The sequence below is a fragment of the Mangrovimonas sp. ST2L15 genome (assembly GCF_001280515.1).
Taxonomy (GTDB): Bacteria; Bacteroidota; Bacteroidia; order Flavobacteriales; family Flavobacteriaceae; genus Mangrovimonas; species Mangrovimonas futianensis.
In genome coordinates this window covers 1-46,385 of record NZ_LBIQ01000029.1, presented here as the reverse complement: position 1 = coordinate 46,385, position 46,385 = coordinate 1, and the positions used below count along the sequence as shown (strand labels likewise).

The 46,385-nt window shown below is 35.9% G+C and carries 42 protein-coding genes, 1 tRNA gene and 1 pseudogene; 22 read left to right on the top strand and 22 right to left on the bottom strand.

Annotation, left to right across the window (positions count from 1 at the left end; all coding sequences use genetic code 11):
- A pseudogene (locus ZA07_RS16155) lies at nt 1-184 on the top strand (selenocysteine lyase); the annotation flags it as partial.
- 93 nt (nt 185-277) lie between these two features.
- Here the strand turns inward: ZA07_RS16155 and ZA07_RS03955 are convergent.
- Together ZA07_RS03955 and ZA07_RS03950 are read right to left on the bottom strand one after the other, a co-directional pair.
- The gene (locus tag ZA07_RS03955) at nt 278-538 is read right to left on the bottom strand and encodes a hypothetical protein (protein WP_053970444.1); all 261 of its coding nucleotides are present in this window, start codon (nt 536-538) and stop codon (nt 278-280) included.
- A gap of 54 nt (nt 539-592) precedes the next feature.
- Nucleotides 593-666: transfer RNA gene (locus ZA07_RS03950), tRNA-Met, on the bottom strand.
- Nucleotides 667-795: 129 nt separating this feature from the next.
- On the opposite strand from ZA07_RS03950, the gene ZA07_RS03945 reads away from it, so the two are divergent.
- Together ZA07_RS03945 and ZA07_RS03940 are read left to right on the top strand one after the other, a co-directional pair.
- Nucleotides 796-1,182, top strand: a complete 387-nt coding sequence (locus ZA07_RS03945) for an START-like domain-containing protein (protein WP_053970443.1) — start codon at nt 796-798, stop codon at nt 1,180-1,182.
- A 52-nt stretch (nt 1,183-1,234) separates the two neighbouring features.
- The gene (locus ZA07_RS03940) at nt 1,235-2,077 is read left to right on the top strand and encodes an aminotransferase class IV (RefSeq protein WP_053970442.1); all 843 of its coding nucleotides are present in this window, start codon (nt 1,235-1,237) and stop codon (nt 2,075-2,077) included.
- Here the strand turns inward: ZA07_RS03940 and ZA07_RS03935 are convergent.
- The 5 genes from ZA07_RS03935 to ZA07_RS03915 all read right to left on the bottom strand — a co-directional run bounded on the left by ZA07_RS03935 (nt 2,074) and on the right by ZA07_RS03915 (nt 6,638).
- Nucleotides 2,074-2,634: a YqgE/AlgH family protein gene (locus ZA07_RS03935; RefSeq protein WP_053970441.1), complete on the bottom strand. Its 561-nt coding sequence runs from the start codon at nt 2,632-2,634 to the stop codon at nt 2,074-2,076. The genes ZA07_RS03940 and ZA07_RS03935 overlap by 4 nt on opposite strands.
- 149 nt (nt 2,635-2,783) lie before the next feature.
- Nucleotides 2,784-3,056: an HU family DNA-binding protein gene (locus tag ZA07_RS03930; protein ID WP_053970440.1), complete on the bottom strand. Its 273-nt coding sequence runs from the start codon at nt 3,054-3,056 to the stop codon at nt 2,784-2,786.
- Nucleotides 3,057-3,250: 194 nt separating this feature from the next.
- Nucleotides 3,251-4,201: a methionyl-tRNA formyltransferase gene (fmt, locus tag ZA07_RS03925; RefSeq protein WP_053970439.1), complete on the bottom strand. Its 951-nt coding sequence runs from the start codon at nt 4,199-4,201 to the stop codon at nt 3,251-3,253.
- Nucleotides 4,198-6,099 carry an ATP-dependent DNA helicase RecQ gene (locus tag ZA07_RS03920; RefSeq protein WP_053970438.1) on the bottom strand — a complete coding sequence of 634 codons (1,902 nt, stop codon included), beginning with the start codon at nt 6,097-6,099 and terminating at the stop codon, nt 4,198-4,200. The genes fmt and ZA07_RS03920 overlap by 4 nt, the downstream gene beginning before the upstream one ends.
- A gap of 2 nt (nt 6,100-6,101) precedes the next feature.
- The gene (locus ZA07_RS03915; protein ID WP_053970437.1) at nt 6,102-6,638 is read right to left on the bottom strand and encodes an AAA family ATPase; all 537 of its coding nucleotides are present in this window, start codon (nt 6,636-6,638) and stop codon (nt 6,102-6,104) included.
- A gap of 90 nt (nt 6,639-6,728) precedes the next feature.
- Here ZA07_RS03915 and ZA07_RS03910 point away from each other — a divergent pair, with 90 nt between their 5' ends.
- The 3 genes from ZA07_RS03910 to murA all read left to right on the top strand — a co-directional run bounded on the left by ZA07_RS03910 (nt 6,729) and on the right by murA (nt 9,042).
- Nucleotides 6,729-7,019 (top strand): DUF493 family protein, encoded by a 291-nt coding sequence (locus ZA07_RS03910; RefSeq protein WP_053970436.1) that lies wholly within the window; start codon nt 6,729-6,731, stop codon nt 7,017-7,019.
- A 64-nt stretch (nt 7,020-7,083) separates the two neighbouring features.
- Nucleotides 7,084-7,728, top strand: coding sequence for a DUF4290 domain-containing protein (locus tag ZA07_RS03905; RefSeq protein ID WP_053970435.1), 645 nt, complete (start codon nt 7,084-7,086; stop codon nt 7,726-7,728).
- Nucleotides 7,729-7,734: 6 nt separating this feature from the next.
- Nucleotides 7,735-9,042: a UDP-N-acetylglucosamine 1-carboxyvinyltransferase gene (gene murA, locus ZA07_RS03900; RefSeq protein WP_053970434.1), complete on the top strand. Its 1,308-nt coding sequence runs from the start codon at nt 7,735-7,737 to the stop codon at nt 9,040-9,042.
- Here murA and ZA07_RS03895 read toward each other — a convergent pair.
- Nucleotides 9,039-10,061 (bottom strand): SMP-30/gluconolactonase/LRE family protein, encoded by a 1,023-nt coding sequence (locus tag ZA07_RS03895; protein ID WP_231628624.1) that lies wholly within the window; start codon nt 10,059-10,061, stop codon nt 9,039-9,041. The two genes, murA and ZA07_RS03895, sit on opposite strands and share 4 nt — an antisense overlap.
- 15 nt (nt 10,062-10,076) lie before the next feature.
- Nucleotides 10,077-12,179: an ATP-dependent DNA helicase RecG gene (recG, locus tag ZA07_RS03890; protein WP_053970432.1), complete on the bottom strand. Its 2,103-nt coding sequence runs from the start codon at nt 12,177-12,179 to the stop codon at nt 10,077-10,079.
- Nucleotides 12,180-12,260: 81 nt separating this feature from the next.
- On the opposite strand from recG, the gene ZA07_RS03885 reads away from it, so the two are divergent.
- Together ZA07_RS03885 and ZA07_RS03880 are read left to right on the top strand one after the other, a co-directional pair.
- Nucleotides 12,261-14,225, top strand: coding sequence for a M1 family metallopeptidase (locus tag ZA07_RS03885; RefSeq protein ID WP_053970431.1), 1,965 nt, complete (start codon nt 12,261-12,263; stop codon nt 14,223-14,225).
- A complete protein-coding gene (locus ZA07_RS03880; RefSeq protein WP_053970430.1) occupies nt 14,225-15,133 on the top strand; it encodes a patatin family protein in 909 nt (302 codons plus the stop codon). Before ZA07_RS03885 ends, ZA07_RS03880 begins: the two co-directional genes overlap by 1 nt.
- 5 nt (nt 15,134-15,138) lie before the next feature.
- Here the strand turns inward: ZA07_RS03880 and ZA07_RS03875 are convergent, their stop codons facing one another.
- Nucleotides 15,139-15,660: a hypothetical protein gene (locus ZA07_RS03875; RefSeq protein WP_053970429.1), complete on the bottom strand. Its 522-nt coding sequence runs from the start codon at nt 15,658-15,660 to the stop codon at nt 15,139-15,141.
- A gap of 476 nt (nt 15,661-16,136) precedes the next feature.
- A complete protein-coding gene (locus ZA07_RS03870) occupies nt 16,137-17,696 on the bottom strand; it encodes an FMN-binding glutamate synthase family protein (RefSeq protein WP_053970428.1) in 1,560 nt (519 codons plus the stop codon).
- 62 nt (nt 17,697-17,758) lie between these two features.
- Here ZA07_RS03870 and ZA07_RS03865 point away from each other — a divergent pair, with 62 nt between their 5' ends.
- The 9 genes from ZA07_RS03865 (at nt 17,759) to ZA07_RS03825 (ending at nt 25,993) form a co-directional block, all read left to right on the top strand.
- On the top strand, nt 17,759-19,324 hold the full coding sequence (locus ZA07_RS03865; protein WP_053970427.1) for a hypothetical protein: 1,566 nt from the start codon (nt 17,759-17,761) through the stop codon (nt 19,322-19,324).
- A gap of 96 nt (nt 19,325-19,420) precedes the next feature.
- The gene (locus ZA07_RS03860) at nt 19,421-21,736 is read left to right on the top strand and encodes an ATP-dependent helicase (protein ID WP_053970426.1); all 2,316 of its coding nucleotides are present in this window, start codon (nt 19,421-19,423) and stop codon (nt 21,734-21,736) included.
- Between the two features lie 120 nt (nt 21,737-21,856).
- A complete protein-coding gene (locus ZA07_RS03855) occupies nt 21,857-22,432 on the top strand; it encodes a GRAM domain-containing protein (protein ID WP_053970425.1) in 576 nt (191 codons plus the stop codon).
- A 159-nt stretch (nt 22,433-22,591) separates the two neighbouring features.
- Entirely contained in the window at nt 22,592-22,828 is a 237-nt protein-coding gene (locus ZA07_RS03850; RefSeq protein WP_053970424.1) for an outer membrane beta-barrel protein, read from the top strand.
- A 2-nt stretch (nt 22,829-22,830) separates the two neighbouring features.
- Nucleotides 22,831-23,145: an outer membrane beta-barrel protein gene (locus tag ZA07_RS03845; RefSeq protein ID WP_053970423.1), complete on the top strand. Its 315-nt coding sequence runs from the start codon at nt 22,831-22,833 to the stop codon at nt 23,143-23,145.
- A gap of 158 nt (nt 23,146-23,303) precedes the next feature.
- Nucleotides 23,304-23,765, top strand: a complete 462-nt coding sequence (locus ZA07_RS03840) for a hypothetical protein (protein ID WP_053970422.1) — start codon at nt 23,304-23,306, stop codon at nt 23,763-23,765.
- Between the two features lie 178 nt (nt 23,766-23,943).
- Entirely contained in the window at nt 23,944-24,552 is a 609-nt protein-coding gene (locus ZA07_RS03835) for a hypothetical protein (RefSeq protein WP_157492057.1), read from the top strand.
- Nucleotides 24,553-24,624: 72 nt separating this feature from the next.
- Nucleotides 24,625-25,566, top strand: coding sequence for a tetratricopeptide repeat protein (locus ZA07_RS03830; RefSeq protein WP_231628623.1), 942 nt, complete (start codon nt 24,625-24,627; stop codon nt 25,564-25,566).
- Between the two features lie 187 nt (nt 25,567-25,753).
- Nucleotides 25,754-25,993 (top strand): hypothetical protein, encoded by a 240-nt coding sequence (locus tag ZA07_RS03825; protein ID WP_053970419.1) that lies wholly within the window; start codon nt 25,754-25,756, stop codon nt 25,991-25,993.
- Between the two features lie 37 nt (nt 25,994-26,030).
- Here ZA07_RS03825 and ZA07_RS03820 read toward each other — a convergent pair whose 3' ends face one another.
- Both ZA07_RS03820 and ZA07_RS03815 read right to left on the bottom strand, forming a co-directional pair.
- A complete protein-coding gene (locus ZA07_RS03820; protein WP_053970418.1) occupies nt 26,031-26,993 on the bottom strand; it encodes a glycogen-binding domain-containing protein in 963 nt (320 codons plus the stop codon).
- Nucleotides 26,990-27,958: a retropepsin-like domain-containing protein gene (locus ZA07_RS03815; RefSeq protein ID WP_053970417.1), complete on the bottom strand. Its 969-nt coding sequence runs from the start codon at nt 27,956-27,958 to the stop codon at nt 26,990-26,992. Before ZA07_RS03815 ends, ZA07_RS03820 begins: the two co-directional genes overlap by 4 nt.
- A gap of 91 nt (nt 27,959-28,049) precedes the next feature.
- Between ZA07_RS03815 and ZA07_RS03810 the strand changes: the two genes are divergently transcribed.
- Entirely contained in the window at nt 28,050-28,670 is a 621-nt protein-coding gene (locus ZA07_RS03810) for an L-threonylcarbamoyladenylate synthase (RefSeq protein WP_053970416.1), read from the top strand.
- 65 nt (nt 28,671-28,735) lie between these two features.
- On the opposite strand, the gene ZA07_RS03805 is transcribed toward ZA07_RS03810, so the two are convergent.
- The 3 genes from ZA07_RS03805 to ZA07_RS03795 form a co-directional block, all read right to left on the bottom strand.
- The gene (locus tag ZA07_RS03805; RefSeq protein ID WP_082316504.1) at nt 28,736-29,656 is read right to left on the bottom strand and encodes an OmpA family protein; all 921 of its coding nucleotides are present in this window, start codon (nt 29,654-29,656) and stop codon (nt 28,736-28,738) included.
- 85 nt (nt 29,657-29,741) lie between these two features.
- A complete protein-coding gene (locus ZA07_RS03800) occupies nt 29,742-30,740 on the bottom strand; it encodes a glycosyltransferase family 2 protein (RefSeq protein ID WP_053970415.1) in 999 nt (332 codons plus the stop codon).
- Nucleotides 30,737-31,183 (bottom strand): type I restriction enzyme HsdR N-terminal domain-containing protein, encoded by a 447-nt coding sequence (locus ZA07_RS03795; RefSeq protein WP_053970414.1) that lies wholly within the window; start codon nt 31,181-31,183, stop codon nt 30,737-30,739. The genes ZA07_RS03800 and ZA07_RS03795 overlap by 4 nt, the downstream gene beginning before the upstream one ends.
- A gap of 144 nt (nt 31,184-31,327) precedes the next feature.
- On the opposite strand from ZA07_RS03795, the gene ZA07_RS03790 reads away from it, so the two are divergent.
- The 4 genes from ZA07_RS03790 (at nt 31,328) to ZA07_RS03775 (ending at nt 35,836) form a co-directional block, all read left to right on the top strand.
- The gene (locus tag ZA07_RS03790) at nt 31,328-32,539 is read left to right on the top strand and encodes a LamG-like jellyroll fold domain-containing protein (protein WP_053970413.1); all 1,212 of its coding nucleotides are present in this window, start codon (nt 31,328-31,330) and stop codon (nt 32,537-32,539) included.
- Between the two features lie 185 nt (nt 32,540-32,724).
- On the top strand, nt 32,725-33,945 hold the full coding sequence (locus ZA07_RS03785) for a LamG-like jellyroll fold domain-containing protein (RefSeq protein ID WP_053970412.1): 1,221 nt from the start codon (nt 32,725-32,727) through the stop codon (nt 33,943-33,945).
- A 169-nt stretch (nt 33,946-34,114) separates the two neighbouring features.
- Entirely contained in the window at nt 34,115-35,119 is a 1,005-nt protein-coding gene (holA, locus tag ZA07_RS03780; RefSeq protein WP_053970411.1) for a DNA polymerase III subunit delta, read from the top strand.
- Between the two features lie 156 nt (nt 35,120-35,275).
- Nucleotides 35,276-35,836 carry a type 1 glutamine amidotransferase domain-containing protein gene (locus ZA07_RS03775; protein WP_053970410.1) on the top strand — a complete coding sequence of 187 codons (561 nt, stop codon included), beginning with the start codon at nt 35,276-35,278 and terminating at the stop codon, nt 35,834-35,836.
- Nucleotides 35,837-35,889: 53 nt separating this feature from the next.
- On the opposite strand, the gene ZA07_RS03770 is transcribed toward ZA07_RS03775, so the two are convergent.
- The 6 genes from ZA07_RS03770 to uvrA form a co-directional block, all read right to left on the bottom strand.
- Complete coding sequence (locus ZA07_RS03770; RefSeq protein ID WP_053970409.1) at nt 35,890-36,489, bottom strand: hypothetical protein; 600 nt, start codon at nt 36,487-36,489, stop codon at nt 35,890-35,892.
- Between the two features lie 153 nt (nt 36,490-36,642).
- Nucleotides 36,643-39,054 carry a thiamine pyrophosphate-dependent enzyme gene (locus ZA07_RS03765; protein ID WP_053970408.1) on the bottom strand — a complete coding sequence of 804 codons (2,412 nt, stop codon included), beginning with the start codon at nt 39,052-39,054 and terminating at the stop codon, nt 36,643-36,645.
- 196 nt (nt 39,055-39,250) lie between these two features.
- Nucleotides 39,251-42,013, bottom strand: a complete 2,763-nt coding sequence (locus ZA07_RS03760; protein WP_231628622.1) for a metalloprotease — start codon at nt 42,011-42,013, stop codon at nt 39,251-39,253.
- Between the two features lie 174 nt (nt 42,014-42,187).
- The gene (locus ZA07_RS03755; protein ID WP_053970407.1) at nt 42,188-42,874 is read right to left on the bottom strand and encodes a TIGR00730 family Rossman fold protein; all 687 of its coding nucleotides are present in this window, start codon (nt 42,872-42,874) and stop codon (nt 42,188-42,190) included.
- A 152-nt stretch (nt 42,875-43,026) separates the two neighbouring features.
- Nucleotides 43,027-43,194 carry a lmo0937 family membrane protein gene (locus tag ZA07_RS15990; RefSeq protein WP_157492056.1) on the bottom strand — a complete coding sequence of 56 codons (168 nt, stop codon included), beginning with the start codon at nt 43,192-43,194 and terminating at the stop codon, nt 43,027-43,029.
- Nucleotides 43,195-43,298: 104 nt separating this feature from the next.
- On the bottom strand, nt 43,299-46,133 hold the full coding sequence (gene uvrA / locus ZA07_RS03750) for an excinuclease ABC subunit UvrA (RefSeq protein WP_053970406.1): 2,835 nt from the start codon (nt 46,131-46,133) through the stop codon (nt 43,299-43,301).
- Nucleotides 46,134-46,385 lie beyond the last annotated feature (252 nt).

The window sequence follows — 46,385 nt, the reverse complement described above, 5'->3', positions numbered from 1 at the left end:
GATGTCCATTCATCCAACCATGACCAATGAAGAATTAGAAAGTATATGTGATGCCATTGAAGCAGTATCCAAATCTTTTTCTGAGTGGGGCAAGGATTATACATACAACGCCTCCAAAAATGAATTTTTACATGTTAGTAATATGAATACTGTAGAGTTAATTACCAATAATTGGTTCTTATAAAGTTTTCCAGGGGTAAGTACGTCTAAAATTTTCAATTTAACGATACGCTGTGGCGTCTAATTGCTTTACCATTTTTATACATAATTATTAAAATTATGTAGCCTTATTTCCGGAAGGGTTAAGTTCTTCCTTGGTCTTAAATACATTGACCTTTCCGTAAAAGGGAGTGACCCGTTTCAGTTTTGAAGGATCATCGGGATTCTGAAAGGAAAAATAAACGTACCAACGTTTACTTAAATCTCCTTTTGATGGGTAAATTTTTGGAGTGGTAAATTTGTTTTTGTTGGGCAAATCGTATGCATTTTCGTATTGGCTTTCGTATGCAAATGTAAAAACAACTTTATAATTGGGCATAAAAAAACGGTTTAGCCTTTGCTAAACCGTTTATGTACAATTATTTAAAATTTGTAGCGAGACCGAGATTTGAACTCGGGACCTCTGGGTTATGAATCCAACGCTCTAACCAACTGAGCTACCTCGCCATTTTAACGGCTGCAAAGATAAAAACAAATTAGAATTCAGCAAAGATTATTCGTTTAAAATATTTTAATTTTTTTTGGCAAACTTATCAATTAATGTATATATTGAGCGAATAATAATCAATATTTAAAATGGACGAAAAAGTAAAATTTGAAATGGAGTTCCCCATTCATGCCTCACCACAGTTACTGTATCAATATATATCAACACCCTCAGGATTATCAGAATGGTTTGCAGAAAATGTGAATTCAAGAGGAGAAATATTTAAATTTATATGGGACGGTACTGAGGAGCAAGCAAAATTGGTCAGTAAGAAAAGCGGTGAAAGAATTAAGTTTAGATGGTCTTATGAGGAAGATACTGCAGCATATTTCGAAATGAAGATTCAGGTGGATGAGATCACTAAAGATGTAAGCTTGATTGTAACAGATTTTGCTGATGAGGATGAAGTTGAAGAGGCTAAAATGCTTTGGGACAATCAAATTTCAGATTTGAAACACGTTCTTGGTTCAGCCTAGATTTTAAAATCATAACCCGTATATTTGTCCCGAATTTATTCGGGATTTTTTTATGATTAATTTTAACGGCACACTTACTTCTACAGAACAACTCATATCAGCAGAAAATAGAGGTTATAATTATGGTGATATGGTTTTTGAAACCATGAAATATGTTTCTGGAAAACTGTTTTTTTGGGAAGACCATTATTTTCGCTTGATGGCCTCTATGCGAATTTTAAGAATGGATATTCCTATGGAATTTACCATGGAATTTTTACAGGAGGAGATTGTGAAAACGATTCAGGCCAATAATCTTGAAAAAAAGTCGGTAAGAATAAAATTAGCCGTTAATAGAGTAGAAGGAGGACTTTATACTCCCAATTCAAACCGAGTGAGTTATCTGATTTCTGTAAAGGGTTTGGAATCTGATTTTTACCTCCTAAATGAGTATAACTATCAGGTGGATTTATTTAAAGATTTTTATGTGGCGCCTGGCTTGTTTTCAACTTTGAAGACCAACAATAGGGCACTTAACGTAGTGGGTAGTATCTATGCTCAAGAAAATGACCTCCAGAATTGTCTGCTCCTCAATACAGAAAAGCAAGTGATAGAAGCATTAAATGGAAATGTTTTTTTAGTTAAAGGGAAGACAGTAAAAACACCGCCGCTGCAGGACGGATGTTTAAAGGGGATTATGAGGAAACAGATAATGGAAATTATTGAATTAATGCCAGATTGGGAGATTAAGGAAGAATCCATTTCACCTTTTGAGTTGCAAAAAGCAGATGAATTGTTTATTACAAACGTTATAACTGGAATTCAGCCAGTTACTAAATATAGAAAAAAGAATTTCTCAGTTGAATTCGCTAAAGAGATTCTACAAAAAGTAAATGTGAAAGTTAGGTTGTCTTAATTGAAACTTGGGTTTTCAGGAGCATTCGACCATATACTGTAGTCGTCCCCAAACTCCAGCATTTTTTCCTTCCAAAAAGATTCATAGTCTTTTTCAATAATGGAGTTTTCATAGATGTTTTCTGTGACTACCCAAGAATTTGATTTAAGTTCATCGTTGAGTTGCTCTGATGCCCAACCTGAATAGCCAAGGAAAAAGCGAATGTTATTTTCCTCAATTTCATTATTGGCAATAAGTTCTGCTACTCGATCAAAATCACCGCCCCAATAGATGCCCATAGAAATCTCTATGCTATTTGGAATTAAGTCCGGTATTTTATGAATGAAATAAAGGTTATCCTGCTCTACAGGTCCACCATTATAAATTTTAAAGTCAGCCTTAATTTCAGGGATGAGATCTTTTATGGTGTAATCTAAGGGTTTATTTAAAATAAAACCGATGGATCCTTCATCGTTGTGATCAGCCAAAAGAATGATAGACCGATTGAAGGAAATATCACCAATTATTGTGGGTTCTGCGATGAGTAAACAGCCCTTTTTTGGTTTGATAGTAGTCATAACGGATGAGGATTATATATTAAAGCTAATAAAATTTTTGAATAAATCAAACAATTCCCCACTGTTTGTGACTTTACAAAGAAAAAGCCTTCCAGAAACGGAAGGCTTTAGAATATAAATAAATTTTTATTCGCTTACTATTCAGTAATTTAGTTTATCGCATTAGATAAATCAGCACCTGCTTTAAACTTAACTACATTTTTAGCTTTGATCTTAATAGTTTTTCCTGTTTGAGGGTTTCTTCCTTCTCTTGCAGATCTTTTAGAAACTGACCAAGAACCAAAACCAACTAAAGAAACTCTGTTACCTTTTTGTAAAGCTCCTTCAATTTCAATTAACATGCACTCTAAGGCTTTTTTAGCAGCGGCTTTAGTAATTCCTGCATGTTCTGCCATAGCATCGATTAAATCTGATTTGTTCATAATTTTAAATTTAATTATTAATAAATTGTTGGTTAAACATTTTTTTAGTTAAATCCTATACAAATTTATACGGATATTGCTACTAAGCAAGTAATAGCAAGGGAAATGCGTGTTATTGTTAATAACTTCACCCATTTGTTAATAAAGGGCGTGTTTTTTATAGTGTTTTTTGCGATATCAATAAAATCAAGGGATTAGAGCGCTTTTGAATTTTCAGAAAAGGAATAACCGTTTAACAATGATTTGATATCCATTTTTTTCTTTCCTGGAAGCTTGATATCTAAAATATTTATATAACCTTCTCTAACAGCTACTTTTAATTCTTTCTTGGTGGAAAGGATTGTTCCGATAGGATATTGGTGGTTCTCCTCAATTTTTTCTGACTTGTAGATCTTGGCTTCCAAAAGCTCTTCTCCATTTTCAATAGATGTCCATGCTGCTGGGTAAGGGCTAAGGCCTCTTATGTGGTTATAAATTTGATCTAGGGAATTATGCCAATTAATCTTGCAATTGTCTCTATTTAGCTTATAGGCAGTTTTTGTTGGTAATCCTTCTGGTTGTGGTTTGGTGCTTACAGGGCCTAATTCAATAAGCTCTACAGTTTCAATAACCAAACCGCTCCCTACGTCCATCAATTGGTCATGCAAATCTCCTGCATTCATAGTTTTGTTTATCTCGACTTCTTTTTGAAGGATGACTTCACCTGTATCAATTTTTTCATCAATAAAGAAAGTGGAGACCCCTGTTTTTGTTTCTCCATTAATGATGGCCCAATTAATAGGAGCTGCTCCTCTGTAATTAGGGAGTAGGGAGGCGTGCAAATTGAAGGTTCCGTATTCTGGCATCTTCCAAACTAATTCTGGTAGCATCCTAAAGGCAACAACGATCTGGAGATTGGCATTAAGGCTCTTCAATTCTTCCAAAAATGCTTCGCTTTTAAGATTGGTCGGTTGCATGATGTGAAGGCCTTGACTCGCTGCATAGGTCTTTACTGCACTTTCTTGAATTTTTCTTCCTCTTCCTGCTGGTTTGTCGGGAGCAGTAATAACTCCTACCACATTATATTGATGCTCTATCAAACTTTTTAAAGTGGCAACAGCAAAATCTGGAGTTCCCATGAAGACGATTTTCAAATCTCTTTTCATTGATTTAATTTATAGGTGTTTTTAATTGTAATGGTAATTAGTCCTTGTTCCAAAAGAGCTTTCAAGGACTGTTTAAGTTCTTTCTCCTGAAAAGGAATTTTTAATAGTAATTCTCTTGAATTGGCATCTCTTTTTCCCAAATAAGCTAAAATAGCCTCGTTGACTTCCTCCAAAGAAATAGAAGGCTTAGAGCTCTTTTTGATACATACCGAACAAATACCACAAGCATTTAGGTTCTCTTCGCCAAAATAGGATAGCAATTGGATGCTTTTGCAAAGTTCATCATTTTCGATGTATGAAATCATATCATTCACTTGCTTATTCTTTAGGTCATTTTGTTGTTGAATGATAGGTATGATGCGGTTGATAGTCTTATCGTCCTCCCTTGGTTGAATAAAAGTAACTTGTATGTCTGTTGATTTGAGTTGAAGTGAAATAATACCATCAACTTCCAGTTTTTTCAAAATTTCAATAAATCTATTCTCACCAATAGATGCTTTTTCAGCCAGTTTTAAGGTGTTGATTTTGGTTTCTTGTTCAAAAATACCACCATAAGTCCTTAAAATGGTTTTGACCGGGATTCCCAAATCGGGGTGTCGATCCATGTATGGAAAAAGAACTTCGTTGCTCACAAGAAACTGTATCTTGGTTTTATTACTGAACTCTCTTGATAAACTTATGATGCTCGTTCTATCCAAAAGCTGTAGGGCATTGTAAGCTAAAATACCATTGAGTTGGTAGGTGTGGCAGAATTGGTTGAAATTCAATTCAAATGTGCTTTGTTCTCCTTCACCATAGGGGATTTGGAAGTAGTTATTGAGTTTTCTGTAAATAAGCTTAATGTCATCAACAGTAGGCAGCGTACTTAAAAATTGCTTCTTTAATAAAGGGATGTCGTTGTTGTTTTTTAAAACGACAGCAAATGCTTTTTCTCCATTTCTTCCAGCTCTTCCTGCCTCTTGAAAATAGGTTTCCAGACTCTCGGGAAGGTTCATGTGAATCACTGTTTTGACATCGGGTTTGTCTATTCCCATACCAAAGGCATTTGTAGCCACCATCACCTGTTTTTGATTGGTCATCCAGTCGTTTTGACGCTGGTCTTTTTCTTTAGTCGGTAGTCCGCCATGATAAAAGGTTGCGGAGATGCCTTTGCTATTTAGTTGGTTTGAAATTTCAATAGTTGATTTCCGGTTTCTGACGTAAACTATGGTTGAAGCTGAGTATTTTTTTAAAATGGATTCCAACATATAGTTCTTATCCTCCACATTATAGGCCATGTAGGCCAAATTTGTTCTTTCAAAGGACTGTTTGAAAATTTTTGGCTGAAACAAGTCCAATTCAGAAATAACGTCTTCCACCACTTCTTCATTAGCTGAAGCTGTTAATGCGATGCAGTTAACATGTGGGATAAGTTGTCTTAAAACTTGAATATTTTTATAAGCTGGCCTAAAGTCATTTCCCCATTGAGAAATACAGTGCGCTTCATCGACAGCTATAAGGTTGACCGGCATCTGTTTGATGCGATCCTGTACCAATTCCTGTTGTAATCTTTCAGGTGAGAGATAAAGGAATTTATAATTTCCGTAAATGCAATTGTCTAAAAGGGCATCCAAATCACTATAGGAGATCCCACTGCTCAAGCATAGCGCTTTAATTCCTTTTTGGTTTAGGGATCTAACTTGGTCTTTCATGAGAGCAATAAGAGGGGAAACAACAATGCAAATACCATCTTGAATCATTGCTGGTACTTGAAAACAGAGGGATTTCCCACCACCTGTAGGCAGCAGTCCAAACACATCTTCATGTTCCAAAACGGCATCAATGATTTCTTTTTGAAGGGGTTTAAAGGATGTGTAATTCCAATATTGTTCTAATATGTCAATGGCCTGCAATCTCATGATTACATTAATAGTGAAATGAGGTAATCTGCTCTTTTCTCAATGGTATCAAAAGGAATATTTTCTAAATCGTAACCAAACCGCTGATAGGTGGCTTCTAAATAATCGTGTATTTCAACTGCTTGCTCAAAACTTTCATAACGCTCGTTGTCGCTTAGATAAATGGATTCCCATGGCGCCAAAACAAATACCTTATCATATTGCATTATTTCACAAGCCTGAATAAAATAACTTGGATAGGTCTCTTTGGCATAATCCATATATGCCAAAACGTCGGGAATGCCACGGTCGATGAATACTACTGGAGCTCCATGCGTTTCGGCTTCCTGAAATTGCTTTTTTCTGCCTTCTATCAACCTTTCGCTAAAAAGAAGTGGTTCTGTTAGGAATAGCTGGTCTACACCATCTTTTCTTGCATTCAGTATGACTTGTCTAGAAACTTCTTCCAAGCAGGGATAGCCTCTTTTTTCCAGTTCGTTAATTAGAGAAGTTTTTCCAGTTCCAGGTCCTCCGGTGATGACAATTTTCTTCAATTTCAAATTGGCAAGGTTTTAGAAGTAAAAATCGTAATAAATTATTAAATAAAAAATATCAAGGAAAGCTTACCTTTGCTTGAGAAGTTTAAGATTATGGACAAAGATAAATCAAAAGAGTTTTACGAAAAATTAAAGACCCAATTATATGAGTCTGCTAATTGGCCGGCAGAATACCTGTATAAATTTATTGTGCCTTCAGATTTAAAAAAAATTGGAGAGATAGAGGTGATTTTTGATAACATGGGAGCGGTCATTGAGACTAAAGAATCTAAAACAGGAAAATATACCAGTGTCTCCATTAATGTGTTAATGCATAGTCCTGAGCACGTTATTGAAAAATATCAGGAGGTTGGGGAAAAAGTAGAAGGAGTCATTAGCCTTTAATATTATTTTTGTATTTTGCACTAAGAAGACACTTCAGTGTAAACTATAATTTCACAAATACATTTTGACTGATTATTTAGAATATAATTCGGAACGTGAGCATTTAATCATACCAGAATATGGTCGTCATATTCAGAAAATGGTTCAATATGCCCAATCACAAGAAACCAAGGAAGAAAGAAATAAAGTAGCTAAGGCTATCATTGATGTTATGGGTAATTTACAGCCCCATTTACGTGATGTGCCTGATTTTCAACATAAATTATGGGATCAACTTTTTATTATGTCCAATTTTGATTTGGATGTTGATTCCCCTTATGACAAACCTTCTAAGGAAGCCCTTGAAGAGCGCCCAAACCCTTTGCATTACCCGCAAAATCATCCCAAGTATCGTTTTTATGGTAATAATATCAAAACGATGATAGATGTGGCTTGTACCTGGGAAGATGGCGATCTTAAAGACGCTCTAATTTATACTATTGCCAACCATATGAAAAAATGTTTCCTGAATTGGAACAAAGATACGGTTGAAGATGATGTGATTTTTGAGCACTTAAGAGAACTTTCTGGAGGTAAAATTAATCTTTTTAACGCAGATGAAGACTTGTCAGATTCTTCAAGTCTCATGAGAAATACTGCCAAAAAGAAATTTACCAGCAACAAAAAAGGAGGAGCTCATAAGAAAAATAGAAACCGCAAACGCTACTAAAACTTCATGAAAACATTTATAATTGAGGGAGGCCACCAATTAAAGGGAAGCATCCAACCCCAAGGAGCAAAGAACGAAGCGCTTCAAATTTTATGCGCCGTATTGTTAACTCCCGAAAAAGTAACTATTGGCAATATTCCTGATATTGTAGATGTAAATAAGTTGATTTCCCTTCTAGGTAAACTAGGAGTGAAAATTGAAAAATTAGAACACGGTACCTATTCCTTCCAGGCGGATGATTTGAATTTAGATTATCTTGAATCGGCTGAGTTTAAAGAAGACGGACGAGGTTTAAGAGGGTCTATTATGATTGTTGGGCCACTGTTGGCTCGCTTCGGAAAAGGTTATATCCCAAAGCCAGGTGGTGATAAAATTGGTAGACGTCGCTTGGATACCCACTTTGAAGGGTTTATCAAATTAGGGGCTTCATTTCGATATAATAGAGAAGACCATTTTTATGGGGTAGAAGCAGATAAGTTGAAAGGAACCTATATGTTGCTTGATGAAGCTTCTGTAACAGGAACAGCCAATATTGTTATGGCTGCTGTTTTGGCTGAAGGAACTACAACAATCTATAATGCTGCTTGTGAGCCGTATTTGCAACAACTTTGTAAGATGCTTAATAGAATGGGGGCTAAGATTTCTGGAATTGGCTCTAATTTGCTGATTATAGAAGGTGTAGATCAATTGGGTGGCACAGAGCATAGAATGCTTCCAGATATGATTGAGATAGGAAGTTGGATTGGATTGGCTGCAATGACTAAAAGCGAACTCACTATCAAGAATGTGAGTTGGGATGATTTGGGTTTGATTCCAAATGTGTTTAGAAAATTAGGTATAACAGTTGAAAAACAAGGGGAAGACATCCATATTCCGGCTCATACCGATGGCTATGAAATTCAAAGTTTTATAGATGGTTCTATACTTACTATTGCCGATGCACCGTGGCCAGGATTTACTCCGGATTTATTGAGTATTATTTTGGTGGTAGCAACTCAAGCGAGAGGAAGTGTTTTAGTACATCAAAAAATGTTTGAAAGTCGCTTGTTCTTTGTGGATAAGCTTATTGATATGGGGGCTAAAATTATTCTTTGTGACCCGCATAGAGCTACAGTTATAGGGCATGACTTTAAGTCGACCTTGAAGGCGACTACTATGACCTCTCCTGATATTAGAGCGGGTGTTTCGTTGCTTATTGCGGCTTTATCAGCCAAGGGAACTTCCACGATTCATAACATCGAGCAAATTGATCGTGGATATGAAAATATTGACGAGCGTTTAAGAGCTATCGGAGCTAAAATAGAGCGCGTTTAGTCGTATTGATTACCAAAGAATGATCCCTTAACGCCTTTAACACCTGGAACAGCTTTAAATACAGATCCTGATAAAGGATATAGTTTTTTATCTTCTTCGCTGATGCCTCTACTGGCGGTTGTGATGTAAAGTGTGTCAAGATTTTCACCTCCAAAAGCACAGGAAGTCACATTTTGAACAGGTACCTGGATTTTATCCAGTAATTTCCCAGATTTGGGATCAAAATGGCCAACTGCATGTCCGTTCCATAAGCCTACCCAAAGGTTGTCATTTTCATCTATAGTCATCCCATCAGGGTAACCAATAGTGTCACTTACAGTTACTGCTACACGTCCGTTGGTAATATCACCTGTTTTGTTGTCGTAATCATACCCCATAATTTTTCCTGTTGGGGTATCAATGTAATACATGGTCTTCTTGTCTTTTGTCCAAACAATGCCATTTGAGATAGTGACACTGTCAATTTTTAAAGTGGTCTGTCCTTTGGTATCTATCATATATAAGTTGGCCGATGCCGCATCTTCTTTCAAATTAAGTGAGCCTACCCAAAAACGTCCAGAAGGGTCACATTTTCCATCGTTAAAGCGATTTTGAGTAAGATCGTGTTCGATGTCTGAAAGAAGTTTTAGATCTCCTGTTTGTGTATTGATGATATAGATGCCGTCTTCAAGTGCTATAACAGCTTCCTTGGCGTTTTTCGGAACCACGGTCCCGATTCTGGAAGGTGTATTAAATACTCTATCCTCTTTTGTCTTAGGGTTGTAGATATGCAATTTTTTATCCTCGATGTCTATCCAGTAAAGTTCATTGCTTTTATAGTTCCAAAAGGCGCCTTCTCCTAAATTGGCAGCTATTTCAAGTTCTAAAGCAGCTTGCTTTTCAATAGTCTTTTCGGTTATGGCTTCGGTATGTTTCTCCGATTTTGTATCGGATTTGCAGCTTGTAACAAATGCACCAAAAAATATAAGTAATGCAGCAGAAAGGTGTTTCATAGACATGGTAAGAGTATTATGCTTCAAAGGTAATTGTTTTGCTTAACTAATATAGTTCCAAATGTTTTTAAACTTACTAAGTTGCTGGTAGGTTCTTAAAATATTGGTATTTTTTATTTGTGAGAGTGCGGGATCGTCTTTAAGCACCTTTTTAGCGTAATAGCGCGCCGATTGTAATATGTCTTTATCTTTGACGATATTGGCTATTTTCAGGTTTAAAACGCCGCTTTGTTGGGTTCCCATGATGTCGCCTGGTCCTCGCAATTTTAAATCCACCTCGGCGATTTCAAAGCCATCATTTGTTTTGGTCATGGTTTCCAATCTTATTTTGCTTTCATTCGATAATTTATGTGAGGTAATTAGAATGCAATAACTCTGTTCGCCACCTCTACCCACGCGTCCCCGTAATTGGTGTAATTGCGACAGACCAAAACGTTCGGCACTTTCAATAACCATAACAGTCGCATTGGGCACATTGACGCCAACTTCAATAACAGTAGTAGCCACCATAATTTGCGTTTCTCCTTTTGCGAATCGCTGCATTTCATAATCTTTATCGGCAGGTTTCATTTGACCGTGAACAATAGAGATTTGGTATTGTGGAGCAGGGAAGTCACGGGCGATACTTTCATAACCGTCCATGAGATCCTTATAGTCCATTTTTTCACTTTCTTGAATCAAGGGGTAAACTACATAGATTTGTCTTCCTTTGGTTATTTCATCCCGAATAAACTTAAATACCTTTAACCGATTGTTGTCATACCGATGAACGGTTTTTATGGGTTGCCTTCCCGGTGGAAGTTCGTCAATTACCGAGATGTCTAAATCACCATAAATGGACATGGCCAAGGTTCTTGGAATTGGAGTAGCAGTCATCACTAAAATATGTGGGGGAATGTGATTTTTTTTCCAAAGTTTACTTCTTTGTGCGACTCCAAATCGGTGTTGTTCATCTATAATGGCCAGTCCTAAATTTTTAAATTTCACCTTGTCTTCCAGTAGGGCATGGGTGCCAATTAGGATCTGTAATTCCCCATTTTCCAAAGATTCATGGATCTCTCTTCTTTCTAAAGTATTACTTGATCCTGTGAGTATTTTTATGCTGATATTCAATGAGTTGCATAATTCACTTAATCCATTAAAGTGCTGGACTGACAAAATTTCAGTCGGAGCCATTAAACAGGCTTGGAAACCGTTGTCAAGTGCGATGAGCATTGACATGAACGCTACAATGGTCTTGCCGGAACCAACATCTCCTTGAAGAAGTCGGTTCATTTGGGCGTTGCTCCCTAAATCAGCTCTAATTTCTTTGATGACTCGCTTCTGGGCTTGCGTTAAATTAAAGGGTAAATGCTCCTTAAAAAAGGTGTTGAAATAGGTGTCTACTTTTTCAAATGTAAAGCCTTTGATTTTTGATTTATGAATGAGATTTTTTAGAATAAGTTGTAGTTGGATGTAAAATAATTCTTCAAATTTTAATCGAAATTGCGCCTTAGCTAAAAGCTCTTGAGTCTTTGGAAAATGGATATTGAATAAGGCCTCTTTTTTGGAGATTAAGTTTAAATCTTTTAAAATATCCTCAGAAAGGGTTTCTTGGAATTTCCCGTTGGTTTCCAAGAATAAGTTTTGCATGATTCCTGTCATGACCTTGTTTGTGATTCCCTTGTTGGAAAGCTTTTCAGTCGATGGATAAATCGGTTGCATTGCAGATTTTAAGCTTTTCCCATGATCTGTAAGTAGTTCCAAATCTGGGTGGGGCATGCTAAAAATGCCGTTGTACCAGTTGGTTTTTCCAAAAATGACATAAGCTTGGTTGGTTTTAAGGCTGTCTCTAATCCATTTTTGTCCTCTAAACCAGACCAATTCCATGGTTCCTGTGTCATCTTGGAAAGTGGCAACTAAGCGCTTTCCCCTTTTTTGAGCTACTTCCTTGAATCCTATGATTTTTCCAATAACCTGTACTTCAGAGTTGTTTCTTTGTAATTGACCAATTTTATAATATTGGGTGCGGTCCAAATATCTATTTGGGAATAGATTGATTAAATCTTGATAGGTGTGGATGCCTAATTCCTTACGAAGCAATTCAGCTCGGTTGGGGCCAACGCCTTTTAAGTAATCTATAGGTGTTTGAAGATTGCTAGACATGAGACGAAGATAAATGTATTAAGTGAAAGTTAAAAGCTTTAAAATTTGCGGAAATGACTTTAGGTTTACTATCTTCAAGTTATGAAACCATATCTTAACCTTTTCTTTGGGCTTTTTAGTCTTTTTATTTATTCACAACAATCAGATAATGTGGACTTTAAAAGCGCTATGGTAGACTTAAGCTTTAATACCTCTGAAAAACTGGTTATGGGGAATCTTACATACGAATTTGAAATTTTAAAGCCAGTTGACTCGATTTATTTGGATGCCGTTGGAATGATTTTTAAAAATGTGAAGTTGAATAAATCAACCGCAAAATGGGATAATGATGGTGATAAATTTTGGCTTTTGGAGAGGTTGGTTCCAAACAAGAAATATCAATTGAGTTTTACATATCAAGTATCACCTAAAAAAGCCCTGTATTTTGTGGGTTGGGATAATGAGGCGCCCAATCAAATTTGGACCCAAGGCCAGGGAAAATATACCAGTCATTGGTTGCCCAGTTTAGACGATACCAATGACAAAATAGAATTTGATTTACAAGTTACCTTTGATAAAGCCTATGAAGTAGTAGCTAATGGTAAATTGGTAAATAAAAATGAAAAGAATGGCAAAATCACTTGGACCTATGATATGGAGCGTCCCATGAGTAGTTATTTGGTGGCTTTAGCTATTGGAGACTATGATAAAAAGGAAGAGATATCCAAATCTGGTAAGCCAATAGAAATGTACTATTACCCAAAAGATTCCATGCGTGTAGAACCTACTTATCGCTTTTCAAAGACTATGTTTGATTTTTTGGAATCAGAAATAGGCGTTGCTTATCCATGGCAAAACTACAAGCAGGTACCGGTGCATGATTTTCTTTATGCAGGTATGGAAAATACCAGTACCACCATTTTTGCAGATTCTTTTGTGATTGATTCCATCTCTTTTGTTGATAAGAATTATGTCAACGTAAACGCCCATGAATTGGCGCACCAATGGTTTGGAGACTATGTGACTGCCAAAAATGGGGATCACCATTGGTTGCAGGAAGGTTTTGCTACCTATTATGCGTTACTAGCAGAAAGAGAGGTGTTTGGCGAGAATTACTATTTTCAACGCTTATATGAATATTATCAAGAACTCATGCAGCAGGAGCGGGCTGGTCAAGGAACCTCTCTTTTAAATCCTAAGTCAAGTAGTTTGACCTTTTATAAGCATGGAGCTTGGGTTCTGCATGCGCTTAAGGATAAGGTAGGAGATGAAGCTTTTGAAAAGGCGGTTAGAAATTATCTGAATAAACACGCCTATAGTTTGGTTGAAACAAACGATTTTATTTCTGAAGTGGAGCAAGCAAGTGGTTTGAACCTTCATGGTTTCCAATTGCTTTGGATTGAGAATGTGAAATTCCCTCAAGAACAAGCCTATGAATTATTAATGAAATCTGCCTACATCCAAGAGTACGAAATGGCCGATTGCGAAATGAACAGCGGAAAATGCGCTTATTATTTGAATTCAGGTGTTTCTGATTGGACTAAAAGTAAGGTGATAGCTCAGGTTCCAGATAAAGTGACTGTAGATTTGTTTAATTCTGGTTGGGAGGTGCGTCAGGCTATTGCAGAGAGCGTGAGTAAGATTCCTCAAAATCTGAAGGAGTCCTATGAGTCATTATTGAATGATCCCTCTTATAAAACAATTGAGGCGGCTTTATATCATTTATGGATTAATTTTCCAGAAGACCGAGCTACTTATTTTAAGCAAACTAAAGACCTTGTTGGGTTTCCTGATAAAAACATCAGGTTGCTATGGCTGGCTTTAGCGCTTTCTTCACCAAATTTTGAACCTGAAAATAATGAGACGTATTATTATGAATTGTTAGACTATACCAGTCCGCGTTTTGGTTTTGAGGTGCGCTTGGGAGCTTTTCAATACTTAGACGCCTTAAAAGGATGTAATGATATATGCCAGGACAATTTAAAACAAGCTACAAAACACCATAATTGGAGAATGTCTAAGTTTGCTAAAGAAATGTTGGAACGTTTAAAACCTGTTCAAAATTAATGAGAGCCCTAGTAATTTCAGGAGGCGGAAGTAAAGGTGCTTTTGCGGGTGGTGTCGCCCAATACCTTATTGAGGAGAGAGGAAGGCAATACGATATGTATTTAGGAACGTCTACGGGAAGTCTGTTGATTCCGCATTTGGCAGTCAATAAAATCACCAAGCTTCATGAGATGTTTACTAGTGTACAGCAGCAGGATATTTTTAGTGTCAGCCCATTTGTACAAAGAAAGAAAGGAGATAGGGAATATGTCTCTATCGATTTTGTCAACTCATTGTGGCAATTTATCAGGCAAAAACGCACGTTTGGAGAGAGTAAAGCCCTCAAAAAGGCTATCAAGCGAAATTTTACTGAAGAGGAGTACAATCAAATACTAAATACCAAAGAAGATTTAGTGGTTACTGTTGTTAATCTTTCAACAAATACGACTGAATACAAGTCTATTAAGGAATGTACCTATGAGGAGTTTTGCCAATGGATTTGGATCTCATGTAATTATGTGCCTTTTATGTCGTTGGTAAAAGTAGATGGCTATGAGTATGCTGATGGTGGTTTGGGGTGTGTGGTTCCGATTAGGGAGGCTATTCAGCGAGGAGCTACTGAGGTGGACGCCATCATCTTAAAATCTGAAAATCTGGAAGGTCAAAAAGTTTTGGGGAAAAATCCCTTTTCGCTAATGCTGAGTTTGTTTGGGCATGTTATGGATCAACTGGAAAAACATGATATTTTAATAGGAAAGTTAGCTGCAAAAAATAGGGGAGTAACCTTAAATCTTTATTATACTCCAACCGAACTTACCGAAAACTCTTTGATTTTTAGTAAAAGGCTCATGAGAAAATGGTGGCAACAAGGTTATGACCATGCCAAGGAAAAACATGAGGAAAAAGCCTCAAGAGATATAGATCTATAAAGTTATTACCACAGCTCGTTTACCTCTTGCTTGATAAAAGCTAAAGCAGCATCACTAGGAGACTGTTTCTCCATCATCTCTTTCAATACAACCTCTCTTAGTTTGTTAGCAGAATCAGTGCTTTCAGGAAGGTTCGCTTTTCTGATTAGCTGAATCGTTGCGTTCTTTGCTGTCGTAATTATGGTCCAGCATTCCGATGAAATATAGATTTGTTGTGCTAAGTTATGTTCAAACTCCTGCTCGATATTGGCTATAAGTAATTCCTCATAGTCATTCTTTTTTGAAGAAGAGGGAATAACTCTAATTAGCAACTTAGATGGTTTTATGCGTTCTAAAAACAAGGTCATACGCTCATAAGCTTGAAGCCTCATGGGTAAACTATGCTTGTTATTGTCTTTATTCAATAGGTAATGTAATCTAGCGGTTTCCATTTTGAAGTTTTGACTAAAGAAATAATAAGCAATCATCGCGATAATCAATGCCGGAACCATATAAAGAAGGACGTCAGATATATCAGAAAAATTCATAATTGAACCAATAAGTTGTTTTACCCGCAAACTTAAGTTGTTTTCATAAAGTCTAAAAGAATTTTAAGAAATATATGTGGGTTTTTCATCTAGGTTTGCATTATTGTAGGTTAAAATTGACTGATTTTAAACTGTTGAATATCAGTTAAATAAAAATATAAAATGCATTTCGTCGAAAAAATATGCTTTTTATAGATATTTTTATCTATATTAGTAATCCCAAATCGAATGAACTTAATTAGAACCCCAAGTCTAATGAATAAACTAACCAACTTAAACATGATTCTGCGAAAGAGTATAACCTTTATCTCCCCAAGTAAAAGTTATGCTCCAAGCAGTTTCAGTGTCTTATCAAAAAATAAACCTCTATTCCCAAATCATTAATAGCAAATTCAAAAGAGTTTTTTGATTCTTTTTCATAAGTTGTTGTTTAAAGGCCCTATTTATTTGTTTAATAATAGGGCTTTTATTTTTACTTATTTTGAAATTCCCCCTAAATAAGGGCAATCCTGAAGGGAGGCCATATTACTGAATGGGACGGGTGTTTTTTGGTAGTGGTAGGTTTTATCCAATTCCTTGGAAAGGTACTGGTCATCTACATTGACATCTACATCGCTCATTTGTAATTGACATGGATGTTCATAACCTGCAGCATGAGTGATTTCCAAGAATTCTTTTCTAAAAGTCTTAAAGTATTGAGCCAATCTTTCCGATTTTAAAGGGATGTTGATACCTTTTTGTAGCCACTTGTTTTGTGTTGCTACACCACTTGGGCAGCGGTTAGTATGGCATACTTGTGCTTGAATGCATCCTATGCTCATCATGGCTTCCCGCGCTACATTGATACAATCAACCCCCATGGCAAAAGCCATAGCTGCTTTCGCAGGAAAACCAAGTTTGCCACTTCCTATAAAAACGATTCGTTCAGTCAAATCATGTTGCTGAAACAATTTGTACAAATCACTAAAACCATAAACCCAAGGTAGTGAAACATGGTCTGCAAAACTTGGAGGAGCTGCACCAGTGCCACCTTCACCACCATCCACGGTGATAAAATCAGGACCTTTATTGGTGTTTTTCATGATGTTTGCTAGTTCTTCCCATTGGTCCAATTTACCTATGGCAGCTTTTATTCCAACAGGCAAACCCGTGTTCTCTGCTATTGCCTCGATAAGATCAACCATTTCTTGCACATTTGAAAAGGCTGAATGACTGGGTGGTGATAAAACATCTTTTCCCATTTCTACATGTCGAATATCAGCAATTTCCTTGGTGATTTTCTTAGCAGGTAAAACACCACCTTTGCCAGGTTTGGCCCCTTGAGATAACTTAATTTCAATGGCTTTGATAAAAGGATTTTCCTCAACCAATTTGACCAATTTTTTCATGGAAAACTGTCCGTTTTTATCCCGGACTCCAAAATAGCCTGTTCCAAAATGAAAAATGACATCACCTCCATGTTTGTGATAGGGCGATAAGCCTCCCTCACCTGTATTGTGATAAGCTCCGGCAATTTTAACACCTTTATTGAGCGACTCTACCGCTTTGGCTGATAGCGAACCAAAACTCATGGCAGAAACATTAATAACTGAGGCTGGCCTGAATGGTTTTTTTCGTTTGTGATGTAAGCCTATGACTTTTGCGCAAGGAAGAAAGGTGTGGTCCTTTACGTTGGGGTGATCCCCTTCTATTTTAAAAGGCATCATGGCATTGTTTATAAACACATGTTGGTGTGCATAAATATCCCGGTCGGTTCCAAAGCCTTCATAGTTGTTTTCTTTTTTGGCTGAGGCATATATCCAACTTCTTTCAATACGATTGAATGGAAGTTCCTCCCTGTTGTTGGCAACCAAATATTGCCTTAACTCAGGTCCAATGCTCTCTAACCAATATCTTAAATGTCCCACAATAGGGAAATTGTGACTGATGGTATGTCGTTTTTGAATAAAAACATCTCTGATAGCCACCAAGGCTAGAATAATCAGAATCCATCCCCACCAACTAATGTTGCCTAGAAATTCCATAAAAGCGCTCATTTTGTAAGGTTTTTTTGTAAAGGTATCCAAAAATAATCGTTCTAAAAGTATATCTTTATGAAATGACCAAAGCCTTGAAAATCGTATTAATATCCCTAGGGGTTTTAATTCTCTTAACTATCCCCGGATATTTTATCCTTCAAAATTATGTAGCAGAAAGGATTGAAGGTGTATTAAAAACCTCTCTGCCAGAAACGGTACAACTTGAGTATCAAAATTTTGATTTGAGCTTATGGAATGGCACACTTCAACTAGGAGAAATCGTATGTAGTTATACAGGAAAGCATACTGGAGAGGTGCGGGCAAAACTTGAGATGAAATCCTTGTTTTTGGATGGAATTGGCTTTATGAAATATTTAACCAAGAATGATGTCTTGGTGCAGGATATTCATCTTGATAAACCAAGAATCACCTATTTTCACGATACCAAAATCCCTAATGATTCTTTAAAATCTAACGGAATAAATAATTTAAAACAGCTCGTTTCTTTAGAGAAAATTAAAGTTACAGATTGTTTTATCAATGTATTGAATAGGGAAAATGACTCTTTGTTGCTTCAAGTTGATAAATTTCAAATGAATTTTAATGAAGTAGTCATGGATGATGCCTCCATTAAAGAAAAGATTCCAGTTAAAGTGGGAAGCTACGGTTTGAGTTTTAAGGATCTTTACTTTCGACTGAACGATTTTGAAAATATTGAGGTTGAAAAAGGAGCTTTTGAGTCAGATGAAATACGTTTTGAAAACCTAGCGCTTTATACCAAATATGATAGAGAAACCATGAACAAGATGATTTCCAAGGAACGGGATCATTACAATCTGGTATGTGATTCCATTTCTGTGGATGCGCCTAAGTTTGGTTTTAATAAAGACGAGGTGTTCTACTTTAATTCTCCACAAGTTAGCATAATGGATGCTGATCTAAAGGTTTACCGAAATAAATTGTTGGCGGATAACCTAAAAATTAAAAAGTTATATAGTGAAGTTATTAGGAATTTTAAGTTTCAATTGAATCTGGAAGAAGTTTTGGTAAAGAATGCCAATATTAGTTATACTGAAAAAGTAAAAGCAGAGAACAAAGGAGGAACCGTTTCCTATAGTGAAATCTATGCCACCATTAAAAAGCTTGGAAACACCTATAAATCTCCAGAAATGACCTCCGTGAATGTGGATGCTAAGTTTTTTGGAAAAACGCCTTTGAAAGTAACATGGACCTTTGATGTTAACAATCTTTCCAATGCGTTCCAATTTCAAGCAGATATTGGTCATTTAAATGCTAGTCAATTAAACCACTTCACTCAACCTAATATGAACATCAAAGTAAATGGAGAGCTGAAGAATACGCAGTTTACCATAAATGGCAATAACGATTATTCCCATATAGACCTTCGTATCAAGTATGACGATTTTGATGTGGTGGCCTTAAGAAAGGACGGAAAGGAAAAAAATAAATTTCTGTCTGGGGTGCTTCATGTTTTTGTCAAGAATGATAGCAAACATGACGGAAAGGCTTATCGTACAGCCTCAAAGGATCAGGTGCAACGCGATAAAACCAAATCGGTTTTTAACTTCATTTGGAAAACTATCGAATCCGCATTAATGAAAGTGATGGTGTTGGATAGATTATAGGTAATACCCATCTTTCAATTGTTTATAATTAATCATAAAATTCCTTTCCTTATACCTCTTTCTTTGGTTATTTTGAACCTTTAAAATGAAAGAGATTTGGAGAAGTATTTAAGTCAGCTTAACGAAGCCCAATTAGAGCCAACCATACAAAAGGAGGGACCCATGATGATTATTGCCGGAGCGGGTTCTGGTAAGACGAGGGTATTGACCTTCCGTATTGCTTATTTGATGAATCAAGGGATTGATCCCTTCAATATTTTGTCACTTACCTTTACCAATAAGGCAGCAAGGGAGATGAAAGAACGTATCGCCAGTATTGTGGGGCAAAGCGAAGCTAAAAATCTATGGATGGGAACTTTTCACTCGGTGTTTGCAAAGATTCTGCGCATTGAGGCAGACCGTTTGGGGTATCCCAGTAATTTTACCATTTATGACACCCAGGATTCAGACCGCTTGATATCATCCATTATCAAGGAAATGAACCTTGATAAAGATGTGTATAAATACAAGCAAATACGTTCCAGAATATCTTCATTTAAAAACAGTTTAATTACGGTTAGGGCCTATTTCAATAACCCAGAACTGATGGAGGCCGATGCGGCTGCCAGAAGACCACGCATGGGTGATATTTACAAAAATTATGTAGAACGCTGTTTCAAGGCAGGGGCCATGGATTTTGACGATTTATTGCTGAAAACCAATGAACTTTTAACACGATTTCCAGAGGTTTTGGCCAAATACCAAGACCGCTTTAGATATATATTGGTAGATGAGTACCAAGATACCAACCACAGTCAATACTTGATTGTTAGGGCACTTGCAGACCGTTACCAAAACATCTGTGTGGTAGGTGATGATTCCCAAAGTATTTATGCGTTTAGGGGGGCCAATATCAATAACATTCTCAATTTTCAGCGCGATTATGATGATGCCAAGGTGTATCGTTTGGAACAAAATTACCGCTCTACCCAGAATATTGTAAAAGCAGCTAATTCCATTATCGAGAAAAACCAAAGCCGCTTGGATAAGGTGGTATGGACAGCCAATGACGAAGGCGCCAAGATTAAGGTCAATCGCTTGATGACCGATGGGGATGAGGGACGTTTTGTGGCCAGCTCCATTTTGGAAAATAAGATGCAGGAGCAGCTTCCTAATGGTGATTTCGCAGTGCTTTACCGCACCAATGCTCAGTCCAGGGCAATAGAGGATGCTTTAAGAAAACGAGACATTCCTTATCGTATTTATGGAGGCTTGTCTTTTTACCAAAGAAAGGAAATTAAAGATGTACTGTCTTATCTGCGCTTGATTATCAATCCGGCCGATGAGGAAGCCCTAAAGCGGGTTATTAACTTTCCTGCTAGGGGAATAGGACAAACCACTATAGATCGACTGGTTGTGGTGGCCAATGGTTATAACCGCACCATGTTTGAGGTTATGAAGAATTTGGATAAAGTGGATATTCAAATCAATTCGGGAACCAAAGGGAAACTTCGTGACTTTGTTACCATGATTGAAAGTTTTCAGGTGATGAACCAGAATGTCAATGCTTTTGAATTGGCCGAACATGTGACCAAGACCAGTGGTTTGATTAGGGAATTCAATAAAGACGGTACCCCAGAAGGGGTAGCCCGTATGGAAAATATCGAAGAGCTTTTGAATGGTATTAAGGACTTTGTTGAAGGACAAAAAGAATTGGCAGACGCTACAGGTTCCTTAACCGAGTTTTTGGAAGATGTGGCCTTAGCATCCGATTTGGATAATGACAAAGGCGATGATGACCGGGTAGCTTTAATGACCATTCACTTGGCAAAAGGATTGGAATTCCCTTATGTGTATATCGTAGGGATGGAGGAAGATTTGTTCCCGAGTGCCATGAGCATGAATACGCGTAGTGAGTTGGAAGAAGAGAGGCGCTTATTTTATGTGGCTTTGACCCGTGCCGAAAAGCAAGCGTATCTTACCTATACCTTATCGCGTTACCGATGGGGAAAATTAATTGATGCCGAACCCAGCCGATTTATTGAAGAGATAGACGACCAGTATTTGGATATTTTAACCCCTATCCAAGAACAACGATTCAATCCCATGTTGGATGCCGATATTTTTGGAGACCCAGAACCAAATACCATTCGTTTCAAGAAACCCAAGAAGCTTCGGGAAGAAAAAGCGCCGCCTAAGTTTATTCCACCCAAAAAGTTAAAGCCTTTAAAGGCTTCTTCAAGAGGTGAAGCTCCCAATTTGTTTGATGGGAAGTTGACCAAAGGAAATATTGTAGAGCATATGCGTTTTGGAAAAGGAGAAGTGTTGAGTATTGAAGGTGCCGGAGCCGATACCAAAGCCGAAATCAACTTTGAAAATGGCGGTGTTAAGAAGCTTCTGCTTCGGTTTGCCAAGTTGGAGGTGATAGGGTAGTAGTAACCTTTTTAAAAGGGGGGGGCTATAGATAACAATTGAATTTAAAGGTATAGGTATATTAATATATGTTCACGCGTCAACATATCCACACGTTGTACTGCATTTAAGACAAACATTATGGAAATAGTAAATAAGGTGATTAAAATTAGTTGGAAGTACCGAATTATATTTGCAATCGGAACTGCATTTTTTTACACTTTATTACTTTGGACATTTGATTATTTCTCTGAAGAAAAACTTTATTCAATTAACAGCTTGATTTTTCAAGGATTGTTCTTTGGAATTTTTTTCGGAATTGGATTTCCTTACGTGAGTGAAAAATTTGCTGGAAAGTTTTCAGAGAAAATGGGAATGAAAATAAAACCAGAACTTGAATTAAATGAAGAAATCGAAATTGAAGGACCAGCAAACTTATTTCGTGGCATTGAAGGTGTTGGCGGAAAAATTTTCTTAACAAATAAAAAATTGATTTTCAAATCACATAAAATAAATATTCAAAAAGGACAAACAGATATTGAGTATTCGACAATAAGAGAAATTGTTAAGAGGAAAACTGGGAAACTAATTGATAACGGAATCAGAATAATAATGAACAATGGAAAAGAGTACGATTTTGTTGTTAATGAAAGAGACTTATGGTTTGAAAAAATAACAGAACGATTGAATAAAAAAACGCAGTACAACAATGTATAACCGCAATTACGGCGGATTCGACTACCCTTCGACTACGCTCAGGGTAGGGTAGAATCCACACGGAATTGCTACTGATAGTGCTAAACCAAAAAACAAATTGAACTAAATTGATAATTGACGGTTATACGAGCCGTTGTAAAAAATTACTCAAAAACCGATATGAGAAAAACACTTAAACTAACTATCTTATTATTAATGCTTTGTGGAATTTTAAAAGCGCAAAGTGAATTTGAATTCGGAGTAAAAGGCGGTGCGAATTTTACTGGATTTCACAAAGGAAGTTCGACCTTCACTAGTGAATTTGGAATTAATCTTGGTGGAATTGCCGAATACTCGGTTTCAGATAAATTCAGCTTACAAGCGGAACTTTTACTGTTCGCAATAATTCCAATGTAGTATTGGGAAGTGTTGTTTCAAAACTTGGATACATTGACATTCCAATTTTAGCTAAAGTTTATCTTGGAAATAAGTTTTTATTTGAAGTTGGGCCTCAAATTGGTTTTAATATTTCCAAAAAAACTAAATTTAATGGTACTGAAATTGATACAGAAATTAAAACTTTAGATACAGCTATTGTTGGAGGCTTCGGCTTTCAATTTGACCAGGGCTTATTTATTCAAGCAAGATATGCTTATGGACTTTCCGAAATATTTGAAAACGAGAGATATAAAAATTCAGTAATTAGTCTTTCTTTAGGATATAAGTTTGATTAAAAAATAACATTTTACAACAATGGCTATAAATAATTGCTTGTTCTCGCATACTTCTGAAAATCCTCGCTGATTTTCTGTTTGTTTGTACTTGCTAAGTTAAACGCTAAACCACTCAATTACTCATAGCCGAGACCGTTGTAAAACATTAAAAACAAAATATGAGAAACACAATATTCATTAAGGTATGCATTACAATAATTTTATTTTCCACTTCATTTATTAGTTTCGGACAAAATACACCTGAAGGAATAGTCTCTAAATTTTTTACAGAATATCAAAATGATGGAGCTTCAAAAGCATTGGATAATCTTTATTCGAACAATAAATGGATGAATCGTGCTACAGATGCAATTACCAAGTTAAAACAACAATTAGAAACGTTAAATGAAGATTATGTTGGAAAATTTTATGGTTATGAATTAATTGTAGAAAAAAGACTATCGGATAGTTTCATTTTGATGAGCTATTTAGTAAAATATGACCGACAACCAATTCGTTTCACATTCCAATTCTATAAACCCGATAATAAATGGCGGACCCATAGCTTCAGGTATGATGGAAATATTGACGAAGAAATTGAAGAGTCTGCAAAGGTTTACTATTTAGAATTGAAAAAATAGCATTATACAACAATTTATAACCGCAATTACGGCGGATTCGACCACCCTTCGACTACGCTCATGGCAGGCTAGAATCCACTCGGAATTGCTAACGCCAGTTCTTAACCGAAAAATAAAGTAAACCAAACCGATACCTGAGGGCTATACGAGCCGTTGTGGTGCATTTAAAAAAGACAACATGTCAAGATTAATAATGACCTTTCTTTCAATTCTTTGCCTTCAAGTTTCATTCGGTCAGTCGGACGAGAAATATAAAGAAGGAGAAGGCTTTAATTCAGTTTTTCAAGAAATGGAAAATGGAGAGTTTTCAGGAACAACAAATGGAGTAATCTTCGTTGAAATAGAAAACAGGAATGAAGTAATACTTGATTTTCAAGGAAGTTTTGGAACTCTAAAGATTGAAAAAGATCCAGATAATGTATATGACGTAAGTATCAAATCATACCATGGAAAAACAACCAGTGGTAAGACTGAAATAAAATATGAAACGTATGCTTGGGCAAATGAAATAGGAATTAAACTAAACGAACAATGGTTCGAATTGACTGCGATTGACGGAGCGTCTGACATGGTCATTAATGGAATTAACTACTTCTACAAAAAAGAATCAAAAACTGAATTTTTAGTAATTCAAATAGATAAAGTATTGACATTAAGTAATTGGCAGTATTTAATCCGAACAGAACATACAATGAATCCTGACAATGTTGAAGAATTGAAAGAAAAAGAAAAGGAAATCAAAATTTTACCAAATTCGACACTCGTGTTTGCTATAAACCGAAAATAAAAAATGCACCATAACACCATGTATAATTCATTGTTTCCTATTTTGCCTACGGCCAGTTAGCAATGCGTGCTCGTGTCACGTAAAGAAACTATACACAAACCATTATTTGCAAGGATGAAAAAACTGCTTCAAATCATACTAACTCTTTCAATTTTAAATTCTTTTGGTCAAGAAATGGAGAACACATATTTTACATGGGACGATTTCGTCAACAACTTTGGAAAGGAAATGGTTTCTGCACAAGACGTTTATGAGAATATGAAAAAAAGTGAATTAACTGATTTTGCATATACAAAAATCGATTTTCACTTCCTATCTGACAAAAAGGAAAAACTTGAAAAGTTGATTGATTACCTGAAAAGTAATTATGGATATTCGTTTGAGGAATTTAATATTTGGGAAGGTAGTTTTGAATTAAGGGGTAAAACAGATTTGTTTCCAATCACAAGGGATAATTTAATGTATTGGGCTTTAGATATGGCAAAAAGAGGATATGAATTTGATTGTAAATTTGATGCGTACGGAGCTGAAGTTGACAAAAATCCTGTACTTCCAGAATTTATAGAATCAAAAGAGGATTATTATTTTAACAAAGCAATAGATTTATACCATTCAAATAATTTGAGTGGTGCAATTGCAAATTGGACTATTGTTTTAGAAATCAATCCAAAAGAACCGAATTCATACTATTCAAGAGCGATAGTAAAAAATGAACTTTACACTTGGAAATCAGCAATAACTGATTATGACAAAGCAATCGAATTAGCGCCTGATTTTATTGCTGCTATTACAAACAGGGGAACTGTAAAAGATGAAAATGGTGATTACGAAGGAGCTCTTGAAGATTATAAAAAAGCATTGGAATTAGAACCAAATGACGCCATGACATATTTCAACATTGGTAACACGAAATATAATCAAGAGAAAAAAACAGAGGCTTGTGTAAATTGGAAAAAAGCAAAAGAATTAGGAGCTGAATATGCACAAGAAAGAATTGAAAAGTATTGTGAATAAAGTAAAAACACGGTTTGCGACAAGTTATAACCGCAATTACAGCTGATTGGACTAACCTAAAACTACCCTCAGGGCAGGCTAGAATCCACTCGGAATTGCTAGCGTCAGTGTTTAAGCGGAAAACATTAAATTTAAATATTCAAGAGAAGGTTATAAGTAACCATTTTAGTGTTTTAATAAAGAACCAATGGATAATAAAAGCAGTAAAGAGGAAATGAATTGGGCCAATGAGGCAGATGGAGAATTACATACATCTGAATGGTTTGGTGCAATTATTAGATATTTTTGCAATTTAGGTAGAAAGAAATTTAATGATCTTTACACGCCAAAAGAAATTAAAAAAAATGTAATTATAGGATGGCTATTTAAAGTAGTTGTTGTTTTAATTTTAATCTATCTGGGATATAGATATACCATAAATCAGTAAAAACTCCTATAAAAAGCCCTAACCCAATTTCCAAAAACTACTTCACCATCACCACAGAGTTGATGTTCCCTGAGCTGTCATATTCTTTGACGGCATTTTTAGGGTCTTCCATCCAGTTACCATCTACAATGAACTTATAATGGTGTTTGCCGCCAGATAACATGAGGGTTTTTTCCCAGACACCATCCTTGTTTTTTTTCATTTGTATTTTATGTTCGTCCCAATCTACAAAAGAACCTGTAAGGATAACCGTTTGGGCCTCTTGATAGCCATTTAATTGAAAGGTAACAGGGGCTTTTATGTTGAGAACGGAATTATGACCGCTGTATTCATTGGTGCGCCTATAGGGATTGTCTGGGTCTTCCATCCAATTGCCATCCACAATAAATTTATACTCATAAACACCTGGTCGCAATTGTAGTGTGAGTTCCCAACCGTTATCTGTTTTTTTCATTCGAAATAGGTGCTCATCCCACTTGTTGAACGAACCGCTCAAAACTACTTTTTTAGCTTTTTCAAACCCATGCAGTTTGAAACAGGCATTCCCATCGGGATCTATTTTGGCAGAATAGAATTTTAGATTGTAGACATAGAGTTTGTCTCCATCTTCATCAGTTGCCGGTGTAATGTTGGGCATGCTATTATCGGGTTCCGCCCAATATTTTCTGTTGATTAAAAACTTGAATTCCCACGTGTACTCATCGGTAAAGTCATCCAGGCTTTTTTTGAGTTGGTAGATGTTCTTATCAATTTGACGCATTTGCCATCCATCGCGAGACCACATGTTGAAGTTGCCAGATACAATAACATCCTCCACATTCATGTTTTTGAAATTCCTTCTAACGTTTGTTTGCTCGTTTGTAAACAGTTTGTAATCTCTGATGTCAAAAGTAAACACAACCGTATCGCCCTCTATCTGATAGCCTGAGGCATGCTTTTGTGCCGACAGATGATTAAGGGAAAGTAAAAAAAGAACAATATAAATGATACTTTGTCTCAACGTTTGGTGATTGGATCTAATACAAAGTAAAGCTTTTCTTTTTGATAATTGATAATGGTTCGTTTTTGCCTGAAAAATTCATAGCCTAAAATACCGTCTAGATCAACCCCAAAAGCTTCGTTCATTTGACTTAGATTGGTTAAAATGGTGTCCATAGGACCAAAATAAATTTGGTCTGTTAATTTTACCAAATGCAATTTCCCTGCCAAAACTTCAATTTGTTTGCCAGAGGCGCCAGTAAGTTTTAAGCGGCCGTTGGGTTTAAAGTATTTTAGGGCTTTTCTAGAAACCCGTTTGTTGAGTTGATTGACTTCTGCAGCGGTATCCAAACCAAATTTTAAAGTTTGGTCGTTAACAGTTGCTTTTAAAACGATGGTATGATTTACAAGGGTAAATGGAATACTGTCGGTAATTTTTTCCAAATACACTTTTTTGTCAAATTTAGTTCCAAATCGGTCTACCTTGGTCAGTGTGATTTGATTTAAGTAAAGGTCGATAAACACTTCGTAGTCCTGAAGTATCTGGAAACCGATAATGCCCAGAAGGTGCATTTTTTTGTTTTTCTCAATATGTGATAGGTCTATAACATCTGATACTTTGTCACTAAGGCTTAGATTTTGGATAACAAATTCCTTGATCTTTTTCTCAATGGCATCATCCATGAGGTTTACAACACCCGATGTGGCTTTTTTTCGTCTGTTAAATTCATATTGGATGGGGAAGTGGACCTTGTTCAAAATCAAGGTCTCCGAACCCGTGTCGATAATAAAATTACCTTTTTGATCAAAAATTTCTGCTTCAATCACTAAAAGGTGGTCCACCATTTTAAATGGAATCCTAGCAGTATATTCATTGAGAATTTCAGCTTTGGGAAAGGTAATGCCTCCTATCTTTTTTGTAAAGGAAAAAGAGTTGATGTAACAAAGCACAAACAACAGTAAGATATATAATCTTTTGGGTGGCATACTTAATAGACTGCAGGAACCATTTTATGTTACATGATAATCAAAATTAAATGGAATTAATGGCGTAAATTTGTGTTAAATACGATTATATATGGCTGAATTCATAAGGATTTATGAAGAAAATCCCAATCCGAGGGAAATTCAAAAAGTGGTAAAAATTTTACGTGCAGGCGGATTGATTATTTACCCGACAGATACGGTTTATGGTTTGGGATGTGATATCACCAATAAGGAGGCTTTGGAAAAAGTGGCCCGTATTAAAGGGGTGAAGTTGGAAAAAGCCAATTTTTCATTTGTATGTGAAGATTTGAGTAATTTAAGTGACTATGTCAAACAAATAGATACCGCCACTTTTAAAATTTTAAAACGAGCCTTACCGGGTCCCTATACATTTGTCCTGCCTGGAGCAAAAACATTACCTACGGCTTTTAAAAAGAAACGAACAGTAGGGATTCGTGTTCCTGATAATAAAATTGCTATTGAAATTGTAAAGCAACTTGGTAATCCTATTATTTCAACTTCCATATATGATGAGGATGAAATTTTGGAATATACAACCGACCCTGAATTGATCTATGAAAAATGGGATAGGTTAGTAGACTTGGTTATTGATGGTGGTTATGGTGACAATGAACCGTCTACCATTATTGACTTGTCTGAAGACACTCCTGTTGTATTAAGGGAGGGGAAAGGAAGTCTGGAAATCTTTTAAAAAAACTTATAAAAATAAAAAGTCCGACATGCGTCGGACTTTTTTATGTTCTATATTGAGAAAGATTAATCTTCTCCTTCTCCTTCTTCAGTTGCTTCAGTAGCAGGAGCCGTTTGTTCAGCAGCACCGTTTCCTTCAGCAAGATTTTTCATTTCTTTTTCAACCATTTCATAGAATTGGTCAATTTTAGGCATAACTACGATTCTGGTTCTTCTGTTTTGAGCTCTACCATCAGCAGTATCATTTGAAGCAACAGGCGCATAGAAACTTCTACCGGCAGCAATCAATTGTTTAGGTTGTACACCTAAATCTTGAAGTACTCTTACCACAGAAGTTGCTCTTTTTACACTTAAATCCCAGTTGTCTTTTAATACGCCTCCTTTGTTGTAAGGTACGTTGTCTGTATGAGCTTCAACCATACATTCAAAGTCTGGTTTGCTGTTAACCACCTTAGCTACTTTACCTAATACTTCTTGAGCTCTAGAAGTTACCGTGTAACTTCCGCTTTGGAATAATAATTTATCAGCAATAGAGATGAATACAACTCCTTTTTCAACATTGATTTCGATATCTGGGTCGTTGATTCCAACCGCTTTTTTCAAGCTGGTAACGACTGCTAGGGTCACACTATCTTTTTTGTTTAAAGCGTCTTGTAAACGGGTGATTTTAAGATCTTTTTCCTTTAAGCTTTCCAAAGATTTCTCAAGGTTTTCAGCACCTTTTTGCGTTAAGGTTGTTAAGTTTCCTTTTGTATCTATTAAATCTTGATTAGCTTTTCTTAGGTCTTCAAGTTGGTCTCTCATTTGCTCAACACGCGCTGCTGCCGCTGCTTGTTCAGCTAAACAGCTATTTAATTTCACTGTTGCAGAGTTTAGCAAATCTTGCGTTTCTTTTTGTTTTGCCTCAAGTGCAGCATATTCCTTTTTAGAAACACAGGATCCCAGAAGAACTAAGGATAAAACACTCAATAACATTAATTTTTTCATGATAGTTTATGATTAAATAATTAAAAATTTAACATTTCAAAATTATGCAAAACAAGCCTTGTTTGAATGGGGATTAACATAAAATTTAACATTTATGTAAGCGGTCAAAGGTTTGGCATTTTCGCACATAGTATGTCCAAACGATGGAATTGGTGTAAAAGTATTCTTTGGACAAACTTTGTTGTTTTCTTTTCGAAATTAAGTAGGGTAGTTTTGAATAAAACGAAAGGTGTGCTTTCAAAATTGAAACGGTATGTTGCGGTTTTAATTCCAAAAGAAATTTGATGCCAGCAACTCCATCTAAAACCAATCGCATGAAGATGAGTGCCCAAATAGGCCCGTAGGCATTTTTAGTCAATGTGAACAGACTGTTTCTAAAATTGAGATAGGTTTTTCTCGGATTCGTATTTTTTAAAGTAGCACCTCCTACATGATATATAATGCTGCTTGGAAGATAGATGGTTTTTAGGTTTTGATTAAAAGCGCGCCAGCATAGGTCTATTTCTTCCATATGAGCAAAAAAGGACTCATCGAAACCACCCAATTTATGAAAAGTGTCACTTTTTATAAACAAACAAGCTCCAGAGGCCCAAAAAATAGGAGAGCGTTCGTTGTATTGACCTAGGTCTTTTTCAACGGTATCAAAGATACGTCCGCGGCAAAAAGGATAACCCAATTTATCAATGAATCCACCGGCTGCTCCAGCATATTCAAAATGATCTTTATCGTGGTAGCTTAAAATCTTGGGTTGGATTAGAGCTGACATTGGATAGGTGTTGAACTCTTCGACAATGGGATCTAACCAATTAGGAGTTACTTCCACATCACTATTCAATAAGCAAAAAACGTCAGCATTTATTTGTGAAAGACCGTCGTTATACCCTTTAGCATATCCACCATTTTCTTTGTTAACTATAACTTTTACTATAGGGAAGTTTTTTTCAACCCATGCCACCGAATCATCTGATGAGGCATTATCAATAACATAAATATCTGCTTTTGGGGAATGGGCTACCACAGATGGAAGAAATTGCTGCAATAAGTCTTTTCCGTTCCAATTTAAAATGGCTACTGCAAGAGTCATATAGTATACTTTGGTAGGGTTTTTAAAAAATTATAGCATTCGTTTTGCCAATCCATGTGACAATAATAGTGATTAATTCCGTTGGTGACCATCAATAGATCAGACTTAAGGGTTAAGTTGTAGCGAGCAATTTGATCAAAAGTAGCTTGTGAAATAGCAATGTTTGGTGCTTTGCATTCTACAATCAGATGAATAGAACCATCTGGATGAAACACCACGATATCGTAGCGTTTTTTGAGACCATTTAAATGAATCTCCTTTTCTACATTGATTAAAGAACTGGGATAGCCTTTTTCTTGCATCAAATACTGAATACAGTGTTGTCTAACCCATTCTTCGGGCTGTAGTTGAATGAATTTTTTTCGGATACAGTCAAAAATATAGGCTTTGCCATCTATCTGTTTGAACCTGAACGAATATGTAGGAAAATTTAATGCAACCACGCCACAAATGTATCAAACTCTAATGGGAAGTAAGTTATATGGTTGAGAAAAATACTTAGGTTAAATTAAGGTTAAACGGAAATTAATTTTGGGAACTTACAAATGGTCATAGATACCTTTAGAAGGAATTCAAATTAACCAACTATGATAAAAAAATTACACAAAAAAATGCTTTTAGCTGCATGCTTTGCAGGAACTATGTTAACTTCTAATGCCCAAACGGGTTTAAATTTTGATGGGGTTAATGACTATATCCAAACACCATTTGCAGGTGTACTTGGATCTGCTAACAGAACTTTTGAAGCCTGGATTTATGTACCATCACCAGGTCCTTCAATCAATTTAGGAATTTTGGATTATGGGACTAATGCTGCTGGTTCAAGAAACACTTTTCTTATTAAAGATGACAATAGTTTGAGATTTGTTTCTGGAGGATCATTTGCAAATCTTGGGACAGATCCTAATACGGTACCTTTAGATGCTTGGACTCATGTGGCATTTGTTCTAAATAATGGTACGGGATATCTATATATAAATGGAACAGAAGCAATATCAGGTAATTTATCAAATGTTAATACACCTTCTGGGTATGAAGATGTGCTAATAGGAAATCGGGTTGCAGCAGCCTCTACCAATAACATGTTTTTTGGAGGGCAAATGGATGAAGTAAGAATTTGGGACATTGCTAGGACAGGGGACGAAATTCAAGATGCTATGTATACTGAGTTTTGTGAAAGCACTTCGGGGCTTGTTGCTTATTATAAAATGAATGATGGAATTTCTGGAGCTGATAATACTGGTGCTACATCCGTCAATGATTTGGTTGCAGGAAATGACGGTGTTTTAAATAATTTTGCTCTTACGGATGCTAATTCCAATTTTGTGGATGGAGTTCCTTTAATTACATTAGATGAAACTACTTTAACAGCATTTCAAGAGAACGCTACTTATCAATGGATAGATTGTGATAATGGGGGTGCATCTATTGACGGAGCTACAGGACAGTCATTTACGCCTGAAGTGGCTGGCACTTATGCGGTAGAAATTACATTAGATGGATGCGTGACTACTTCTGAATGTATGGAAGTGGCTTCTCTGGGCATTGAAACTTCGGTTATAGAGGGCCTTAATATTTTTCCTAACCCAACAGCTGATTTTGTTACTATTTCCTTGAATGAGACTAAAAGTTTTAATGTGAAATTGATTAACATCACTGGGCAAATTATTGGGAACTTTAATGGTAATCAATCCAATAAGCTGATGATTGATTTACAAAATCATAAATCAGGAATCTACTTTTTAAAAATTGAATTAGAGAAGGGGCAAACAAAAACATTTAAAATTGTGAAGCTTTAAAATTTAACTAACACTAATAACCACTATTTAAGCCACTTCAAATATTTAATTTGTTGTGGCTTTTTTTATATAGTTCTCAGTGTTTTTAATTTTTAGGTTAATTTAATGTTAATGAGTTAATTTTTTTGAATGACAAAGTTAACATATTGGTTTATTTATAAGGATAAACTTAAAATGATGTTACTATGATTAAAAAATTACCAAATTTTATTATAAAATGTAGTTTATTCTTATTTGGGTTGGGGTTTTTTATTTTTCCTAGAACAATTCATGCACAAACTTCGTTGAGCTTTGATGGTAGTAATGATTATATCCAAACACCATTCACTGGTGTCTTAGGAGATAATGATCGTACTTTTGAGGCATGGATTTATGTGTCTTCGAGTGCGCCATCTTCAAATTTAGCAATCCTAGATTATGGTCATAACGACGTGGGAGATCGAAATACCTTTGTGGTAGGAGGTGATCGAAGTCTTAAATATATTTCTGGTGGAACAAATGCTAATATTACAACTGCCGCCAATGTAATACCTACTGCCGCTTGGACTCACGTAGCTTTTGTGTTAAGTAATAGTATAGGCTATTTATATGTGAATGGAGTCCAAGAAGGAACTGGGTCACTCAGTACAGTTAATACGACTAGTGGCTATGGAAATTTAAGAATTGGTCAACGAGTTACTGGTGGATCTATTCTTTTCAATGGTTTTATTGATGATGTTAGAGTATGGAATGTAGCGAGAACTGATACAGAAATACAATCAGCAATGTACGTAGAAATGTGTGCCAATACATTAAACCTTGTGGCGAATTATCAGTTGAATGAAGGAACTGCTGGTTCTGACAATACTGGGATTACAGCTGTTATTGATTTGATTGAAGGCAATGACGGTGTTTTAAATAATTTTGCTCTAACAGGAACGACTTCCAATTATGTAGAGGGTGCCCCGTTCATTACCCTAGAGGAAACTACCCTAACGGCTTTTCAAGCGGATGCTTCTTATCAATGGATAGATTGTGATAATGGTGGAGCATACATTGATGGCGCTACCGAACAGTCCTTTACGCCTGAAGTGGCTGGCACTTATGCGGTAGAAATTACATTTGATGGATGTATGACTACTTCTGAATGTATGGAAGTGACTTCTCTGGGTATTGATACTTCTGTTATTGATGGAATCAAGGTATATCCTAATCCAACTTCAGATTTCGTGACCATTTCTTTAAATGAGATAAATAATTATAAGGTAACATTGGTTACCATCACTGGACAAATTATTGGTACTTACAGTGATAATCAATCCAGAGAGTTATCTGTTGATTTACAGGATAAAAAATCAGGAATCTACTTTTTAAATATTGAAGTAGATGGAATTCAAACAAAGACTATAAAAATCGTAAGAATTTAATTTTTGACTAAGCTAACTATGTGGGACCGCGGTGGATTTATTTCTGTCGCGGTTTTTTTTATGACATTTTGATTGGAATATTATGTGTTTTGTTAGCCAAGTTGGAATGTAATTTCCCTATTTTTGAATCCTAAATTCCTAATAAATTCGTTTCCAATAATACACTTACATGGACGAGGTCAAACAAATAGTAGCCGATATTAAGGCCAGAAAATTTAAACCCATTTATCTTTTAATGGGAGAGGAACCCTATTATATTGACCGTATTTCAGAATTGCTCGAGAAAGAGGTCCTTAATGAAGACGAGAAGGGATTTAACCAGATGACACTTTATGGCCGTGATGTATCCATAGATGAGATTGTGGGTCACGCCAAACGGTTTCCAATGATGGCAGAATATCAAGTGGTGGTCATAAAAGAAGCTCAAGATTTATCTAGAACTATTGAGAATTTAGTGTCTTATGTGAAGCAGCCACAACCATCAACAATTTTGGTGCTCAATTACAAGTATAAAACACTTGATAAACGAAAGTCGCTCTATAAGGAAATTAAGAAAGTGGGATTGGTTTTTGACAGTAAGAAATTATACGATAACCAAATTCCTGATTGGATAAAAAGAGTTCTTTCGGGGCAAGGGTATACCATTACTCCAAAGGCGGCTATGATGCTTTCAGAGTTCTTAGGAACGGATTTAAGTAAGATTAGTAATGAATTAAATAAACTCCAGGTTATCCTTCCTAATGGGACACAAATTACTCCTGAACATATTGAGGAAAACATAGGTATTAGTAAGGATTATAATAATTTTGAATTGCATAAGGCTATTGGGGAAAGAGATGAAAATAAGGCGTATCGCATCGTTAAATATTTTGGAGACAACCCCAAGGATAATCCTTTAGTGCTGACCATTGGTTTTCTCTATACGTATTTTTCTAAATTGCTTCATTTACATGGATTGAATGATAAATCATCACGAAGTGTTGCTGCCGCCTTGAAAATCAACCCATATTTTGCTGGAGAATATATCACTGCTTCCAAAAATTTCCCAATGAGAAAGGTGAGTACTATAGTAGCGACGCTAAGGGAATTTGATGTCAAGTCAAAAGGAGTGGGTGCCAATTCACTTTCCCAAAAAGACCTTTTGAATGAACTATTGGTCAAAATTTTCATGTAACCGTTAATTTTTTTAGCATTTTCAATCCTGATTTAACGTTAATCTTATAGACTTTAACAACCCATATTAAATTGGGGTTAAAGGGCTGTAATTTTTCTTGAACCACCTTCTAAACTTGTAACTTTAAGTATTAATAACCTTAAAAATCAAACGAAGATGGAAAATTTAGAAAGAAAGAGAGTTGCTATTTTGGCAACCAATGGATTTGAAGAAAGTGAATTGTTAAAACCAAAAGCAGCTTTAGAAAAAGCAGGTGCTCAAGTTGAAATTGTATCAGACAGAACAGGAAATATTAAATCCTGGAAAGATGGTCAGTGGGGTACCGAAGTTTCGGTGGATAAAACAATTGATCAAGTTTCCCAATCAGAGTATAATGCATTAATGCTGCCTGGAGGAGTTATGAATCCAGATACATTAAGAAAAAATAGAAATGCAGTAAATTTTGTAAAATCCTTCTTTGAAAATCATAAACCCGTAGGAGCTATTTGTCATGCCCCTTGGATGTTGTCAGAGGCCAATGTTCTTAATAATAGAAAAGTAACATCATATGGGTCTATTAAAACTGACCTTGTAAATGCTGGTGCAAATTGGGTAGATGAAGAAGTAGTTGTAGATGAAGGTTTGGTTACAAGCCGTACGCCAGATGATTTAAATGCGTTTTGTTCTAAATTAGTTGAGGAGGTGTATGAAGGAAAACATGAAGAGCAAGTTGCTTAGATTTTAGAACATGATGTATTAAAAAAGCCACTATTTAGTGGCTTTTTTCTTATTTAGAATTCAAAAGTGTTCAAATCTACATTAATTTCAAAAAGGACAATCGCACTAGCGCTAGGAGCTTCAAAAGGCGCATCTTCAACAACTGAAGGATTATCAGGATAAGAATTGGTGTCTGGGTTATAAACCAATTCCTTGAATTGCCCTTCACTTTTTACCAATATCGTTTTCCAGCCGTTTACCATTTTCTTTTCAACAAAAATGGGGGGTCTTGTTACTGAAAATTTAGTTATCAACTGATAATCTGAGCTTAATAGGACATAAGTGCATCCCCCTGTACCACAAAAATAGGGAGAGGTAAGTTGTATAAAGATTTCATTTTTGCTATCCCCATTTAAATCAACTTCCTCAAATTGGTATTTACGGTCTGTAGGGCTCATAATGGGAATATCATCTTTTAAATCATCTTCCAAAAAGGCCTTTATTTGATCTTCCCGAGGCAATGAATCAGAATCTGGAGTTGTATCCAACTCTACAGTTCTAATGGCTGAATCAGGTGTGTCGACTTCGTCCTCTATCTGGATCGTGGCATGGTTACTATTTCTACAAGAGGAAAAAACGATAAGGAAAAGCAGGAGGAGACCATTTATTTTCATGTGGATGAGGATTAGGTTATTAAATGTAATTTAAAATAATTATAAAACCAACAACTTGAGGTGATTAGCTATAAAAATGAAGTTTGTTTGGGTTTTAAGAATAAAAAAGCCCTCTTTTAGATCAGAGGGCTTTTAATTTAGAACCTAAAATTTCTATCTTAATTTAGGATATGTATTTGGATCAGATTCATGCATTACGGCATAAATGGCCTCAAAAATGTCTTCATGCGATGGTTTTGAGAAATAATCTCCATCACTACCATAAGCAGGTCTATGCTCTTTAGCAGTTAAAGTACTTGGTTTGCTATCTAAATGCTTATACGCATTTTGTGTATTTAAAATTTCATTTAAAATGTAAGCTGAAGCACCTCCAGGAACATCCTCATCAATAACCATCAAACGATTGGTCTTGGCTACACTCTTTACGATATCGTGATTCAGATCAAATGGAATCAATGATTGCACATCTATCACTTCAGCATCAATACCAACTTCCATTAATTCTTTAGCAACGTCCTCGACAATACGTAAAGTAGAGCCATAAGAGACTAAAGTGATATCTTTTCCTTCTTTTAAAGTTTCAACAACACCAACTGGGGTTTTAAAATCACCCATATTTGTAGGTAGCTTTTCTTTAAGGCGGTAACCATTTAAACATTCTATTACCAAGGCGGGATCGTCACTTTCTAAAAGGGTGTTATAGAAGCCAGCTGCTTTGGTCATGTTTCTAGGAACTAGAATAAGTATGCCTCTGACCAAATTTAAAATGCCTCCTAGTTGAGAACCTGAATGCCAAATCCCCTCTAGTCTATGTCCTCTAGTTCTAACAATAACCGGAGCTTTTTGATGCCCTTTGGTTCTGTATTGTACAGTGGATAAATCATCACTCATCGTTTGGAGGGCGTACATTAGGTAGTCTAAATACTGAATTTCAGCAATAGGCCTTAATCCTCTCATGGCCATCCCGATTCCTTGTCCAAGTATGGTAGCTTCTCTAATACCAGCATCAGCCACTCTTAGTTCTCCATATTTCTCCTGCATCCCTTCCAAACCTTGGTTTACATCTCCAATATTTCCAGAGTCCTCACCAAAAATCAAAACTTCAGGGTGTTTGCTAAAAAGCGCATTAAAATTGTCCCTAATGATAATTCTAGCGTCTACTTCTTCTGAAGTTTCTTTATATTGAGGTTTTACCTCTTCAACTAGGCGTGTCGCCTTTTGTGATTCACTATAAAGATGTGAACTATATTTAGGCTGGATATTATCAAAATAAGTTTCTATCCAGTTAATCAGATTCTTTTTTTCAGGGGTGTTTTCGGAAATCACATATTTAAGAGCTTTTCTTGCTGTAGAAATGACATCTTTTCTGATAGGCTCTGAAATAGCATCCAACTCATTTTTAAGTTTGGTAATGAATACCTTATTGGGACTGCTTGATGCGAGCTTATCTAATATGTCTATAATTTGTGACTTTTCTTCTTTAATAGGGTGAACGAAAGAAGTCCAAGCTGCTTTTTTACCATCACGAACTGCCTTTTTGATGGATTTCTCCAACTCAGAAAGCTCTTCCTCGGTAGCAATGCCAGTAGCAATCATCCACTCTCTCATTTGGGCATTACAGTCATATTGCACCTCCCATTCCAATCGCTCCTTACTTTTGTATCTTTCATGAGATCCTGAGGTAGAATGACCTTGGGGTTGTGTCAACTCCTGCACATGGATTAAGACAGGCACATGCTTTTCACGAGCAATTTGCGAAGCTTCTTCATAAACTTCGATCAATGAAACGTAATCCCAACCTTTAACTTTTAAGATTTCATAGCCATTGCTATTTTCATCCTTTTGGAATCCTTTAAGGATTTCGGAAATATTTTCTTTGGTTGTCTGGTGTTTTGCATGCACAGAAATACCATATTCGTCATCCCAAACACTTATAATCATCGGTACTTGAAGGACGCCAGCTGCATTAATAGTTTCAAAAAATAATCCCTCACTAGTACTTGCATTACCAATGGTTCCCCACGCAACCTCATTTCCATTATTCGAAAATTTGGAACTGTCTATGCCTTCTACGTGTCTGTAAATTTTTGAAGCTTGCGCTAAACCAAGCAATCGTGGCATCTGACCCGCAGTAGGAGAGATGTCTGAGCTTGTATTTTTTGTTTTTGTTAAATCCAACCAATCACCATTCTCATCTATGGTTGGAGTCATAAAGTGGCCTCCCATTTGTCGTCCTCCAGACATGGGTTCCTGATTGAAGTCAATATTAGCATAAAGACCAGAGAAAAAGTTTTCAATGGATAATTTTCCAATAGCCATCATAAAGGTTTGATCTCTGTAATAACCAGATCTAAAATCACCATTTTTAAAGGCCTTGGCCATTGCTAATTGTGGCACTTCCTTACCACCTCCAAAGATTCCAAACTTAGCTTTTCCTGTAAGCACTTCTCTACGTCCAAGAAGGCTACATTCTCTTGAGGTAACGGCTACTTTGTAATCGTTAAGTACCTCTTGTTTAAAATCGTCAAAAGAAAGTTTAGTTTTAATATCAGGATTTGTTTGCATAGTGTTTTTGAGAATTACTGCAAAAGTAAGAAATTTTGATAACTTTTGCAACGCGAAAAACAGTTAATATTTTGAGCATTATTCAAAATAGGAGGTTAAAATTATGCAATTTTTAAAAAAAACTCTAAAAATTACATTTTCATTAAAAAAACCTCAAAATGTTAATAGGGTTTTTTGATAAAAATAGGGGCTGTTTTTAATACCAGCGCCTTGTAAATAAACCAAATAGAGTCTTGATGTCTAAGGTAACTATGAACCTGATTTTTTCTTCGTAGTTGGGTTGGGCAACTTCCCAGCCTAAATTGGAATAAACTGGAAAGTATAGTTCGAAGTAATCTTCAACCAGACTAAATCGGATTCCTGAATCATAAACAAACTCTGGATTGAAATCATGGTTTTTTACCAATCCAATATCACCATAGGCATGAATGTATTTCCAGATGGTGGCGCTACCGTTCAATGTAGTTATCCATTGGTTGGCATATGCAGGATTTAATTTGGATTTAAATCCACCTTCGGCTATGATTAATTGCTGACTAAATATCCCTGTATTTTCTGATCTTCCGTAGTAATTGTAATCGAATAGGTAGTCGGTTGGTCGGTCTAAAGCAAAGCTAAAGAAATTCGAATTTTCATAGGTTTTATTATACAAGAAAACACCTCCAAAGAACCTTAGGTTATATTGTCTGTTACCTTCGGTAAGGGTTCTAAACTCATAGTTGAAGGAAGCTTTCCCAAAGTTTTTGGCCAACTGTAAATCGGTATTCCAAAATTTATAATTTTTTAAATTGGGGTTGGAATGTCCAAATTGGGCATTGAATACCCCGTAGCTAGGTTCTTCTTCTACGTTGTAAATGCCTAGTGGATCTTCTTCACGATTGATGGAAACATATCGAAAAGTAAGATAGTTTTTTCTATTGTTTCTTAAGTCTTTATGGTCTCTAAATCGAAACTGAACATAGGGTTGCAGCGAAGTATAACTCAAGTTTGGAGCATAGTTGGAGTACGCTCCTGAAAACCCATATCTAATGTAATAAAGATCTCTGTTTTCTGGTCTTTGAATATAACTTACATTTCCGCTTCCAACCAACTGTTGGCTTTTTAAAGCATAACTTGGCCTAAGGTTGTAGTTGAATGCTTTGGTGAGTACTGTTTTATTATAAAGCTTAAGTCCTGGTGCAAACCCATCATAATAGTTGTATTTAATTTGAGGCATGAAGAATATTTGATTGTAGTAGGGGTCTTCAATGTCCTTAAACAATCTAAACTGAATAGGTTTATTGTTGAACAAAAAACCTTTCATGGATTTCCAATTATCTCTCAAATTAAATTCGGGAATAGACTTATCATAATTAAGGACTAATTTATCGATATGATCCTTAGGAACTGTGACCGTTTTAGATTTATTGATATCATCTACCCAAGTTTTGTAAACTACAGAATCATTTCTTAGACCAAAAAGGGAGACCGGCATGTGATTGTCTCTTTTGTTTTTAATGGTTACTTGAATCGAATCTGGGAATTCTTGAACCTCTTTAATTTTAAAGTCAATTTTCTTGGATGTTTTGAGATATTCGTCAAAGAACCAATGGATGTTTTTTGATGTCTTTGATTTTATTAGTTGTTCAAAATCACTGGTATTGGTTTCATTTAGACTTTGGTTGGCGATGAACTCTTTGATGGTGTTTTCAAGAATATTGGCATTCACATAATCGTCTAGATACCTTAGTCCTACGCCTGCTTTATATTTGTTGGCGATATTCATATTGAATTTTAGCAAGCTGTCTTTTTGCATCAATAAAGGTTGATCCAAATTGGTTCTTGCCATGTGCATGTAAAGAAAATTGTATTGGTCATTAAAATCCAATTCGGCGGCATGAAAAGTTCTGATTCCCCAGACATTTGAAAGGGTTCCAAAAATTTTCATTTCAGGGTAATTTTCATCTACATATTTTATCAAAAAGTATGTTTGAAGACCATCAATCAACCACTGGTCTTCTCTTGGGTTGATCAATAAAATATTTTCTAAATAGTTGTTTAGTGCCGTTTTTAGAATCTTGAGTTCATATTGAAATTGATCAGGAAATGGTCTGATAAAATCGGGTAGGAGGTTCAATCCGTAAATGGGATTCTTTTTGTAATCGATATGCGTTAATAGCAAGTTTTCATGAGGATAACTACCTAAATTTTGATCTAAAAATCCTGCAATTTTGTCAATATTTATTAGCTGATCGACTAAATTTAAGTTCTCATTATCAATGTTGTAAATAAGTGTGAAATATTCAGTTTCTACTTGACTGAATCGTTTAAGGCGATCTAAAAAAAGTTTGGTGTTGATTCGGTCCTTTCCCTCTAAAGTGATTATTTGTTTATTACCATCATTTTTGATAGATAGCACGTTTAATTCCGATGCAAGATATAAGTCTTTGGGGAAACGCACTTCCATGGATATATCCGATTTTGGAATAAACATATCATCTAAATCCTTATTGCTATAATATTGCCATTTACCATTATAAATTGCAGGTGTAATATACCAGTATCTTAGGTGGTATTCTCCCATGTCAGAGACCCCATACCTAGTAAATTTATCATTGGGAACTTGAACTACATATTTTAACTCTATGGTATAAGATTCCTTTGGTTTTATAGGCGTTATAGGGATTACTTTGATAACATCTGGTTGGTCTTTAAGTCTGTTGAAGCTTAATTCTTGACCATTTTGCGTCATTGCTGTGATGGCTGTAAAACCACGATCCTCACTTTTAGCAAAATGGAAAACCGTTTTATATTCCTCAGCAAACCTTTTGGCTAAAGGTGTGGTCTTGCTGCTAAAACTTTGAATCCAGTCATTAAGATAAATTTCTGTCAAAACATCATTCGATGTGTTTATATACGTAATGGTTTGCTCAATTTTGATTTGTTTGTTTTCTGTATCAAAATCGGCTTTTATATCCATACGGTTTTGACCCCAAATGATGGTGTTAAAAAGGCAAAAGACAACAACTAACCGATGTCTTAAGGAGAATCTAAATAAATTCAACTTTGGCAATGGAATGTAAATAGCAATTATTTTAAGGGAATATAGTCTATTTTGTATGAAAAATTTACAAGTTTCTGTTAAAGTAAAAGACTAGAAGTTTGGACTTAATCCAAATTGGTTATAGAATTCGTCTAGAATATTTACAACTTCATCTGCAGTGTCAACTAGGTGGATAAGATCAAGGTCTTTGGGACTGATATTTTTTTCATTGACCAAAGTGTTTTTAATCCAATCCATAAGGCCTTCCCAAAAATCTGTTCCTACTAATATAATTGGGAAACGCTCAATTTTATTGGTTTGAATAAGTGTTATCGCCTCAAATAGTTCGTCTAAAGTTCCAAAACCACCTGGCATGACAACAAAACCTTGAGAGTATTTGACGAACATTACTTTTCTCACAAAGAAATAATCAAAGTCCAAACTCTTATCAGAATCGATGTAAGGATTATCGTGTTGTTCAAACGGAAGTTCAATATTCAGCCCAACAGAAGTTCCACCAGCAATATGAGCACCCTTGTTTCCTGCTTCCATGATACCAGGGCCGCCACCTGTAATTACACCGTAACCTTTATGAACGATTTTTTTAGCAACTTCTTCGGCTAGTTTATAGTATTTATGGTTGGGCTTGGTTCTAGCTGATCCAAAAATAGAAACACATGGTCCTATTCTACTTAATTTTTCATAACCATTTACAAATTCTCCCATAATTTTAAAAATGGCCCAAGAATCATTGGTTTTTATTTCATTCCAACTTTTATGGTGTCGTTCTTTTCTCATATTTGTGATTAATAATCTTACCTAAAATCAACAAATTTAAAGGAATTAAATGATTTCATACAATTAAATGAACTATTTGCTTCTTGTTTGGAATCATAAAAAAAGCCTGACAAAAATGCCAGACTTTTAAATTATTTTAAAATCTTAATTTGTTACAGAGGTTTGCGTCCTGAAATGATATTATACAAAATAACGATAACGGCAATCACAATTAAAACGTGAATTAAACTGCTTGTTCCCAATCCAGGAATAATACCCAGCATACCAAGTAACCAGGCGATAATACAGATTACGGCAACTAACCATAGTAAACTTTTCATAATTATTGATTTTTAGTGTTATGTATCTAATGTAGTAAATAATTAAGTAGTATTGTTAATAATATCTAGTTATTAACTTAAAGTTATAATGTATTAATAAAAAATTAAGAGTTTAGTTCCTTTTTTAGAAATTTAGCTGTGTAGCTTTTTGTATTCTTTGTCAAAGCTTCAGGGGTTCCTATTCCAACAACCTGTCCACCTTTTTTTCCTCCCTCATAGCCAATATCGATAAGGTGGTCACACATTTTGATAACATCCATATTGTGTTCTATGATCAGAACCGTATTTCCTTTATTGACTAATTTATTAAGAACCAACATGAGCACACGAATATCCTCGAAATGCAATCCAGTTGTAGGTTCATCTAAAATATAAAACGTATTACCCGTGTCTCTTTTACTCAATTCAGTGGCAAGTTTGATTCGCTGTGCTTCACCGCCAGACAAAGTAGTGCTTTGCTGACCTAGAGTGATATAGCCCAAACCTACATCTTGAATGGTTTTTAATTTTTTATAAATTTTCGGAATGTGTTCAAAGAATTCTACCCCTTCATTGATGGTCATTTCCAACACATCACTAATGGATTTTCCTTTGTATCTTATTTCTAAGGTTTCCCTATTGAATCGTTTTCCTTGGCACGTTTCGCATTCCACGTAAACATCTGGGAGGAAATTCATCTCAATGACTCTCAACCCGCCTCCTTGGCAAGTTTCACATCGGCCTCCCTTGACATTAAAGCTAAATCTTCCAGGTTTATATCCGCGAATCATGGCTTCTGGAATTTTAGCGAATAGACTTCTTATTTCACTAAATACGCCTGTGTAAGTGGCTGGATTACTCCTAGGAGTCCTTCCTATAGGTGATTGATTGATGTCGATTACTTTATCTATGTGTTCTAATCCCTTAATGTTTTTATAAGGCATAGGTTTTTTAACCCCATTAAAATAATGGGCATTCATAATAGGGTAGAGGGTTTCATTTATTAAGGTAGATTTCCCGCTGCCAGATACCCCAGTTATTCCTATCATTTTACCCAATGGAAATTCTACGGTAATATCTTTAAGATTGTTACCGGTGCATCCCTCTAAAATGATTGTTTTACCATTTCCTGCTCGACGTTCTTTGGGTACTTCAATCTGTTTGGTGCCGTTTAAGTAGTCGGCTGTTAATGTGTGGTGTGTTTTGAGTTCCTCGGGGTTACCTTCGCTAATTATTTCTCCACCGTGTTTTCCGGCCTTTGGTCCAATATCTATAACATAATCAGCACGTTCTATCATGTCTTTATCATGCTCAACCACAATTACCGAATTTCCAACATCTCTTAAAGATACTAATGAATTGATAAGCTTTTCATTGTCCCTTTGGTGCAAACCAATACTTGGTTCATCAAGAATATAAAGTACACCAACCAATTGGGAACCAATTTGTGTGGCGAGCCTGATTCTTTGAGCTTCTCCTCCTGAAAGGGACTTAGAGCTTCTGTCAAGTGATAGATATTCTAATCCTACGTCCACTAAAAATCGTAACCTCGTTTTTATTTCTTTGATGATTTCTTCGGAAATTTTCCATTGTTTGCCACTCAGTTGTTTTGGTAGGTCTTCAAACCAGCCTGACAAATCAATGATATCTTTATGAGCTAATTCGGCAATATTTAATTCGTTGACCTTAAAGTAAAGTGATTCTTTTCTTAATCTGCTGCCACCACATTCCTGACAAGGAACCTTGTCCATAAATTCTTTGGCCCAACGTTTTAAGGAAGTGGAATCAGAATTATGGTATTGGTTTTCAATAAAATTCGCTACTCCCTCAAAATCAATGTTGTAATTTCTAGTAACTCCTAGGGTTTTGCTCTCAACTGAAAATTTTTCATTCCCTCCATAAAGTATCATTTCCTTAGCTTCTTTAGGAATGCTTTGGTAGGGATCATTTAATGAAAATTGAAATCTTTGCGCGATGGTTTCCAATTGTTTAAATATCCAGCTATTTTTTTGAGGTCCGTGTGGTGCTAATGCACCTTGCTTAATGGATAGTGATGTGTCAGGAATGATTTTTTGTTCATTAATTTGATACAGTTTCCCCAATCCATGGCATTTTGGACAAGCACCTTTGGGTGAATTGAACGAGAAATTATTTGGCTCTGGATTTGGGTATGAGATACCAGTAGATGGACACATTAAATTCCGACTGAAATACCTAACTTCATCTGTGTCTTGGTCTATTACCATAAGCACGTCCTCGCCATGATACATGGCTGTATTGATGGTTTCAGAAAGGCGTTTGTCATTGTCAATGGAGTCGTCAATTTTAAGACGATCAATTACAATTTCAATATCGTGGGTTTTATAACGATCTAATTTCATTCCTTTAATTAAATCGCGTATCTCACCATCGGTTCTCACTTTTACAAAACCTTGTTTGGCAATTTGCTCAAAAAGTTCCCGATAATGTCCTTTTCGAGAACGAATAACTGGGGCCAAAATGTTGATGCGCTTACCCTTGAAATTTTCAATAATCAGTTCCTTAATCTGGTCATCGTTATAGCTAACCATTTTTTCACCAGTATTATAACTGTAAGCGTCACTGGCACGTGCGTAAAGTAACCTGAGAAAGTCATAAATTTCAGTAATAGTGCCTACCGTAGAACGTGGCGATCTGCTAGTGGTTTTTTGTTCAATGGCTATAACTGGAGAAAGCCCATCAATTTTATCTACATCTGGCCGTTCCAATCCACCTAAAAATTGACGTGCATAGGCTGAAAATGTCTCAATGTAACGACGCTGCCCTTCAGCATAAATGGTGTCAAAAGCCAATGAAGATTTACCACTGCCAGACAATCCGGTTATTACTACCAATTTATCCCTTGGAATGGTGACATCAATATTTTTAAGATTATGGACTCTGGCGCCCTTAACTTCTATGTGTTCTTCAAATTGGCTCATAAAAATGCAAAGACACAAAGGTAATTATTTTGGGTTGAAAATAGAAGCGGAGGTGAATCCTTCAATATAATTCTATTGTTGGATTTAATTTTGTTCACAAATAAAAAAGCCTCTGATTTCTCAGAAGCTTTTTAGGTTTATAATGAAGTTAGTTTAAGAGTTTCCTTTATTAACGCTTGAGGGTAAAATGTTCCTTTAGGATCTTTGTTTCCCCGTTGCTTTCTCCCGGTTCGGTGTACTCGACCGTGAACC

Excerpts from the sequence above, each read along its gene's own strand:
- ZA07_RS03955 (WP_053970444.1), bottom strand. The coding sequence starts at position 538 with ATGCCCAATTATAAAGTTGTTTTTACATTTGCATACGAAAGCCAATAC.
- ZA07_RS03945 (WP_053970443.1), top strand. The coding sequence starts at position 796 with ATGGACGAAAAAGTAAAATTTGAAATGGAGTTCCCCATTCATGCCTCA.
- ZA07_RS03940 (WP_053970442.1), top strand. The coding sequence starts at position 1,235 with ATGATTAATTTTAACGGCACACTTACTTCTACAGAACAACTCATATCA.
- ZA07_RS03935 (WP_053970441.1), bottom strand. The coding sequence starts at position 2,634 with ATGACTACTATCAAACCAAAAAAGGGCTGTTTACTCATCGCAGAACCC.
- ZA07_RS03930 (WP_053970440.1), bottom strand. The coding sequence starts at position 3,056 with ATGAACAAATCAGATTTAATCGATGCTATGGCAGAACATGCAGGAATT.
- fmt (WP_053970439.1), bottom strand. The coding sequence starts at position 4,201 with ATGAAAAGAGATTTGAAAATCGTCTTCATGGGAACTCCAGATTTTGCT.
- ZA07_RS03920 (WP_053970438.1), bottom strand. The coding sequence starts at position 6,099 with ATGAGATTGCAGGCCATTGACATATTAGAACAATATTGGAATTACACA.
- ZA07_RS03910 (WP_053970436.1), top strand. The coding sequence starts at position 6,729 with ATGGACAAAGATAAATCAAAAGAGTTTTACGAAAAATTAAAGACCCAA.
- murA (WP_053970434.1), top strand. The coding sequence starts at position 7,735 with ATGAAAACATTTATAATTGAGGGAGGCCACCAATTAAAGGGAAGCATC.
- recG (WP_053970432.1), bottom strand. The coding sequence starts at position 12,179 with ATGTCTAGCAATCTTCAAACACCTATAGATTACTTAAAAGGCGTTGGC.
- ZA07_RS03885 (WP_053970431.1), top strand. The coding sequence starts at position 12,261 with ATGAAACCATATCTTAACCTTTTCTTTGGGCTTTTTAGTCTTTTTATT.
- ZA07_RS03880 (WP_053970430.1), top strand. The coding sequence starts at position 14,225 with ATGAGAGCCCTAGTAATTTCAGGAGGCGGAAGTAAAGGTGCTTTTGCG.
- ZA07_RS03875 (WP_053970429.1), bottom strand. The coding sequence starts at position 15,660 with ATGAATTTTTCTGATATATCTGACGTCCTTCTTTATATGGTTCCGGCA.
- ZA07_RS03870 (WP_053970428.1), bottom strand. The coding sequence starts at position 17,696 with ATGAGCGCTTTTATGGAATTTCTAGGCAACATTAGTTGGTGGGGATGG.
- ZA07_RS03865 (WP_053970427.1), top strand. The coding sequence starts at position 17,759 with ATGACCAAAGCCTTGAAAATCGTATTAATATCCCTAGGGGTTTTAATT.
- ZA07_RS03855 (WP_053970425.1), top strand. The coding sequence starts at position 21,857 with ATGGAAATAGTAAATAAGGTGATTAAAATTAGTTGGAAGTACCGAATT.
- ZA07_RS03850 (WP_053970424.1), top strand. The coding sequence starts at position 22,592 with ATGAGAAAAACACTTAAACTAACTATCTTATTATTAATGCTTTGTGGA.
- ZA07_RS03840 (WP_053970422.1), top strand. The coding sequence starts at position 23,304 with ATGAGAAACACAATATTCATTAAGGTATGCATTACAATAATTTTATTT.
- ZA07_RS03835 (WP_157492057.1), top strand. The coding sequence starts at position 23,944 with ATGTCAAGATTAATAATGACCTTTCTTTCAATTCTTTGCCTTCAAGTT.
- ZA07_RS03825 (WP_053970419.1), top strand. The coding sequence starts at position 25,754 with ATGGATAATAAAAGCAGTAAAGAGGAAATGAATTGGGCCAATGAGGCA.
- ZA07_RS03815 (WP_053970417.1), bottom strand. The coding sequence starts at position 27,958 with ATGCCACCCAAAAGATTATATATCTTACTGTTGTTTGTGCTTTGTTAC.
- ZA07_RS03810 (WP_053970416.1), top strand. The coding sequence starts at position 28,050 with ATGGCTGAATTCATAAGGATTTATGAAGAAAATCCCAATCCGAGGGAA.
- ZA07_RS03805 (WP_082316504.1), bottom strand. The coding sequence starts at position 29,656 with ATGAAAAAATTAATGTTATTGAGTGTTTTATCCTTAGTTCTTCTGGGA.
- ZA07_RS03800 (WP_053970415.1), bottom strand. The coding sequence starts at position 30,740 with ATGACTCTTGCAGTAGCCATTTTAAATTGGAACGGAAAAGACTTATTG.
- ZA07_RS03790 (WP_053970413.1), top strand. The coding sequence starts at position 31,328 with ATGATAAAAAAATTACACAAAAAAATGCTTTTAGCTGCATGCTTTGCA.
- ZA07_RS03785 (WP_053970412.1), top strand. The coding sequence starts at position 32,725 with ATGATTAAAAAATTACCAAATTTTATTATAAAATGTAGTTTATTCTTA.
- holA (WP_053970411.1), top strand. The coding sequence starts at position 34,115 with ATGGACGAGGTCAAACAAATAGTAGCCGATATTAAGGCCAGAAAATTT.
- ZA07_RS03775 (WP_053970410.1), top strand. The coding sequence starts at position 35,276 with ATGGAAAATTTAGAAAGAAAGAGAGTTGCTATTTTGGCAACCAATGGA.
- ZA07_RS03770 (WP_053970409.1), bottom strand. The coding sequence starts at position 36,489 with ATGAAAATAAATGGTCTCCTCCTGCTTTTCCTTATCGTTTTTTCCTCT.
- ZA07_RS03765 (WP_053970408.1), bottom strand. The coding sequence starts at position 39,054 with ATGCAAACAAATCCTGATATTAAAACTAAACTTTCTTTTGACGATTTT.
- ZA07_RS03760 (WP_231628622.1), bottom strand. The coding sequence starts at position 42,013 with ATGGATATAAAAGCCGATTTTGATACAGAAAACAAACAAATCAAAATT.
- ZA07_RS03755 (WP_053970407.1), bottom strand. The coding sequence starts at position 42,874 with ATGAGAAAAGAACGACACCATAAAAGTTGGAATGAAATAAAAACCAAT.
- ZA07_RS15990 (WP_157492056.1), bottom strand. The coding sequence starts at position 43,194 with ATGAAAAGTTTACTATGGTTAGTTGCCGTAATCTGTATTATCGCCTGG.
- uvrA (WP_053970406.1), bottom strand. The coding sequence starts at position 46,133 with ATGAGCCAATTTGAAGAACACATAGAAGTTAAGGGCGCCAGAGTCCAT.